The 45,835-nt window shown below is 70.3% G+C and carries 44 protein-coding genes; 17 read left to right on the forward strand and 27 right to left on the reverse strand.

The features are described 5' to 3' along the window. Together A5702_RS20435 and A5702_RS20440 are read left to right on the forward strand one after the other, a co-directional pair. The coding region (locus tag A5702_RS20435) for a DUF1800 family protein (protein ID WP_156669691.1) at positions 1–835 on the forward strand (835 nt) is incomplete at its 5' end. A gap of 12 nt (positions 836–847) precedes the next feature. Next, on the forward strand, positions 848–2,029 hold the full coding sequence (locus A5702_RS20440) for a DUF1501 domain-containing protein (RefSeq protein ID WP_068223163.1): 1,182 nt from the start codon (positions 848–850) through the stop codon (positions 2,027–2,029). On the opposite strand, the gene A5702_RS20445 is transcribed toward A5702_RS20440, so the two are convergent. From A5702_RS20445 to fgd, 3 genes are read right to left on the reverse strand one after another with little or no spacing between them, the layout of a single operon-like run. Continuing rightward, positions 2,018–3,154: an acetate kinase gene (locus tag A5702_RS20445; protein WP_068223167.1), complete on the reverse strand. Its 1,137-nt coding sequence runs from the start codon at positions 3,152–3,154 to the stop codon at positions 2,018–2,020. The genes A5702_RS20440 and A5702_RS20445 overlap by 12 nt on opposite strands. Positions 3,155–3,167: 13 nt before the next feature. Beyond that, a complete protein-coding gene (gene pta, locus A5702_RS20450; protein WP_068223173.1) occupies positions 3,168–5,246 on the reverse strand; it encodes a phosphate acetyltransferase in 2,079 nt (692 codons plus the stop codon). Beyond that, entirely contained in the window at positions 5,239–6,249 is a 1,011-nt protein-coding gene (fgd, locus tag A5702_RS20455) for a glucose-6-phosphate dehydrogenase (coenzyme-F420) (protein WP_055403823.1), read from the reverse strand. Before fgd ends, pta begins: the two co-directional genes overlap by 8 nt. 87 nt (positions 6,250–6,336) lie before the next feature. On the opposite strand from fgd, the gene A5702_RS20460 reads away from it, so the two are divergent. Then, positions 6,337–7,077 (forward strand): MBL fold metallo-hydrolase, encoded by a 741-nt coding sequence (locus tag A5702_RS20460; protein WP_068223176.1) that lies wholly within the window; start codon positions 6,337–6,339, stop codon positions 7,075–7,077. Between the two features lie 30 nt (positions 7,078–7,107). On the opposite strand, the gene A5702_RS20465 is transcribed toward A5702_RS20460, so the two are convergent. From A5702_RS20465 to A5702_RS20475, 3 genes are read right to left on the reverse strand one after another with little or no spacing between them, the layout of a single operon-like run. Beyond that, positions 7,108–7,608 (reverse strand): GNAT family N-acetyltransferase, encoded by a 501-nt coding sequence (locus A5702_RS20465; protein WP_068223179.1) that lies wholly within the window; start codon positions 7,606–7,608, stop codon positions 7,108–7,110. Between the two features lie 6 nt (positions 7,609–7,614). Further along, a complete protein-coding gene (locus A5702_RS20470; protein WP_068223181.1) occupies positions 7,615–8,478 on the reverse strand; it encodes an SAM-dependent methyltransferase in 864 nt (287 codons plus the stop codon). 2 nt (positions 8,479–8,480) lie between these two features. Next, entirely contained in the window at positions 8,481–8,843 is a 363-nt protein-coding gene (locus A5702_RS20475) for a DUF3054 domain-containing protein (RefSeq protein ID WP_067816502.1), read from the reverse strand. A gap of 56 nt (positions 8,844–8,899) precedes the next feature. On the opposite strand from A5702_RS20475, the gene A5702_RS20480 reads away from it, so the two are divergent. Genes A5702_RS20480 through A5702_RS20490 form a run of 3 tightly spaced genes read left to right on the forward strand, consistent with a single transcriptional unit; the run spans position 8,900 to position 12,145 of the window. After that, positions 8,900–10,084, forward strand: a complete 1,185-nt coding sequence (locus A5702_RS20480; RefSeq protein ID WP_068223184.1) for an acyl-CoA dehydrogenase — start codon at positions 8,900–8,902, stop codon at positions 10,082–10,084. A 32-nt stretch (positions 10,085–10,116) separates the two neighbouring features. After that, a complete protein-coding gene (locus tag A5702_RS20485) occupies positions 10,117–10,728 on the forward strand; it encodes a hypothetical protein (RefSeq protein WP_068223187.1) in 612 nt (203 codons plus the stop codon). Positions 10,729–10,765: 37 nt separating this feature from the next. Next, positions 10,766–12,145 (forward strand): NAD(P)/FAD-dependent oxidoreductase, encoded by a 1,380-nt coding sequence (locus A5702_RS20490; protein ID WP_068223241.1) that lies wholly within the window; start codon positions 10,766–10,768, stop codon positions 12,143–12,145. A gap of 8 nt (positions 12,146–12,153) precedes the next feature. Here the strand turns inward: A5702_RS20490 and A5702_RS20495 are convergent, their stop codons facing one another. From A5702_RS20495 to A5702_RS20520, 6 genes are all read right to left on the reverse strand, one after another. Beyond that, positions 12,154–13,380: an O-succinylhomoserine sulfhydrylase gene (locus A5702_RS20495; RefSeq protein WP_068223190.1), complete on the reverse strand. Its 1,227-nt coding sequence runs from the start codon at positions 13,378–13,380 to the stop codon at positions 12,154–12,156. Beyond that, complete coding sequence (locus tag A5702_RS20500; RefSeq protein ID WP_055405469.1) at positions 13,377–13,814, reverse strand: rhodanese-like domain-containing protein; 438 nt, start codon at positions 13,812–13,814, stop codon at positions 13,377–13,379. Before A5702_RS20500 ends, A5702_RS20495 begins: the two co-directional genes overlap by 4 nt. Before the next feature lie 20 nt (positions 13,815–13,834). Next, positions 13,835–15,061, reverse strand: coding sequence for a formate-dependent phosphoribosylglycinamide formyltransferase (gene purT / locus A5702_RS20505; RefSeq protein WP_231965120.1), 1,227 nt, complete (start codon positions 15,059–15,061; stop codon positions 13,835–13,837). Positions 15,062–15,087: 26 nt separating this feature from the next. Then, positions 15,088–15,738, reverse strand: coding sequence for a PaaI family thioesterase (locus A5702_RS20510; RefSeq protein WP_068223194.1), 651 nt, complete (start codon positions 15,736–15,738; stop codon positions 15,088–15,090). Beyond that, complete coding sequence (locus A5702_RS20515) at positions 15,735–17,033, reverse strand: adenylosuccinate synthase (protein WP_068223197.1); 1,299 nt, start codon at positions 17,031–17,033, stop codon at positions 15,735–15,737. The genes A5702_RS20510 and A5702_RS20515 overlap by 4 nt, the downstream gene beginning before the upstream one ends. Before the next feature lie 132 nt (positions 17,034–17,165). Beyond that, a complete protein-coding gene (locus A5702_RS20520) occupies positions 17,166–18,053 on the reverse strand; it encodes a histidine phosphatase family protein (RefSeq protein WP_068223248.1) in 888 nt (295 codons plus the stop codon). A 197-nt stretch (positions 18,054–18,250) separates the two neighbouring features. Between A5702_RS20520 and A5702_RS20525 the strand changes: the two genes are divergently transcribed. Beyond that, positions 18,251–18,877, forward strand: coding sequence for a hypothetical protein (locus A5702_RS20525; RefSeq protein ID WP_055405476.1), 627 nt, complete (start codon positions 18,251–18,253; stop codon positions 18,875–18,877). A 9-nt stretch (positions 18,878–18,886) separates the two neighbouring features. Here the strand turns inward: A5702_RS20525 and A5702_RS20530 are convergent, their stop codons facing one another. Then, entirely contained in the window at positions 18,887–19,132 is a 246-nt protein-coding gene (locus A5702_RS20530; protein WP_068223200.1) for a hypothetical protein, read from the reverse strand. Between the two features lie 105 nt (positions 19,133–19,237). On the opposite strand from A5702_RS20530, the gene A5702_RS20535 reads away from it, so the two are divergent. Beyond that, the gene (locus A5702_RS20535; RefSeq protein WP_068223203.1) at positions 19,238–20,011 is read left to right on the forward strand and encodes a site-2 protease family protein; all 774 of its coding nucleotides are present in this window, start codon (positions 19,238–19,240) and stop codon (positions 20,009–20,011) included. 40 nt (positions 20,012–20,051) lie between these two features. Further along, the gene (locus A5702_RS20540) at positions 20,052–20,948 is read left to right on the forward strand and encodes a cation diffusion facilitator family transporter (RefSeq protein WP_067816480.1); all 897 of its coding nucleotides are present in this window, start codon (positions 20,052–20,054) and stop codon (positions 20,946–20,948) included. Here the strand turns inward: A5702_RS20540 and A5702_RS20545 are convergent. Next, positions 20,945–21,352, reverse strand: coding sequence for a DUF3151 domain-containing protein (locus A5702_RS20545; RefSeq protein WP_055405598.1), 408 nt, complete (start codon positions 21,350–21,352; stop codon positions 20,945–20,947). The genes A5702_RS20540 and A5702_RS20545 overlap by 4 nt on opposite strands. A 124-nt stretch (positions 21,353–21,476) precedes the next feature. Between A5702_RS20545 and A5702_RS20550 the strand changes: the two genes are divergently transcribed. Beyond that, positions 21,477–22,301 (forward strand): hypothetical protein, encoded by an 825-nt coding sequence (locus A5702_RS20550; RefSeq protein WP_068223206.1) that lies wholly within the window; start codon positions 21,477–21,479, stop codon positions 22,299–22,301. Here the strand turns inward: A5702_RS20550 and fbaA are convergent. Beyond that, positions 22,298–23,332: a class II fructose-bisphosphate aldolase gene (gene fbaA, locus A5702_RS20555; RefSeq protein ID WP_055405599.1), complete on the reverse strand. Its 1,035-nt coding sequence runs from the start codon at positions 23,330–23,332 to the stop codon at positions 22,298–22,300. The two genes, A5702_RS20550 and fbaA, sit on opposite strands and share 4 nt — an antisense overlap. A gap of 58 nt (positions 23,333–23,390) precedes the next feature. On the opposite strand from fbaA, the gene A5702_RS20560 reads away from it, so the two are divergent. Then, entirely contained in the window at positions 23,391–24,092 is a 702-nt protein-coding gene (locus A5702_RS20560; RefSeq protein WP_055405596.1) for a DedA family protein, read from the forward strand. On the opposite strand, the gene A5702_RS20565 is transcribed toward A5702_RS20560, so the two are convergent. Together A5702_RS20565 and A5702_RS20570 are read right to left on the reverse strand one after the other, a co-directional pair. Then, positions 24,051–26,000 (reverse strand): acetoacetate--CoA ligase, encoded by a 1,950-nt coding sequence (locus A5702_RS20565; RefSeq protein WP_068223209.1) that lies wholly within the window; start codon positions 25,998–26,000, stop codon positions 24,051–24,053. The two genes, A5702_RS20560 and A5702_RS20565, sit on opposite strands and share 42 nt — an antisense overlap. After that, complete coding sequence (locus A5702_RS20570) at positions 25,997–27,118, reverse strand: glycoside hydrolase family 76 protein (RefSeq protein WP_068223212.1); 1,122 nt, start codon at positions 27,116–27,118, stop codon at positions 25,997–25,999. Before A5702_RS20570 ends, A5702_RS20565 begins: the two co-directional genes overlap by 4 nt. A gap of 28 nt (positions 27,119–27,146) precedes the next feature. On the opposite strand from A5702_RS20570, the gene A5702_RS20575 reads away from it, so the two are divergent. After that, on the forward strand, positions 27,147–28,556 hold the full coding sequence (locus tag A5702_RS20575; RefSeq protein ID WP_055405160.1) for an ethanolamine ammonia-lyase subunit EutB: 1,410 nt from the start codon (positions 27,147–27,149) through the stop codon (positions 28,554–28,556). Continuing rightward, on the forward strand, positions 28,553–29,356 hold the full coding sequence (eutC, locus tag A5702_RS20580; RefSeq protein ID WP_068223215.1) for an ethanolamine ammonia-lyase subunit EutC: 804 nt from the start codon (positions 28,553–28,555) through the stop codon (positions 29,354–29,356). The genes A5702_RS20575 and eutC overlap by 4 nt, the downstream gene beginning before the upstream one ends. On the opposite strand, the gene A5702_RS20585 is transcribed toward eutC, so the two are convergent. The 8 genes from A5702_RS20585 to clpB form a co-directional block, all read right to left on the reverse strand. Further along, on the reverse strand, positions 29,280–29,918 hold the full coding sequence (locus tag A5702_RS20585; RefSeq protein WP_068223218.1) for an SRPBCC family protein: 639 nt from the start codon (positions 29,916–29,918) through the stop codon (positions 29,280–29,282). The two genes, eutC and A5702_RS20585, sit on opposite strands and share 77 nt — an antisense overlap. Before the next feature lie 54 nt (positions 29,919–29,972). Beyond that, positions 29,973–31,115 carry an XdhC family protein gene (locus A5702_RS20590; protein ID WP_068223222.1) on the reverse strand — a complete coding sequence of 381 codons (1,143 nt, stop codon included), beginning with the start codon at positions 31,113–31,115 and terminating at the stop codon, positions 29,973–29,975. A gap of 58 nt (positions 31,116–31,173) precedes the next feature. Then, positions 31,174–31,818 (reverse strand): RNA methyltransferase, encoded by a 645-nt coding sequence (locus tag A5702_RS20595; RefSeq protein ID WP_067816675.1) that lies wholly within the window; start codon positions 31,816–31,818, stop codon positions 31,174–31,176. Further along, entirely contained in the window at positions 31,815–32,723 is a 909-nt protein-coding gene (locus A5702_RS20600) for a hypothetical protein (protein ID WP_068223225.1), read from the reverse strand. The genes A5702_RS20595 and A5702_RS20600 overlap by 4 nt, the downstream gene beginning before the upstream one ends. Continuing rightward, positions 32,724–33,266 (reverse strand): orotate phosphoribosyltransferase, encoded by a 543-nt coding sequence (gene pyrE, locus A5702_RS20605; protein ID WP_055405170.1) that lies wholly within the window; start codon positions 33,264–33,266, stop codon positions 32,724–32,726. Beyond that, entirely contained in the window at positions 33,253–34,026 is a 774-nt protein-coding gene (locus A5702_RS20610) for an SDR family oxidoreductase (protein WP_068223251.1), read from the reverse strand. Before A5702_RS20610 ends, pyrE begins: the two co-directional genes overlap by 14 nt. 54 nt (positions 34,027–34,080) lie before the next feature. Continuing rightward, positions 34,081–34,941: a trehalose monomycolate transport factor TtfA gene (gene ttfA, locus A5702_RS20615; RefSeq protein WP_055405165.1), complete on the reverse strand. Its 861-nt coding sequence runs from the start codon at positions 34,939–34,941 to the stop codon at positions 34,081–34,083. A 152-nt stretch (positions 34,942–35,093) separates the two neighbouring features. Beyond that, positions 35,094–37,646 (reverse strand): ATP-dependent chaperone ClpB, encoded by a 2,553-nt coding sequence (gene clpB, locus A5702_RS20620; protein ID WP_055405166.1) that lies wholly within the window; start codon positions 37,644–37,646, stop codon positions 35,094–35,096. Between the two features lie 129 nt (positions 37,647–37,775). Here clpB and A5702_RS26775 point away from each other — a divergent pair, with 129 nt between their 5' ends. From A5702_RS26775 to A5702_RS20640, 4 genes are all read left to right on the forward strand, one after another. Beyond that, positions 37,776–38,180 (forward strand): DUF3060 domain-containing protein, encoded by a 405-nt coding sequence (locus A5702_RS26775; protein ID WP_068223228.1) that lies wholly within the window; start codon positions 37,776–37,778, stop codon positions 38,178–38,180. Positions 38,181–38,208: 28 nt separating this feature from the next. Further along, complete coding sequence (locus tag A5702_RS20630) at positions 38,209–39,381, forward strand: FAD-binding oxidoreductase (protein WP_068223231.1); 1,173 nt, start codon at positions 38,209–38,211, stop codon at positions 39,379–39,381. A 2-nt stretch (positions 39,382–39,383) separates the two neighbouring features. Continuing rightward, positions 39,384–40,274 (forward strand): aldose 1-epimerase, encoded by an 891-nt coding sequence (locus A5702_RS20635; protein ID WP_068223234.1) that lies wholly within the window; start codon positions 39,384–39,386, stop codon positions 40,272–40,274. A gap of 112 nt (positions 40,275–40,386) precedes the next feature. Further along, the gene (locus A5702_RS20640) at positions 40,387–43,590 is read left to right on the forward strand and encodes an adenylate/guanylate cyclase domain-containing protein (protein ID WP_068223238.1); all 3,204 of its coding nucleotides are present in this window, start codon (positions 40,387–40,389) and stop codon (positions 43,588–43,590) included. Here A5702_RS20640 and A5702_RS20645 read toward each other — a convergent pair. Both A5702_RS20645 and A5702_RS20650 read right to left on the reverse strand, forming a co-directional pair. Then, positions 43,581–44,426 (reverse strand): DUF5995 family protein, encoded by an 846-nt coding sequence (locus A5702_RS20645; protein ID WP_055400475.1) that lies wholly within the window; start codon positions 44,424–44,426, stop codon positions 43,581–43,583. The two genes, A5702_RS20640 and A5702_RS20645, sit on opposite strands and share 10 nt — an antisense overlap. A 22-nt stretch (positions 44,427–44,448) precedes the next feature. After that, positions 44,449–45,648, reverse strand: a complete 1,200-nt coding sequence (locus tag A5702_RS20650) for an oxygenase MpaB family protein (RefSeq protein WP_055400477.1) — start codon at positions 45,646–45,648, stop codon at positions 44,449–44,451. Positions 45,649–45,835 lie beyond the last annotated feature (187 nt).

A 45,835-nucleotide genomic window follows, 5' to 3' on the forward strand; every position in this document is an offset into this window, starting at 1 on the left:
CTGCCCGTCCAGCCAGCGCAGCACCGCCAAGGCGCCCAATGAGAACCTCGCGCGGGAATTCATGGAGCTGTTCGCCCTTGGCCACGGCAACGGCTACACCGAGGACGACGTACGCAACGGCGCCCGCGCGCTGACGGGGTGGGTGATCGGAGAGGACGGCCGCACCTCGATGGCACCGCGGCGCCACGACGGCTCGGCCAAGAAGCTGTTCGGGCAGACCGGCGATTTCGACGCCGCGGGATTCTGCGATGCGGTGCTGGCGCAGCCCAAGTCGGCGGAGTACGTGGCCGGACGGTTGTGGCGGCAGTTGGCCTCCGACGATCCGCCGTCGGGCCACGCGCTCGACCGGCTGGTCTCCGCCTACGGGCCGGGCCGCGACCTGGGCGCGCTCACGCGGGCCATCCTCACCGACGACGAATTCACCGGCGGCCGTGCCACTGTCGTCAACCCCCCGGTCGAATGGCTCGTCGGTGTGATGCGCGCGTTGCGGGTACCCGTCGACGCATCCACGCGGCAGGTCGCCGACGGCGCGCTGCGCGCGCTCGGGCAGCGGCCCTTCTATCCCCCGAGCGTGGGCGGCTGGCCGCAGGGCCAAGTATGGCTGTCCACCGCCAGCGCCGAGGCGCGGCTGCGGATCGCCGGCCGGTTGGCACACACCGGCGACCTGTCCGGCATCGAGGGCGCCGCCCGGGGTGACCGCATCGACGCGGTCGGCTACCTGTTCGGCGTCGGAGATTGGTCGGACCGGACCGCCGCCGCGCTGCGACCGCTGACCGGCACCCCGCCGCTGCTGGTGGCGGCCGCCGTTAACACGCCCGAATACCTGACTTCCTAACGAGATCCGAAAATGCCCGAGATGAACCGCCGCAAGTTCCTGGTCGCCAGCGCGGGCGTCGGCGCGGCCGGCCTGTTGTCGACGGCCGTGGCGGTCAGCTGGCCCGACCTGATGCGCGCGGCCCAGGACCGGCCGCTGTCCGACGGCGCCGGCGTGCTGGTGCTCGTGACGCTGTACGGCGGCAACGACGGCATCAACACCCTGATCCCCTACGGGGACAACGCCTATCACGATGCCCGGCCCGAGCTCGCCTACGGCCCCGGCGAGGTTCTGCGCCTCGACGAGACGCTGGGTCTCAACCCCGCGCTCAAGGGCCTGGCCCAGTGGTGGGGCGGCCGGCAGCTGGCCATCGTGCGCGGCGTGGGCTATCCGCGGCCCGACCACAGCCACTTCCGGTCGATGGATATCTGGCAAACCGCGTCGCCGGCTGAGCCCGTGTCGACCGGCTGGATCGGCCGCTGGCTCGATGCAACCGGCGACGACCCGCTGCGCGCGGTCAACATCGGTCCCGTCCTCCCGCCGCTGGCGGTCGGGGAAAAGTTCACCGCCGCGGCGCTTTCCACCGCTTCGGCGCCGGCGGGGCGGGGCGCAGACGCGCTGATGGAGGCGCTCGGCACCGACGACCCCGACGACACCCCCGCGATGGCCGCGGTGTGCAAGGCCTACCGGGCCGCACGCACCACCGCCAAGGCGTTTGAATCGATAAAAGTCGCTGGACAACAGCGTAATTCGCTCTCGACGCAGCTCGGCATGGTGGCCGAAGCGGTGAAGTCTCGCGTGCCGACGCGGGTGTACACGGTGCAACTGGGTGGCTTCGACACCCACGCTTCAGAGCGCGACACACAGCAACGCCTGCTCGGGACGTTCGACGACGCGGTAACCAAATTCCTGCGGGAAGTGGGCGACCGCAACGTCGTCGTGATGGCGTATTCGGAGTTCGGCCGCCGGGTGCGCGCCAACGCCTCCCAAGGCACCGATCACGGCACGGCCGGGCCCGTCTTCGTTGCCGGCGCACCCGTTCGGGGCGGTTTCTACGGCGACGAGCCCAGCCTCACCGACCTCGACAACGGGGACCTGAAGTACACCACCGACTTTCGCGACGTGTACCACGAATTGCTGGTGCGGACCGTCGGAGCGGATCCCACGCCGTCGGTGGGCGCCGGGCGAAAGAGCCTGGGCTTCCTAACCGCTTAACACGCTCACACAGTCGCGGGCGATGGCCAGTTCCTCGTTGGTCGGGATGACCAGCACGGCGACCGGGGATTCCTCGGCCGAGATCTGCCGGGCGCCCTTGCCGCCGCCCAGGTTACGGCGCTGGTCGAGCACGATGCCCAACTCTTCCAGCCCGGCCAGTCCGTCGCGGCGCACGGCCGCGTCGTTCTCCCCGATGCCGCCGGTGAAGGTGATGACATCGGTGTGCCCCAGCACCGCCAGGTAGGCGCCAACGTATTTACGCAGCCGATGGGTGAACACGCTGTAGGCCAATTGCGCCGCGCCGTCTCCGGATTCGATCATCTCGCGCAACCTTCGGAAGTCGCGCTCGCCGGACAGGCCCAGCACCCCCGACCGCTGATTGAGCATGGACTCCACCTCGTCGACGCCCATCTTCGCGGTGTGGCACAGGTAGGCGACGATGCTGGGGTCGATGTCACCGCTGCGGGTGCCCATCACCAGGCCCTCCAGCGGGGTGAGGCCCATCGACGTGTCGAGGGGCCGGTTACCGGCGATCGCCGACGCGGAGCAGCCGTTACCCAAATGCAGCACAATCTGTTTCAGCCCGCCCAGCGGCCGGCCCAGGAACGCGGCGGCCTGTTGGCTCACGTACCGGTGTGACGTGCCATGGAATCCGTAGCGGCGGATCTGCCAGCGTTCGGCTACCTGACGGTCGATCGCATAGGTGGCCGCCGCGGGCGGCATGTCGTGGAAGAACGCCGTGTCGAACACCGCGATGTGGACAATGTCGGGCAGCAGCTTGCGCGCCACCTCGATGCCCTTCACCGCCGGCGGGTTGTGCAACGGCGCCAGCTCCGACAGCTCGTCGAGCTTGTCGATCACCGCGTCATCCACCGGGGTGGGCTTGTAGAACGTGTTGCCACCGTGCACGACTCGATGCCCCACCGCCACCAGGCCGCAGGCACGCAGGTCGATCCCCTTCTCCGACAGCGCGTCGAACGCCTGGCGCAGGGCCGCGTCGTGGTCGGCGACCGGGGAGGACTCCTCGCCGATCCGTTCCACGTTGCCGGTCGCCCGGGCCTCACCCGAATCGGGATCGACCAGCTGGTATTTCAGCGAGGACGATCCCGAGTTGATCACCAGCACAACCCGATTCGAGTTAGCCACGGATGCCCTGCGCCTGGATAGCCGTGATGGCGATTGTGTTCACGATGTCTTCGACGAGCGCGCCCCGGGACAGGTCGTTCACCGGCTTGCGCAGGCCCTGCAGCACCGGTCCGATGGCGATCGCCCCGGCGCTGCGCTGCACCGCCTTGTAGGTGTTGTTGCCGGTGTTCAGGTCGGGGAAGACCAGCACCGTGGCGCGGCCGGCAACCGGCGAGTCCCGCAACTTGGTGGCCGCGACGGACGGCTCGATCGCGGCGTCGTATTGGATGGGGCCCTCGACCGGTAGCTGCGGCGCCCGGCGCCGAACCAATTCCGTTGCGGTCCTGACCTTCTCGACGTCCTCGCCGCTGCCCGATTCACCGGTGGAGTACGACAGCAACGCCACCCGCGGTTCGATGCCGAACTGCGCCGCGGTGCGCGCCGAAGAGATCGCGATGTCGGCCAGCTGCTCGGGTGTCGGATTGGGGATGATCGCGCAGTCGCCGTACGCCAGCACCCGATCGGGCAGGCACATCAGGAAGATGCTCGACACGGTGGAAACGTCGGGCACGGTCTTGATCACCTCGAAGGCCGGCCGGACGGTGTGCGCCGTGGTGTGGGCGGCGCCGGACACCATGCCGTCGACCATGCAGTTGTGCACCATCATCGTGCCGAAATATGTTCCGTCGCGCATGATCTCGCGGGCGTGCTCGAGGGTGACGCCCTTGTCCTTGCGCAGGTCCGCGTACTGGTCGGCGAACTGGAGGCGTAGGTCGCTGGTGCGCGGGTCGATCACCTGCGCACCGTCGAGATCCACCCCGAGTTCACCCGAACGCTGCCGGATCTGGGCCTCGTCGCCCAGGACGGTGAGGTCGGCGACGCGGCGCTGCAGCACCCGGCCGGCCGACTTGAGGATGCGGTCGTCGTCGCCCTCGGGCAGGACGATGTGCTTGCGGTCCGACCGCGCCTGCAGCGTCAGCCGGTGGATGAACATCTGCGGCGTGGTCACGGTGGGTATCGGGATGGCAAGCCGCTCAAGCAGATCCGGGACGTCGACGTAGCGGTCCATCAACTCCAGCGCGGTGTCGATCTTGCGTTGCGAATTCGCCGTGACCCGGCCGCGGGCGGCGGCGGCCGCGCTGGCGGTGTCGTAGGTGCCCAGCGTGGTGGCGACGATGGGCAGGCGCAGCCGCAGCCCGGCGACCAGCGCCGCGATGGACGGATGCAGCCGAAAGCCCCCGTTGAGGACGATGCACGACAGCGACGGAAAACCCTCGGCGGCATGGGCGCTGGCCACCGCGAGCACCACGTCCGAGCGATCGCCCGGCGTGATGACCGCCATGCCGTCGCTCAGCCGTTCCAGCACGTGGTCGGCAGTCATCCCGGCGACCAAGACGCCGGTGACCTCGCGTTCCCGCAGCGACGCCTCGCCGCTGACCGGCGTTCCGCTGACCGCGGTTTCGAGTTCGGCCACCGTCGGGGCGGACAGCAGTGGCTCTTCGGGCAGCACGTAGCTGCGCTGGCTGAAGGCCTCCAGCGCCTCGGCGACGTCGGCCAGCCGCTCCGGTTCGCAGCGGTTGGCCACCACCGCCACGGTGTGGGCGCGCTGGACGGTCAACTCGGCCAGGCACGCCTCGACGACGCCGGCCACCTGGTCCGGCGTGCGGCCCCGGCCGCTGACCGTGAGCACCACCGGCGCACCGAGATTGACGGCGATCCGGGCGTTGACCGAGAGCTCGGCGGGCCGGGCCACGTCGGTGTAGTCGCTGCCCACGATCACCACCGCGTCGCAGTCGTCGGCCATCGCGTGATAGGCGTCGACGATGGTCGCGATCGCCGCGTCGGTGTCGGCGTGCAGCTGCTGGTAGGTCACGCCGACGCACTGCTCGTAGGGCACGCCCGCGGTGGTGTGCCGCAGCAGCAGGTCCAGGATGTAGTCCCGGTCCTTGCCGTCGGTGACCCGCGTAATCGGCCGGAAGACACCGACCTTCGCGACGGTCGCGGTCAGGCGGTGCAGCAGCCCCAGCGCGAGCGTCGACTTGCCGGTCTCCGGTTCCGGAGCGGCGATGTATATCGCTGAGGGTTCAGGCAAGTCGCCGCAGCCTGGGGGCCAGGTCCTTCTCGAAGAGCTCGAGGAAGCGGCGCTGGTCGTGGCCCGGTGCGTGGAACACCAGGTGGTTGAGGCCCCACTCGACGTATTGACCGACTTTCTCGACGGCCTCGTCGGGATCCGACGCGACGATCCAGCGCTTGGTGATCTGCTCGATCGGCAGCGCGTCGGCGGCCTTCTCCATCTCGATCGGGTCGTCGATGCTGTGCTTCTGCTCGGCGGTCAGCGACAGCGGCGCCCAGAACCGGGTGTTCTCCCGGGCCAGTTCGGGATCGGTGTCGTAGGAGATCTTGATCTCGATCATCCGGTCGATGTCTTCGGCGTTCTTGCCCGCCGCCTCGGCGCCCTCACGCATCGCGGGGATCAGCTTGTCCTTATAGAGCTCTTCGCCCTTGCCGGAGGTGCAGATGAACCCGTCGCCGGCGCGCCCGGCGTATTTGGCCACCTGCGGTCCGCCCGCGGCGATGTAGATCGGGATGCCGCCCTCGGGCACGTCGTAGATCGAGGCGCCCTTGGTCTTGTAGTACTCGCCCTCGAAGTCGACGCGGTCGCCGAGCCACAATTCGCGCATCAGCCGGACCGACTCGCGCAGCCGCGCGTAGCGTTCCTTGAACTCGGGCCACTCGCCTTCGTATCCGGTGGCGATCTCGTTCAGCGCCTCGCCGGTGCCCACCCCGAGGAAGATGCGGTTCGGGTACAGGCAGCCCATGGTGGCGAAGGCCTGGGCGATGACGGCGGGGTTGTACCGGAAGGTCGGCGTGAGCACCGACGTGCCCAGCACGATCCGCTTGGTGCGTTCGCCGACGGCGGTCATCCAGGCCAGCGAGAAGGGGGCGTGCCCGCCCTTGTGCCGCCAAGGCTGGAAGTGGTCGCTGACGGTTGCGCTGTCCATGCCGTGACCTTCGGCGGCGACGGCGAGTTCGACGAGCTCGCGTGGTGCGAATTGTTCGGCGGATGCCTTGTATCCAAGTTTCAGTTCAGCCACGGGTTATTTCTACTCCTCCGCCGATGGTCGCGACCCGCCGCGCCCGGCTTCGCCGCGCTTGCGATCGCTCCTCCTACACTCGCGGGCATGGCGGAGCTAGTTCAGGTCACCGACACGGTGCACCTCGCCCAGGGCGACGCGGTCAACTGGACGCTGGTCACCGACGACACCGGCGTCATGTTGGTCGACGCCGGCTATCCCGGGGACCGCGACGACGTCCTGGGCTCGCTGTCCGAGCTGGGTTACGGCCCGGGCGATGTGCGCGCCATCGTGTTGACGCACGCCCACATCGACCACCTGGGCACCGCTATCTGGTTCGCGAGCGAGCACGGCATCCCCGTGTACTGCCACCCCGACGAGGTGGGCCACGCGAAACGCGAGTACCTGGAGCAGGTGTCGATCGTCGATGTGGCGCTTCGCATTTGGCGGCCGCGGTGGGCGAGGTGGACGGCTCACGTGGTCCGCAGCGGCGGCCTGATCCGCGACGGCATCCCCACCGCCCAGCCCTTGACGGCCGAGGTGGCCGCCGGCCTGCCGGGCCAGCCGATGCCCGTCTTCAGCCCCGGGCACACCAACGGACACTGCTCGTATCTGATCGACGGCGTGCTGGTCAGCGGGGACGCGCTGATCACCGGCCACCCCCTGCTGCGCCACCGCGGACCGCAGCTGCTGCCGGCGATCTTCAGCTACAGCCAGCAGGACTGCATCCGCACCCTGTCCGCGCTCGCCCTGCTCGACACCGAGGTGCTGCTGCCGGGCCACGGCGACGTGTGGCGGGGACCGATCCGGGAGGCGACCGACGCGGCCCTGGCGCGGGCCGAACGCTGAAGCCCGGAATCCATTGCAGCCCAACAACATTCACCGGACTTCGGGAACCAGCCACTTCTCGAATGCGATCGGGACGAACGGGCCCCAGGACGGCAGCGGGTCGGCGGGCACCCGGGTGTACCCGGTCGCGTCGTACAGCGCCTCGGCCTCGGGTTGCCGGTTGCCGGTGATCAGATACAGCCGCCGGTACCCGCGCGCGGCGGTCTCGGCCTCCAGCGCCGCCAGCAGGATCCGGGCATACCCGCGGCGCCGGTGCGCGCGGTCGGTCCAGATGCGTTTCAGCTCGGCGGTCTCGGCGTCGTAGCGCCGGAACGCGCCGCCCGTGACGGGCACGCCGTCGAGCACCCCGATCAGCAGCCCGCCGTCCGGCGGCGCGAGCTCCGCGGCCGGCACCGGCAGCCAGGACAGGTGCGTGGCCCGCGTGCCGCCGTAGCGCTGCGCGTACTCGTCGGCCAGCTCAGCCAGCAGGGGCTGCGCCAGCGGGTCGTCGTGCGTGGCCGACACGAACCGAAGCTGGTTGGAACCCGCCATGATCGTCTAAACCCGTGTGGCGGTGAGGTATTCCGGGACGAACTCCGTCCCACCGCGCGCCGGCGCCGGCAGCCCCATCGCGCCCAGCAGGTCGCCGGCCCCGCGCTGCACCACCGCCCAGCCGTTGGCGCCCAGGTACTCGGGGACGTAGTGGTACCGGCCCGGATGCGTCAGGCTGGCCAGGTCGATGTCCAGGCCGTGGCGGCGCCAGCCATCGACGAAGGACCGCTCCGCCTCAAGCAGCAGCGGGGTCCAGGTGGGCATGTGATCGGCGGCGAGCCGGCTGCCGGCGGCGCTCATCGCGGTGACGCCCTGCAGCACCCGGTCCTGCAGCGCGGGCGTCAGGTAGCCGATGAGCAACTGCTCGGCGACCCACACCGAGGGCGCGGTGGCGTCGAAGCCGACCCGCCGCAGCGCGGCCGGCCAATCCTGGTGCAGGTCGACCCCGACCCCGCGCCGGCTCGCGGCCAGTTCGGCGCCCTGGCCGCGCAGCACCTCGGCCTTGAAGTCCAGCACCTCGGGCCGGTCGACCTCGTAAACCGTCGTCCCGGGCGGCCACCACAACCGGTACGGCCTGGTGTCCAGGCCGGACACCAACAGCACCACCTGCCGAAGGCCCGCCCTGACGGCATCGGCGACGAACTCGTCGACGAACCGGGTGTGCGCCGCGCAGAGGTCCAGGAACCGCGGGCCGCCCGCGTCCTCCGCGGCGAACCGGTCGTCGTCGATCACGCGGGCGAGCTGGTCCACCCCGGCCGCGCGCACCAACGGTTCGGCGAACGGATCGTTCAGCAACCCCTTGTTGGTGGCGACCGCCCGCGCGGCGGCGCCGAATGCCGCGGTCACCGCCACGCCCGCCGCCGTCGCCATGGTCAGACGCCGGACCGGCGCCGGACGCTCAGCCCGACGACCGCGCGCCAGCCGAGCAACAACAACGCGGTGACCGACGCCGCCACCACCACGAAACTGGCCGCGACGCCCGCGGAACTCAGCTTGCGCAACACCATGCCGACCACCACCGTGCACAGCCACACGACCACCCCGGTCGGCACCAGGGCGGTCGGGCGCCGCCAGGCGCGGGACGCCAGCCACCCGACGGCGGTCCCGGTGAGGAACGGCCACGCGGTGGTGGCCACGCCGGCGATGTCGAGTCCTTCGTCGTGGCTGCGGCGCCCGGCCGCGCAGAAGACCAGCACGCAGGCGACGTCCACGACGAGCCACAGAGGCCGTCGCATGCAGCGAGACTACCGGCCGGGTTTGCCGAGGGCCGGCTAGTGGCAGGCTGAAAGCCATGAGCACCAAAAAACCCCCCGCCTTCGACCGGTATGACCCCCTGGGCCTGGACGCCTCCCTGTCCAGCGACGAGCTCGCGGTGCGCGACACCGTCAGGGAGTTCTGCGCCGAACACGTGCTGCCCTACGTCGCGGAGTGGTTCGAGATCGGTGACCTGCCGGTGCGGGAACTGGCCAAGGGATTCGGCCAGCTCGGCCTGCTGGGCATGCACCTGGAGGGCTACGGGTGCGGCGGGGCCTCGTCGGTGCATTACGGCCTGGCCTGTACCGAGCTCGAGGCCGCCGACTCCGGCATTCGGTCGATGGTCTCGGTGCAGGGGTCCCTGGCGATGTTCGCGATCTGGAATTTCGGGTCGGAGGAGCAGAAGCAGGAGTGGTTGCCCGGCATGGCCACCGGCGAACTGCTGGGGTGCTTCGGGCTGACCGAACCCGACGTGGGGTCCGACCCGGCCGCGATGAAGACCCGCGCCCGCCGCGACGGTTCGGACTGGGTGCTGAACGGCCGCAAACTGTGGATCACCAACGGCTCGGTCGCCGACATCGCAATCGTGTGGGCTGCCACCGACGACGGCGTCCGCGGCTTCATCGTCCCCACCAAGACGCCGGGCTTCTCGGCCAACACCATCCACCACAAGCTGTCGCTGCGCGCCTCGATCACCAGCGAGCTGGTGCTCGACGACGTGCGGGTGCCCGAGTCCGCGATGCTGCCCGAGGCCAACGGGCTGCGGGGGCCGCTGTCGTGCCTGTCCGAGGCGCGCTACGGAATCATCTGGGGTTCGATGGGCGCGGCGCGCTCGGCCTGGCAGGCCGCGCTTGACTACGCCACGCAGCGCACCCAATTCGGGCGCCCGATCGCCGGATTCCAGCTGACGCAGGCGAAACTCGTCGACATGGCGGTCGAGCTGCACAAGGGTCAGCTGCTGTCGCTGCACCTCGGCCGCCTAAAGGACGGCGTCGGGCTGCGGCCCGAGCAGGTCAGCTTCGGCAAGCTGAACAACACCCGGGAGGCCATCAAGATCTGCCGCACCGCGCGAACCATCTTGGGCGGCAACGGGATATCGCTCGAATACCCGGTGATCCGGCACATGGTCAACCTGGAGTCGGTGCTCACCTACGAGGGCACGCCCGAGATGCACCAGCTGGTGCTCGGCCAGGCGTTCACCGGCAGCGACGCCTTCCGCTGACATGACCCGCGCGCACGTGCTGGAATGAGGGCATGAGACTCACCGCGCTCCGCCGGGTGCTGGCCGCGCTTGCGCTGGGCGCCGCCGCCGGTGTCGCGCCGGCGGGCGCCGATCCCAGTTCCGCGCTGCCGGCGATGACGTCAAGCGGCGGCGGGCCGATCATCGGCGGCGGCAGCAACGCCGGGATCGCGCAGCAGCTGTTCAGCTTCGGCACCCCGAACGTGCAGGAGGTCGACGGCTCGGACGCGGCGCAATTCATCACGGCCGCGTCCGCGAGCGCCAATTCCCAACTGGCCGCGCCCTTCTCGCTGATGCGCCGCGCGCTGGCCTGCCAGACCAACAACGCCGGATTCGGGGCGCGCGCCTATCGGCGCGCCGACGGGCAATGGGGCGGCGCGATGGTGGTCGCGGCCAAGAGCGCGACGCCCAACGTCGACGCGCTGGCGGGCTGCGCGAAGACGAACTGGCGCAGGTCCACCGCCGGCGCGCAGAACTCGCTGTGCAACAGCGGTTGGAGCACCCCCAACACCTTCGAGAGCCGCCGCGGCGAGACCTACTACGTCTTGCTCGCCGGCACGGCCGACGATTTTTGCACCGCGCTGAACGGCAAATTCAAGGACAACTCCAACGGGTGGCCGTTCTAGCGGCGGCGCGGCGGGGTCGTACGGTGAGGGGATGAGCATGTCGCGGCATCGCGTCGTCATCATCGGAAGCGGATTCGGGGGCCTGAACGCGGCCAGGGCGCTCAAACGGGCGGACGTGGACGTCACCCTGATCTCGAGGACGACGACCCACCTGTTCCAGCCGTTGCTGTACCAGGTGGCCACCGGCATCCTGTCCGAGGGCGACATCGCCCCGACCACCCGGCTGATCCTGCGCAAGCAGAAAAACGTCCGCGTGCTGTGGGGCGACGTCAGCGACATCGACCTGACGGCGAAGACCGTCACGTCGCACCTGATGGGCATGCAGACGGTGACCCCATACGACAGCCTCATCGTGGCTGCCGGCGCGCAGCAGTCCTATTTCGGCAACGACGACTACGCCGCCTTCGCGCCCGGCATGAAGAGCGTCGACGACGCCCTCGAGCTGCGGGCGCGCATCCTCGGCGCGTTCGAGGCCGCCGAGGTCGCCACCGGACCGGCCGAGCGGCAGCGCCGCCTGACGTTCGTGGTGGTCGGCGCCGGGCCGACCGGGGTCGAGCTCGCCGGCGAGATCGTCCAGCTCGCCGAGCGCACGCTGGCGGGGGCGTTCCGGACCATCACGCCCAGCGAATGCCGGGTCATCCTGCTCGACGCGGCGCCCGCGGTGTTGCCGCCGATGGGTCCCAAGCTAGGCCTCAAGGCGCAACGCCGGCTGGAGAAGATGGACGTCGAGGTGCAGCTCAACGCGATGGTGACCACCGTCGACTACATGGGCATCACGATCAAGGAGAAGGACGGCGGCGAGCGGCGCATCGAGTGCGCCTGCAAGGTGTGGGCCGCCGGTGTGCAGGCCAGCGCGCTGGGCAAGATCATCGCCGAGCAGTCCGACGGGACCGAGACCGACCGCGCCGGACGGGTGGTCGTCGAGCCCGACCTCACGGTCAAGGGGCATCCGTACGTGTTCGTCGTCGGGGACCTGATGTCGGTGCCCGGCGTGCCCGGGATGGCCCAGGGCGCGATCCAGGGCGCCCACTACGCCGCCACGCTGATCAAACACGCGGTGAAGGGCACCGACGACCCCGCCAACCGCAAGCCGTTCAAATACTTGAACAAGGGCAGCATGGCCCTGGTCTCCCGGTACAGCGCCGTCGCGCAGGTGGGCAAGCTGGAGTTCGGCGGCTTCATCGCCTGGCTGGCCTGGTTGCTGCTGCACCTGTACTACCTGGTCGGCCACCGCAACCGCATCGCGGCGATGTTCTCCTGGGGGATTTCCTTCCTCGGCCGCACCCGCGGCCAGATGGCCATCACCAGCCAGATGATGTACGCCCGGCCGGTGGTGGACTGGGTCGAGCGGCAGGCGCAGGAGGGGACGCTGGCGGCGGCCGAGCGCATCGAGGCGGCCGAGAAGCAGGCCGGCTAGCTCTTCAACTAGCTCAAAGCCTGGTCGATATCGGCGATCAGGTCGTCGGTGCCCTCCAGGCCCACCGAAATCCGGACCACGCCGTCGCCCAGCCCGATCGCCGCCCGACCTTCGGGTCCCATCGCCCGGTGCGTCGTCGTCGCGGGATGCGTGACAAGGGATTTCGCGTCGCCCAGGTTGTTGGAGATGTCGATCAGCCGCAGCTTGTCCAGCACCTCGAAGGCCCGCCGCTTGGCCAAAGCGTCGGGGCAGTCGAGCGCGAAGGTGATCACTGTTCCGCCCCCGGACATCTGGCGCTTGGCCAGGTCGTATTGCGGGTGCGACGGCAGATACGGGTAGCGCACCCAGCTCACCGCCGGATGGGTTTCCAGGAATTCCGCGATGCGCTGCGCCGAGGAGTTGCTGTGCTCGACCCGAACGGCAAGCGTCTCAAGGCCTTTCACCAGCACCCAGGCGTTGAACGCGCTCATCGCCGGGCCGGTGTGCCGCATCAGCTTCTGCACCGGGCCGTCGATGTACTCCTTGTCGCCGAGGATGGCGCCGCCCAGCACCCGGCCCTGGCCGTCGATGTGCTTGGTGCCCGAGTACACCACCACGTCCACGCCGAGCGGGAAGCCCTGCTGCAGCAGCGGTGTGGCAAAGACGTTGTCCAACACCACCTTTGCGCCCGCGGCGTGCGCCAGCTCGACCACCGCGGCGATATCCACCAGCGACTGCATCGGGTTGGACGGCGTCTCGAAGAACACTGCGGCGGTGGGCTTCGACAGCGCCTCCTCCCACTGCGCCAGGTCGTCGCCGTCGACGAAGACGGTCTCGATGCCCCAGCGCGGCAGGATCTCGTTGCACACCACAAAACACGACCCGAACAGGCTGCGCGCCGCAACCAACCGGTCGCCGGCGGCCAGCAGCGCGCCCAGCGAGGTGAACACCGCCGCCATGCCGCTCGCGGTGGCGAACGCCGCGGGCGCACCCTCGATCAGGCGCAGCCGCTCCTCGAACATGGTCACGGTGGGGTTGCCGTAGCGGGAGTACACGAAGTGGTCCACTTCGCCGGTGAACGACTGCTCCGCGACCGCGGCCGACGGATAGACGTAGCCGGACGTCAGGAACATCGCCTCGGCGGTCTCTTCGAAGCCGGAGCGCAGCAGGCCTCCCCGCACGCCGATGGTGGCCTGGCTGACGCCGTCGGGCAGGGCCTTGGGCGCGCGCACAGACTCCCCCGACGGGTCGGTCATAGCGGCTTCCAGGGCAATCCGACGGCGCGCCAACCCGATTCACCCCGAAGCCCCTGGCTGTTCGGGTGGCCTTCGAACCCGTCCAGCACGTTGTAGGCCGGGGTGATGCCGGCGCGGGTGGCGGCCTCGGCGGCGCCGATGGAGCGGTTGCCCGAGCGACACAGGAAGACCACCGGCCGCTCGGCCTCGGCGCCCGGCGGGACGTGGTCGCGCAGTTCGTCGGCGAAGTTCGCGTTGTGCCTGCCGTCGGAGGTGTTCCACTCGATGAACACCGCCTCGCGGCCCAGGCTGGACAGGTCGGGCACGCCGACCAGCCGCCACTCGGCGTCGGTGCGCACGTCGACCAGCACGGCGTTCGGGTTGTCGCTGAGCAGTTCCCAGGCCTGCTCTGGCGTGATGTCTCCGGCGTAGGAGCCTGCGCGCTCTGTGCTCATGACCTCGGATGGTAGCGAGGTTATAACCGCGCCTCTCGCGTGACCGAGCTGTGTGGGCCCTGGTGCCGTACCGCCAGCCGGTCCGCGACCTCGCGCGCGCGGTCCCGCGCGGCCGCCACGTCCGGCGCCGTCGCCAGCGCCTGGAAACCCCGCCCGGCCAGGCGAAGGTCGGTTTCCGGCACGCCGGCCAGCGCCCCGGCCAGTGCGGCGGGCGGCGCGTCGGCGCGCTCCACCCGGTGGGCCGCGCCCGGCGAAATCATGATGGTGTCAACCGGCAGCCCCAGGACGGTGCGGGCCTGCAGTTCGAACGCCGACAGCCGCTGGCTGGGCACCGTCGCCCAGGCGCTGTCGGTGGGGCGGGGCGTGACGTCGACGAAGTACACCTCGTCCCCGTTGATCATCAGCTCGACGGCGAAGACACCCCGCCCGCCGAGCGCCTTGACGATCCGCGCGGCGATCGACTTGGCCGCGTCCACGGCGGCCGGGCTCATCCGCTGCGGTTGCCAGGACTCGCGCACGTCGGCACCCTCGCCGTGGCCGATGGGCGAGCAGAAGTCGATCACCGGCCCGTGCGGCCCGTCGCTGCGCACGGCCAGCAGGGTGACGTAGAACTCGACCTCCACCACGGTCTCGGCCAGCACCCGGTGCTGCTCCCCGCTGCCCCCCGCCGCGCGCTGCCAGGCCGCCGCGATGTCGTCGGGTCCGGACGCCACCGACCGGCCGCGCCCGTCGGCCGTGAGCACCGGCTGCACCAGCAGCGGGTAGCCGGCGTGCGCGCCCACCGCCTCGAGCTCGGCGGCCGAGCCGACGAACCAGAACGGCGCGGTGGGCAGGCCCAACTCGTCGGCGGCCAGCCGGCGCAGGCCCTCGCGGTCGGCGGTGAGCCGCACGGCGCGGGCGCCGGGCACCAGCTGCGCGCCCTCGACGCCCTCGAGGGCCTGGGTCGCGAGCGCGTCGGTGGTGGTGACCACGAAATCCGGCTGCAGTCCCCGGATCGCCTGCGTCAGCTGGTCGGCGTCGGCCAGGGGAACCACCAGCGACTGCTCGGCCACCGCGTGCGCGGGGGCGCCGGCGAGCTCGTCGACGGCGATCACCCGCGCGCCGAGGCGGCCCAGGGCGATCGCCAGTTCGCGGGCGAGCTCACCGGAACCCAGCAACGCCACGCGCGGCCGGACGTCGGCGTCGCCCGCCGGCGGTTGCGGCGGGACGGTGAGCGCGGTCGTCTTGTCGTCTGGTCGTTCGGTCACCCGCTCAAGGATAGGTGCGCCGCGCGTCAGGGCTGGCCGGGAAGCAGCCGCACCATCAGCCCGTTGCCCTCGGCCAGCACGGTCGCGTCGCCGTCGACGAGTTCGGCGGCCACGAACGCCTTGCGGCCCTCGGTGCTGGTGACTCGGCCGCGTATCGACAGCGGCGTGTCGATCGGGGTGACCTTGCGGTAGTCGACGTGCAGGAAGGCCGTCCGGCTGATCGGGCGCCCCGCGGCGTGCGAGACCATGCCGAACACGTGGTCGAACAGCAGCGGCAGCACCCCGCCGTGCACGGCGTGATTCCCGCCGACGTGGAATCGGCTGAAGTGACCGGTCATCTCGACGCCGTCCGGCGCGTACTTGGTCAGCGTCCAGGGCGGCAGCAGCAGGCTGCCCATGCCGGGCAGGTCGGGCGTCCGCCCGGCCGGGGCCTTGCCCTCGTCGGCCTGAAACGGCCCCAGCAGCGCCACCAGCGCCGCCGCCCGGTCGGCGGCTTGGTCCCACAGGTCGTCACCGGGGTCGGCGGACACCGCGAGGTCCTGCAATTGGCGCATGGCCGCGACGAACCGGCAGAACCCCGGGCCCGGGCTGGCCGGGCCGTATTCGGGGAAGCCGCCGTGGTGGTCGTATTCGGGGTCGAGGTCTTTCGGGTCGGGCTCGGCCGCCGGCTGGGTCACGGGCGGGCCGCCAGCACGTCGCGGCGCACGATCGTCTGTTCCCGTCCCGGCCCGACGCCGATGCACGAAACATGCGCTCCGGCAAGCTCTTCCAGCCGCAACACGTAGTCACGCGCCTTGGCGGGGAGGTCGTCGAACTCCCGCGCGTCGGAGATGTCCTCCCACCAGCCGGGCAACTCCTCGTAGACCGGTTCGGCGCGGTGCAGGTCGGCCTGCGTCATCGGCATGTCGTTGGTGCGTTCGCCGTCGATGCGGTAGCCGACGCAGATCGGCACCGTTTCCAGGCTGGAGAGCACGTCGAGCTTGGTCAGGAAGAAGTCGGTGATGCCGTTGACCCGGGTGGCGTAGCGGGCGATGACGGCGTCGAACCAGCCGCAGCGGCGCCGCCGCCCGGTGGTGACACCGAACTCGCCGCCGGTCTTGGAGAGGTATTCGCCGTTGGCGTCGAACAGCTCGGTGGGGAACGGCCCGGAGCCCACCCGGGTGGTGTAGGCCTTCAGGATGCCCAGCACGGTGGTGATGCGGGTGGGGCCGATGCCGGACCCGACGGCCGCGCCGCCCGCGGTCGGATTCGACGACGTGACATAGGGATACGTGCCGTGGTCGACGTCGAGCAGGGTGCCCTGGGAGCCCTCCAGCAACACCGTCTCGCCGGTCTCCAGCGCCGCGTTGAGCAGCCGCCGGGTGTCGCGGATGCGGTGGCGGAACCCCTCCGCCTGCGCGAGCAGCGAGTCGACGACCTGGTGCGGGTCCAGCGCCTTGCGGTTGTAGATCTTCACCAGGATCTGGTTTTTCAGCTCCAGCGCCGCCTCGATCTTGTGGGTCAGCTGCTCGGGGTCGAGCACGTCGGCGACGCGGATCCCCTGCCGGGCGATCTTGTCCTGGTAGCAGGGCCCGATGCCGCGCCCGGTGGTGCCGATCTTCTTGTTGCCCATGTAGCGCTCGGTGACCTTGTCGATGGCCACGTGGTAGGGCAACAGCAGGTGCGCGTCCGCGGAGATCAGCAGCTTGGTGGTGTCCACGCCCCGGTCTTCGAGGCCTTTGAGCTCGTCGAGCAGCACCCCGGGGTCGACCACGACGCCGTTGCCGATGACGTTGGTGACGCCGGGGGTCAACACCCCGGACGGGATGAGGTGCAGCGCGAAGTTCTCGCCGGTCGGTAGGACGACGGTGTGTCCGGCGTTGTTGCCGCCCTGGTAGCGCACCACCCACTGCACGCGCCCGCCGAGCAGATCGGTGGCTTTACCTTTGCCCTCGTCGCCCCACTGGGCGCCGATGAGGACGATTGCCGGCATGACTTGCTCCCGCCTGCTTACTGTGGCTCTACTGGCAAGGCGCCGTTCACGTGGCGATCCTAAACGTCGGGCGGCAACGGACCTGTGCCAAGGCCCGGTTGAATCCCGGCTCGTGTCGCGAACGGCCCCGCTTCACGACGTCGCGGCCGGTTTGGCCGCGCACACACCGCCCCGGGCCGGTGCGTCCAACATCAGGCACAGGGGGTTCGCGTCACGAGCGGGCCTCTTGGCCGCCCACCCCGGCCACACGGGTTTCCCGTTCCAACTGACCAGCCTCCAGCCGTCGTGCGGATTGCCCTGGATCTCGACAATGCCGGTGTTCGGCAGCGGATCGAAGAGCAAGAGCAGCGGATCGGGATTCTTGACGGTCATCATCGTCCCGACGCCGATGGTGAACTCGCTGGAGAACGCCACCTCGGTGATCTTGCCGCCCGTGGATCGAACCGGGTTGGCCATGGCATTGGCGTACATCGTCTGCAAAGTGTCGGTGAAGCCGGCCGCGTTGCCGTACATCGTTTGCAGGGCGCCGTTGAAGCGGTTGGCGAATTCGAATCCGTTGGCGTCGGTGGAGCCCGGGGCCAGCATCGGCACGATGCGCAGCCCCAGCAGCCACGCGACGGGGCCCAGCAGGTACACCAACCCCGCGAGGCTGAACTGGGGCTGGCCGTTGAACGCGCCGGCGTCGATCTCGTTGAGCCCGGGCAATGCCTGCACGTTCATGCCCAGCATGGCCGCCAGTGGGGCCGCGGTCTGCTGCGTCCTGATCAACTGCGACGCGTAGATCCCGGCCACCGGGCCCTGCGCGGCGATCACGGTGGCGATGTCCCTCGCCTGTTGCTGGCCGAGCGCGGTGAGCGCCGTTCCGGGCACCGACGTGTCGATCACGCCGGCCGCGTTGGACTCCGACTGGCCGTGCCGCACCAAGTCGATCACGATCGATTCGTCGGCCCAGGCGGTCGCCGGCCCGACGCACAGCAGGGCAGCCGAAAGCGCAACGGCGCCAAGGGTGAGTCGGCGAATGGCAGTTCTCCGTTCTCTTGGCCACCCATTCGTTGACCCCGTGGCAGGAGTAAAGTATCCGGTTGACATCAGGCGATGACGCAGCAACTTTCGCAGTCCGGAATCATGTTGTGACTGTGTCGTGATGACGAGATCGTCCGCCGCTCAGCCGGTCTGGCCGTCCTGTGGTCGAGAGGCATTGGAAGACAAAGGCATTGGTGAGGCAAGAAGATCGTGCTGTCGCGGTGTTGCTGTTCGGCGATCGCCGGGTGCCGGGGCCGCTGGCCGGTCTGCCGGTACACACGACCGACATCGACGCCGCGATCGGACCGTATCGGCGGCTGGTGGTGCTCGGCGCCGACGCCGACCTGGCCGCGGTGCTGACCCGGCTGCTGCGCGCCGGCCGGCTCGACATCGAGATGGCCTACGCGCCGCGCCGGCGCACCCGCGCCACGCGGACCTACCGCCTGCCCGCCGGACGGCGGGCGGCGCGGCGTGCGCTGCGGGGCTCGGCGCGGCGGGTGCCGCTGGTGCGCGACGAGACCGGGTCGGTGGTCGTCGGGCGGGCGTCCTGGCTGCCCGCCGAGGGGCGGCTGCTGCGCGGGGAGGCCGTCGTCGACGACGCGGTGCTGTTCGACGGCGACGCGGCCGCCGTCGACATCGAGCCGACGGTTGACGTGCCGGGCCTGCGCGCGCGCGTCGGCCGGCGCCGCTGGGTAGCCGGCCGCGCGGTCCAGCTGGGCAGCACCGGGGTCACCGTGGTGCGCGACGGCGTGTCCGCGCCGCGGCCCGCGCGCCGCTCGACGTTCTACCGCCACGTCGAAGGGTGGCTGGCGGTCCGATAGTTTCCGGGACTAGGCGCCGTCGCCCTGCTGCTTGGACGCCAGGTGCTTGACCATTTGGCAAAGGTTGACGACGGCGGCGCTCAGCTTGTGGATGGTGGCGTCCCGGTCCGCCAGGCACGTCTGCCAGTCCCCGAACTCCTCAGGGGGCCTCTGGTTGTCCGCGTTGAGATGGATCTTCTGCTCGATCTGGTCGCACAGATCCGCCAGGGTCAGTTGTCCCGGCGCATCGACGTCGGAGAACCATTTATCAGTCATGCCTAATCGGTACCCTCCCGCGCCCGGAATTCACAGGGGGCCGGGCCGCCGGTCGACGTCGCACCGCCACGTCGAGGCCGGCCGACGGTCCGATAGTTTCGACCGGTGATCCCGCCCGCCCGGCACGAATCGGTGCGACCCAGCCCCATCTTCCTGGCCCTGCTGGCCGTGACGGCGATCGGCGGCGTGCTCGCCTGGCTGGCCGGTTCGACCGTGCGGCCGCTGGCGTATGCCGGGGTGTTCACCTTCGTGATCGCGGGCTGGCTGGTGTCGCTGTGCCTGCACGAATTCGGTCACGCGGTGACCGCCTGGCGGTTCGGCGACCACGACGCCGCGGTCCGCGGGTACCTGACGCTGGATCCGCGGCGCTACAGCCATCCGGCGCTTTCGCTGCTGCTGCCGATGGTGATCATCGCGCTGGGCGGGATCGGCCTGCCGGGCGCCGCCGTGTACCTACGGACCTGGTTCATGACGCCGAAGCATCGCACGCTGGTCAGCCTCGCGGGCCCGGCGGCGAACCTGGTGTTGACGGTGCTGCTGCTGGCGCTGACGCGACTGTTCTACGAGCCCGACCACGCGGTGCTGTGGGCGGGCGTGGCGTTCCTGGGATTTCTGCAGCTGACGGCGGTGGTGCTGAACCTGCTGCCGATCCCGGGCCTGGACGGCTACGACGCCCTCGAACCGCACCTGAGTCCCGAGACGCAGCGGGCCGTGGCCCCTGCCAAGCAGTGGGGCTTTTTCATCCTGCTGCTGTTGCTGTGGCCGGCCAGCGCCTGGTTTTTTCAGGTGGTGCTGTGGCTGTTCGATTTCTCCGGGGTGCCCGGCTGGCTGGTGTCCGCGGGCAACGTGCTGACCCGATTCTGGAGCCGCTGGCTCTGACCCTTGCCATATATGCGTAAACCCGCATATATTGCTGGCCATGGGCGCCGGCCACAACCACACCCCCGCCGAGACCGACGCGTCTCGGCTGATTCCCCGCATGATCATCGCCGCCTCGATCCTGGCGGCGTTCTTCGTCGTGGAGTTGACCACCTCGCTGCTGATCAACTCGATCGCGCTGCTGGCCGACGCGGGCCACATGCTGACCGACGTGGTCGCCGTCTTCATGGGGCTGGCCGCGGTGACGCTGGCCCGCCGGGGCAGCGCGTCACCGTCGCGCACGTACGGGTGGCACCGGGCCGAGGTGTTCACCGCGGTGGCCAACGCCGGGCTGCTGCTCGGGGTGTCCCTGTTCATCCTGTGGGAGGCGATCCAGCGGCTGCGGGAAACCCCGACGGTCCCGGGCGTGCCGATGATCGTGGTCGCGCTGGCCGGGCTGCTCGCCAACCTGGTGGTCGCGCTGCTGCTGCGGTCCCACTCGGCGCAGAGCCTGGCGGTCAAGGGCGCCTACATGGAGGTGGTCGCCGACAGCGTCGGCAGCCTCGGCGTGCTGATCGCCGGGGTGGTCACCGTGACCACGCGCTGGCCGTACGCCGACGTGGTGGTCGCGGTGCTGGTCGCGCTCTGGGTGCTGCCGCGGGCGATCTCGCTGGCCCGCGACGCGTTGCGGATCCTGTCCGAGGCGTCACCGACCCACATCGACGTGGAGGAGCTGCGCTCGGCGCTGGGCGCCGTCGACGGCGTGACCGAGGTGCACGACTTGCACGTCTGGACGCTGTCGCCGGGCAAGGACATGTGCACCGCGCACCTGCGCAGCTCCGGCGACTCCGCCCGGGTGCTGCAGGAGGCCCGCTCCGTGCTGTCGGCCCGCGGGCTGGAGCACGCCACCGTCCAGATCGAGTCGCCGGGCGACGCGGGGTGCTCGGAAAGCTTCTAGAGCCCCAGCGCCGGCCGCGCGGCCGGGTCGCAATCGTCGAGCAGATCCAGGCAACGCAGGAACTCGTCGGTTTCGCCGATCGTGTCGGCGGCGCGCGCCAGGGCCGCCACACACCGCAGGAACCCGCGGTTGGGCTCGTGCGAATAAGGCACCGGGCCGAAGCCCTTCCACCCGTTTCGCCGGAGCTGGTCCAGGCCGCGGTGATAGCCGGTGCGGGCGTACGCGTAGGCCGTGATGGCCTGGTCGTCGGCCAGCGCCTGCTCGGCCAGCGCCGCCCACGCCACCGACGCCGACGGGTGCGCCGCGGCGACGATCCCGGGCTTCTCGCCGGCGAGCAGCTCGGCCTCGGCGTCGGGATCGCCCGGCAGCAGGGTCGGGTCGGGTCCGAGAAGGTCTCGCGTCATGGCTCCCATCCTCCCAGCCGCGTCGTTTTGCCGGGACGCCGGACCTCAACCATCGCCCCATCGAAGGGGGCGGGTCGCTAAGCTCTCCAACTACCCCACCCGATAGCGGAGGACAGCAGCACTCATGCCCCAGCCACCCGAGCCCGATCGCGGCGGCACGCCGAACCCGTCCGGGCACGAATGGGCCGCAAGCGAAGACGCAACCGAGGGCGTCCCGCTGGTGCCGAGCGACGCCGAGACCGAGACCGTGGTGATCAAGCCCGAGCCCGGCGGTGCCCCGGCGGATGCCGGCGAGGACTCGGACGCCCAGCAGCGCGAACGCCGCTTCACCGCGCCCGGTTTCGACGCGAAAGAGACGGCGGTGATCGCGACCACCCCGGAGCCCGCCACCGAGGTCTTCGCTTCACCGCCGGAGGGCATCCCGGCCCAGCCCGAAGCGACCTCGAAAGCCGCTGTGCCGCAATCGATTCCGCCCCGGCTCGGGGGAAAGCTGCGCACCTCCCGGCAGGTCAACTGGGGCTGGGTGCTGGCGCTGGTGCTGATCGTGCTGGCGCTGGCCGCGATCGCGATCCTGGGCACGGTTCTGCTCACCCGCGGCAAGCACACCAAGGTGTCGCAGGAAGACCAGGTCCGCACCACCATCCAAAGCTTCGACACCGCGATCCAGAAGGGCGACCTGACGACGCTGCGCACCATCACCTGCGGCACCACCCGCGACGGGTACGCCGACTACGACGAACGCTCGTGGGACGAGACCTACCGGCGGGTGTCGGCGGCCAGGCAGTATCCGGTGATCGCCAGCATCGACCAGGTGGTGGTCAACGGCCAGCACGCCGAGGCCAACGTCACGACGTTCATGGCCTACGACCCGCAGGTGCGTTCGACCCGAAGCCTGGACCTGCAGTACCGCGACGACCAGTGGAAGATCTGCCAGTCCCCCAGCGGCTAGACGCCCACGGACTTGCCGGCGCAGTGCAGGTCCTCGCAGGCCTCAACCACGCGCTCGCTCATCGACGCCTCGCCCTTCTTCAGGTAGCTGCGCGGGTCGTAGACCTTCTTGGCGCCCACCTCGCCGTCCACCTTCAGCACGCCGTCGTAGTTGGCGAACATGTGGCCGGCGATCGGGCGGGTGAACGCGTACTGGGTGTCGGTGTCGACGTTCATCTTCACCACCCCGTAGCGCAGTGATTCCTCGATCTCGGACTTCAGCGAGCCCGAGCCGCCGTGGAAGACGAAGTCGAACGGCTTGGCATCCTCGGGCAGCCCCAGCTTGGCCGCCGCGACCTTCTGGCCCTGGGCCAGGATGTCGGGGCGCAGCTTGACGTTGCCCGGCTTGTAGACGCCGTGCACGTTGCCGAACGTCGCGGCCAGCAGGTACTTGCCGTGCTCGCCGTGGCCCAGCGCGTCGATGGTCTTCTCGAAGTCCTCCGGCGTCGTATAGAGCTTGTCGTTGATCTCGTGGGCGACGCCGTCCTCTTCCCCGCCCACGACACCGATCTCGATCTCCAGGACGATCTTGGCGGCCGCGGCCGCCTTGAGCAGTTCCTGTGCGATCACCAGGTTTTCGGCGATCGGCACGGCGGAGCCGTCCCACATGTGGGACTGGAACAGGGGATGGCCGCCGGCGCTCACCCGCTCCGCGGAGATCGCCAGCAGCGGGCGGACGTAGCTGTCCAGCTTGTCCTTGGGGCAGTGGTCGGTGTGCAGCGCGACGTTGACCGGGTACCGGTCGGCGATCACCCGGGTGAACTCGGCGAGCGCCACCGCGCCGGTCACCATGTCCTTGATCCCCAGGCCCGACGCGAACTCCGCGCCGCCGGTGGAGAACTGGATGATGCCGTCGCTACCGGCGTCGGCGAAACCCTTGATGGCGGCGTTGACCGTCTCCGACGACGTGCAGTTGATGGCGGGGAAGGCGTACGCGTTCTGTTTGGCGCGGCCCAGCATCTCGGCGTACACCTCGGGCGTGGCGATGGGCATGAGCTCCTCCTGGCGGCTGGGCCCATCCAGTATCGCAACAACGGTATGTTGAAGCATCGTGAGCACCACCGTGACGGCCCTGCCCCACATCTTCGACCCGATGTACTGGTTGGGCGCCGACGGCGTTTTCGGCTCCGCGGTGCTGCCCGGCATCCTGATCATCGTCTTCATCGAGACCGGCCTGCTGTTTCCGCTGCTGCCCGGCGAATCGCTGTTGTTCACCGGCGGGCTGCTGGCCGCAGGTGCGAACCCACCGGCCAGCATCTGGGTGCTGGCCCCCGCCGTCGCCCTGGTGGCGATCCTGGGCGATCAGACCGGGTATTTCATCGGCCGGCGGATCGGCCCGGCGCTGTTCAAGAAGGAAGACTCCCGGTTTTTCAAGAAGCACTACGTGACCGAGTCGCACGCGTTCTTCGAGAAATACGGTCCGTGGGCGATCATCCTCGCGCGGTTCGCGCCGTTCGTGCGGACGTTCGTCCCGCCGGTCGCCGGGGTGTCATACATGCGCTACCCGGTGTTCCTGGGCTTCGACATCGTCGGCGGCATCCTGTGGGGCGGCGGCGTGACGCTGGCGGGCTACTTCCTGGGCAACGTGCCGTTCGTGCACCACAACCTGCAGAAGATCCTGCTGGCCATCCTGGTCGTCTCCCTGACGCCGGCGTGCATCGCGGCCTGGCGCAGTTACCGGGGCCGCCGGCGCGCGGGGGCCGAGCCGGACTCAGGACACCCGACTTCTGCGGTACGCAACGAAAGCGTCTAGCAGCTCGGGGCGGTCGATCGAACTCTGCTGCACCGCCTCGCCGGGTGCGGCGCCCAGCAGGATCCGCTTGATCGGGATCTCCAGCCGCTTACCGGTCAGCGTGCGCGGTATCCCCGGAACCGCCAGGATGTCGTCGGGCACGTGGCGCGGCGAGGCGTGCTGACGGATGGCCGCCACGATCCGCGACCGCAGCGCCTCGTCCAGCTCGGCGCCGTCCGCCAGGGTCACGAACAGCGGCATCCAGTAGCCGCCGTCGTCCTGCTCGATCCCGACCACCAGGCAGTCGCCCACCTCGGGCATGCCCTCCACCGCGGTGTAGATCTCGGCGCTGCCCATCCGCACGCCCATCCGGTTCAGCGTGGCGTCCGAACGACCATGCACCACAACGGATTCCCGCTCGGTGATGGTGATCCAGTCACCGTGACACCACACCCCCGGGTACTTGTCGAAATAGGCGGCGCGGTAGCGACTGCCGTCGTCGTCGTTCCAGAAGAACACCGGCATCGACGGCATGGGCTCGGTGATAACCAGTTCGCCCTCCTCGCCGACGACCGGCTGGTTGGGTCCGGCCCAGGATTCGATGGCCGCGCCCAGGCAGATGCAGGACAGCTCGCCGGCCACCACCGGCAGGATCGCGCAGCCGCCGATGAAGGCGGTGCAGACGTCGGTGCCCCCGCTCATCGAGATCACCGGCACCGATCGGCCGAGTCCCTCTTGGACCCAACGGAATCCGGACGCCGGCAGCGGTGAACCGGTGGAACCCACGGCGCGCAGCCCATCCAGGGCATACGTCGCCCCGGGCTTCAATTCCTTTTTGGCGCAGGCCAACAGGTAGCCCGCCCCGGCGCCGAGCACGTTGACTTGCGCCTCGGCGGCGACCCGCCACAACCCGTCGGTGCTCAAATGCGTTGGGCTGCCGTCGTATAGGACGATGGTGGTGTCCACCAGCAGGCCGGACAGCAACAGGTTCCACATCATCCAGCTGGTCGACGAGTACCACAGGAACCGCTCGCCGGCGCGCAGATCCAGTTGCAGGCCAAGGTATTTCAGGTGCTCGATCACCGTGCCGCCGTGCCCGTGCACGATGCCCTTCGGCTTACCGGTGGTGCCCGAGGAGAACATCACCCACAGTGGGTGGGCGAACGGGACCGGTGTGATCTCCAGCGGGGCATCCGCTGCGAGGGCCGTCGCCCATCCGACGGTGTCGCCCTCGGCCGCGAGCCCGAGCCGGGGCACCACCACGGCGGCCCGCAGGCTGGGCATCGCGCGCCGGATCGCGTCCAGCTCCGCGCGCCGGTCGATGCGCTTGCCGTCGTACACCGATCCGTCGGTGGCCACCAGCACAGCCGGCTCCACCTGGCCGAGCCGGGCGATCACGCCGTCGACCGAAACGTCCTGGTTGCACACCGCCCAGATGGCGCCGACGCTGGCGGCGGCCAGGGCGGCGACGGCGGCCTCGCCGACGTTGGGCAGATACCCGACGACGGCGTCCCCGGGCCCCACCCCCAGGCCGCGCAGGTACGCCGCGAAGGCGCCGGTCTCCCGGCGCAGCCGTTCCCACGACCACTCGCATGCGCCGTCCTCGCCGACGACGATCATGGCGGGGCGCTCGTCGGTGGCGTGCCGGAAGATCTCGGTGGCGTAGTTGAGCGTGGCGCCGGGGAACCACTGGGCGCCGGGCATGGAACGCTCCCCCAGGACCGCGGTTGGGGGGCTGTCCGCCTGGATGTCGAAGAACTTCCAGACGGCGTCCCAGAACCATTCGATGTCCTCGACGGACTTGCGCCGCAGCGCGTGGTAGTCGTCGAAGTGGCCGCGGCCGGTCTCACCCAGCCACGCGATGAAGCGGGTGAGGTTCGCTTCGGCCAGCGTCGCCTCGTCGGGAATCCAGCTGCCGGGCTCGGTCATGTCGCGCTCCCTGCCGTCACGGCGGTGACGTTACAGGCGGCCTCCATCAGCATCCACCCGGATAGCTGCACGGACAGGTCCCGTTCGGCCACCTCGGAACTGTTCACCGCGCCCGCGACGAATTGCGCCTGGCCGCCCTCCGCGCCCGGCACCTGGGCGTCGCGATCCCAGAACGGGCCGAACAGCGGCAGCCCGTCCACCGTTTGCCGGTAGTCCCACGCAGACTTCGCGCTCGCCAGCACAACCCGGCGGGCCGTGTCGCGGGCCGCGGCGTCGTCGGCCGAATCGCCGGGCAGGGCGGTCGCGACCAGGGCGAGGTAGCGCGCGGTGATGCCGGAGAACAGGCCGCCGTCCCCGCCGCCGGCGCCGGCCAGCACGCCGGTCGGGGCCATGTGCTCGGCGACCGCCGCGACCAGCCGGTGCACCCGCGGCGCGTGCCGGTCGTCATGGGTGCGCGCCGCGAGTTCCGTTTCCAGGCCGAGCACCACGCCCTGGCAGTAGGAGTACTGCGCCCGGACCAGGGACCCGGCCTTGATGCCGTCGAAAACCAGGTGCGTCTCCTGGTCGATCAGGGTCTCGTCGATCCAGTCCGCCATCTGCTGGGCGCGCCGCATCCGATCGCCGTAGCGCGCCAGGAAGATGCCCGCCGGTCCGTTGGCCGGGGCGTTGAAGAACTGGTCCTGCTTGCGCCACGGGATGCCGCCGCCGTCCTCGGGCACCCACGCCTCGAGAAATTGATCCGCCAGCTTCGGCAGCGCGCGATGCCGCTCCACGCCGGCTATCCGCGCGGCGCGTTCCAGCGCCAGCGCCAGCCAGGCCATGTCGTCGTAATAGCTGTTGGTCCAGCGAAAGTTGTTGCGCAGCCGGTGCGAGCGGACCTGCCGGTTGATCCTGGTGTGCCGGTCGGGCTGCGGGTCGCGCAGCTGCGCGTCGACCAGGCAGTCCAGCAGGTGCGCCTGCCACCAGTAGTGCCAGGTGCCGAACATCCGGTCCCGCCGCGTCGACGGCCACGCCACCACACCCAGCTGCGTTCCGGGCAACCCCCATAGGCGTTTGAGGTGCCGTTGCGTGACGGCGGCTTCGGAGCTGGCCGCGCGGTTGACCCACAGCTGATCCATACCCCCAGATCCTGCCTCATACTGATATATGCGCTACCGGCAAACCATTTCGGGAACCACGCACTCCTTCTCCGGCCTGGTCGACGTGATGGCGAAGGCGACGCCATTGCGCTCGGGCGACCAGCTGGCGGGGTGCGCCGCCGACTCCGACGCGCAGCGGGCCGCGGCCGCGTGGGTGCTGGCCGACATCCCGCTCGCGACGTTCCTCACCGAGGCGGTCGTGCCGTACGAGACCGACGAGGTCACCCGGCTCATCATCGACACCCACGACCCCGACGCGTTCGGCCCGATCGCGGGCCTGACCGTGGGGGATTTTCGCGACTGGCTGCTGGATGCCGCGTCCCGCGACGACGGCGCGCAGCGCATCGCCGCCGTCTCGCCGGGGCTGACACCGGAAATGGTTGCGGCCGTGTCGAAGATCATGCGCAACCAGGACCTGATTTCGGTGGCCGCCACGACAAGCGCCACCGCGGCCTTGCGGACCACGATCGGGCTGCCGGGCACGCTCGCCACCCGGCTGCAACCGAACCACCCCACCGACGACCCGCGCGGGATCGCCGCGGCGCTGCTCGACGGGCTGCTGATGGGTTGCGGGGACGCGGTGATCGGCATCAACCCCGCGACCGACTCGCCGCACGCGGCGTCCGAGCTGCTGCGCCTGCTCGACGACATTCGGCAGCGGTTCGCGATTCCCGTCCAGTCGTGCGTGCTGTGCCACGTCACCACCACGATGGAGCTGATCGGGCGCGGCGCCCCCGTCGATGTGGTGTTCCAGTCGATCGCCGGAACCGAGGGCGCCAACGCATCTTTCGGCACCTCGATCGCGATGCTGCGGGAGGCCAACGAGGCCGCCCGGTCGCTGAACCGCGGCACCGTCGGAGACAACGTCATGTACTTGGAGACCGGGCAGGGTGCGGCGCTGTCGGCCGGAGCCCACCTCGGCGTGGGGAACAGACCGGTCGATCAGCAGACGCTGGAGGCGCGAGCCTACGCGGTGGCCCGGGCGCTGCAGCCGCTGCTGATCGACACCGTGGTCGGATTCATCGGGCCGGAGTACCTCTATGACGGCAAGCAGATCATCCGCGCCGGGCTCGAAGACAACTTCTGCGGGAAGCTGCTCGGCCTGCCGATGGGCGTCGACGTCTGCTACACCAACCACGCCGAGGCCGACCAGGACGACATGGACACGCTGCTCACCCTGCTGGGCGTGGCGGGCACCGCGTTCGTCATCACCGTTCCCGGTGCCGACGACATCATGCTCGGCTACCAGAGCCTCTCGTTTCATGACGCCCTGTATGTGCGAAAGGCGTTGGGGCTGCGGCCCGCTCCCGAATTCGAGGCGTGGCTGGCCGGCCTGGGCATGGCCGACGCCGACGGCCGGATCCTGCCCGTCGACCTGGCGACGTCGCCGCTGCGCGCGCTGGCGGCCGGCCGATGACCGACGTGTGGGCACCACTGCGGGCGACCACGCAGGCACGCATCGGGCTCGGGCGGGCGGGCGACTCGCTACCGACCCGGCGCGTCCTGGAATTTCAGGCCGCGCACGCCGCGGCGCGCGACGCCGTGCACGATCCCCTCGACGTCGACGGCCTCGTCCAGCGGCTGGGTGAGGTCGGCATCGAGGCACCGCTGCGAGTGTGCAGCCGGGCCGGCTCGCGCGGCGAATATCTGCGCCGACCCGACCTCGGCCGAAGCCCGGCCGACCTGTCGAGTCTGCCAAAAACCAAGGCCGACGTCGGCTTTGTGCTCGCGGATGGCCTCTCGCCGCGCGCGCTGACCGACCACGCCGCGGGCATGGTCGACGCGTTGGTCCGCGCATTCGACGGCCGGTACCGAATCGCCCCGGTGGTCGTCGCGACCCAGGCGCGCGTCGCGCTCGGCGACCATATCGGTCAAACCCTTGGCGTCACAACGGTTCTCGTGCTCATCGGTGAACGCCCGGGGCTGTCGGTAGCCGACAGCCTGGGCATCTACCTGACGCATCGGCCGGCGCCCGGACGCACCGACGCCGACCGCAACTGCGTCTCCAACATCCATCCACCCGACGGCCTGGACTACGCGACGGCCGCGGCGGTCACCGCCGCGCTGGTCGCCGGCGCCCGCGAACTCGGCCGCTCGGGGGTCGCCCTCAAGGACACGACGCGGGCGGCGTTAGGCGGTGCTAGCCTCGCCGGCCCAGCACCCAGCCCAGCAGCAGCGCGGCGAGCACGGCCAGCAGCACCGGGGCGTACTTCTTGAGCTGGTCGCCCCCGGCGAGGTCAAGCAGATCGATGGGCTCGGGCTCGGCGGCGTGACGCGGCTCCGGGGGGCGACCGATCTGCGCGGGGCCCTCCGGGGTCGCCGGCGCGGCCACCGCTTCGGCGGCCAGCTTGGCCTCGAGCGACTCGACGAACTGGCCCAGCAGCTTCTCCGACACCTGCTGCAGCATGCTGCTGCCGAACTGGGCCAGCTTGCCGGCGATCTTCAGGTCGGTGTCCACGGTGACGCCGGTCTTCTCGCCGTCGGGCTGCAGCACGGCGGTGACCGTCGCGGCCGCACTGCCGGTGCCGCGCGTCTCCTTGCCCTTGGCGTCGATGACCGCCCGGTACTGCCCGCGATCGTGCTCGACGAAGCGGACCTTGCCGCTGAATTCGCTGGTGACCGGCCCGACCTTGACCTTGACCTTGCCAAGGTAGTCCTCCCCCTCGTGGCCGGTGAGCGAAGCGCCGGGCATCAGCGGGATCACCTGCTCCAGGTCGCTCAGCACGTCCCACGCCTGGTCGATGGGTGCGCTGACGGTGAACTGGTTGGCGATCTTCATGCCCCGGGTCCTCTCGCGTGTGAAGCGGCGTCGAGCACCAGCCTACGGGCGGCACTACGGAAGTAGAGTGGGGTCCCCCGCGTCGTGGTGGATCCGCCCGACGATCTGGGTCAGTGGGCGGCCGCCGCCGCCCCAGCGCCTGGCGATGATGTCGGCGGCGATCGAGACCGCGGTCTCCTCCGGGGTGCGGGCGCCGAGGTCCAGCCCGATGGGGCTGGACAGCCGGCCCAGCTCGGCGTCGGTCAGCCCGGCGGCCTTGAGCCGGATCACGCGGTCGTCGTGCGTGCGGCGCGAGCCCATGGCCCCGACGTAGCCGACCTGCGGCAGGCGCAGCGCCACCTCGAGCACCGGCACGTCGAACTTGGGGTCGTGGGTGAGCACGCAGATCACGGTGTGGCGATCGACGGCGCCCGCCGCGGCCTGGGCGGCGAGGTAGCGGTGGGGCCAGTCGACGACGACGTCGTCGGCCGTCGGGAAGCGCGCCCGCGTGGCGAACACCGGCCGGGCGTCGCACACGGTGACGCGGTAGCCGAGGAAGGAGCCCTGCCGCGCCAGCGCCGCCGCGAAGTCGATCGCCCCGAACACCAGCATCCGCGGCGGCGGCGCATGGCTGGACACGAAGACCTCCATGCCGTCGCCGAGCCGCTGCCCGTCGGGCCCGTACTCCAGAACGTCGCTGCGGCCCAGCGCCAGCAGGCCGCGCCCGTCGTCGGCGACCGCGGCGTCGGCGCGCGCCGAACCCAGCGACCCCGCCACCCCGTCGGGCCGGATCACCAGCCGCCGGCCGACCCGGGTGGGATCGGGGTGGGCGATGACGGTCGCGGTCGCGACGGCGCGGCCCGCGGCGATGTCGTCGGCCACCGCGCCGAGTTCGGGGAACGTCGCGGGCGAAACCGGCTCGACGAAGACATCGATGACGCCCCCGCACGTCAGCCCCACCGCGAACGCGTCGTCGTCGCTGACGCCGTAGCGTTCCAGCCGCGCGGTCCCGGTCCGCGCGGCCTCGGTGGCGAGGTCGTACACCGCCGCCTCCACGCAGCCGCCCGACACCGACCCGGCGACCGAGCCGTCCGGCGCCACCACCATCGCGGCTCCCGGCGGGCGCGGGGCGGACCGGAAGGTGCGCACCACCGTGCCGAGCCCCGCGGTGTCGCCCGCGCGCCAGATCGACATCAGCTCGGCAATCACGTCACGCACTCTCTCAACGTAGAGTGACGGCCTCAGGCCCCGCGTGTGAATCGTTGGCTTTGAGTGGCTACCAGGCGTGGGAGAGGTCGGCGTGCTGGCGAACCCAGGCGTGCATGGCGATCCCGGCGGCGACGCCGGCGTTGATGCTGCGGGTGGAGCCGAACTGGGCGATCGACACCGTCACCGCCGCGCCCGCCCGGATGTCGTCGGTGATGCCCGGACCCTCCTGACCGAACACCAACAGGCACTCGCGCGGCAGCGCGGTCTCCTCCAGCCGGGCCGCCCCCGGAACGTTGTCCACCGCGACCACCGTGAGCCCGGCGTCCGCGGCGAAGCTGAGCAATTCGGCGGTGTTGTCGTGATGGCACAGCCGCTGATAGCGGTCGGTCACCATGGCGCCCCGGCGATTCCAGCGCCGCCGGCCCACGACGTGCACGGTGTGCACCGCGAACGCGTTGGCGGTGCGCACCACCGACCCGATGTTGGCGTCGTGCCCGAAGTTCTCGATCGCCACGTGCAGCGGGTGCCGGCGCCGGTCTATGTCGGCGATGATCGCCTCCCGCGTCCAGTACCGGTAGGCGTCGACAACGTTACGAGTGTCGCCCTCGCGCAACAGAATTGGGTCATAACGCGGGTCGTCGGGCGGCTCACCCACCCACGGCCCGACCCCGCCGCCCGGCGTCGCCCATTCGGTGGGCCCGGGACCGGTCATCGCGGCGTCCACACCCCGGCGTGGGTGCCGTCGACCGCCACCGTCGCATACAGCAACGCCTCGTTGATCTCGCCCTGGGTGCACAGCGACGCGCTGACGTGCACCGCGTCCAGCGACGCGTCGGGCAGGACCAGCACCGACGACCCGTACGCAGCGCAGGCCGGGTTGAGGCCGGCGCCGGGCAGCGTCGGAGACGCGAGCAGCATCAGCGGGCCGCCGCGCTTGGCCGAGTCGTCGCGGTACCGGGCCGCGATCCCGTCGACCTCGAGACCCAGCAGCATGAAGCCGTTCCCGTTGAAGGCCGCGGGATCGCCGAGCTGCGCCTTGGTCATCGGGGCGCCGTCGGCGCGCCAGGCCGACAGGCTGGTGGTCTTGACCGCCACGCCGGTGTCGTTGGCGTTGGTGGGCATCAGCCCCACCGGGAACGCGGCCGGGTAGGCCGCCGAGCTGTTCGGGATCCGGTCGCGCGGCGAGTAGGTGTACACGCCACGGACTTGGCTCCGATCCTTAAGGGGCCCAAGGCAAACCGTCCCGGCGAGCCGGTCGCCGGACGCCGACAGCGGCGAGTGGACCTCGGGTGCCTTGTCCGTCCGGCGATCACAACTGCCCACCCCGTTGGACTCCATCGGGTGCGACAGCGCGCCGTAGAGCCCGAACCGGATGTCCTCGGGTTTGGCGTGCGGCGCCTTGGGGTTGGCCGCGGCGGCGTCGACGTCGATCAGCACGTAGTCGCCGTCCCAGCGCAGGTTCGACACCGACATGTTCCAGCCCAGCAGCGACAGCGATTCGCCGAGCCGCGCCCCCTGCGCGCCGTACGGGCGCACCGGTTGGCCGGCGCCCGAGCACCCCGTCAGGCAGGCCAGCACGCAGGCCGCAACCGCGAGAAGCTGTGCGCGGCAATGCAATTAGCCCAACCCCAGATCGGCGAGGCCCAGCACGCTGCGGTACGGCAGGCCCTCGGCCTCGATGGCCTCGGCGGCGCCGGTGGAACGGTCGACGACGGTGGCCACGCCGACCACGTGTCCGCCGGCCTCCTGGACGGCGTGCACCGCCGTCAGCGCCGACGCGCCGGTGGTGCTGGTGTCCTCGACCACCAGCACCCGCTGGCCGGAAACCTCGGAGCCCTCGATAAGACGTTGCAGCCCATGGGTTTTCGCAGACTTGCGCACCACAAACGCGTCGATCGGGCGGCCCGGGGCGTGCATGACGGCCGTGGCCACCGGGTCGGCGCCCAGCGTGAGCCCGCCGACCACGGCGTAGTCCCAGTCCCTGGTGAGGTCGCGCATCAGCGTGCCGATCAAGGCGGAGGCCCGGTGGTGCAGCGTGGCGCGGCGCAGGTCGACGTAGTAGTCGGCCTCCTTGCCCGACGACAGGGTGACCCGCCCGTGCACCACCGACAGCCGGCGCACCAGCTCGGCGAGTTCCTCGTGGGGGTCAGGTCCGGCCACGGCCACCGCCGATTCGCTTGGTCACGGCCCGCATCAGGGTCCGCGGGATCATCCGCTCGGCGGCGATGATCGCCTTGTATTGCAGGCCCGGGATGCTGATCACCTTGCCGCGGGCGATGTCGGCCAGGCTCTGATTCACCACGTCGTCCACCTCGAGCCACATGAACGACGGCGACTTGGCCATTTCGATGCCGGCGCGGGCGTGAAATTCGGTGTGCACGTAGCCCGGGCACACGGCGTGCACCCCCACGCCGGTGCCCTGCAGGCCGACGGACAGGCCCTCGCTGAAGGAGATCACCCACGCCTTGGACGCCGAGTAGGTGGAGCCGCGGCCCGGCACCAGCCCGGCGACGCTGGCGATGTTGATGACGGTGCCGGCGCCGGCGTCCAGCATGGCCGGCAGCGCCGCCCGGGTCAGGTGCATGATGGCGGTGACGTTGACGTCGAGCTGCGACTGCAGCAGCGCCGGGTCGGTGGCCCAGAAGTCACCGGAGGTGCCGAAGCCGGCGTTGTTGACCAGCACCCGCACGCCCCGGGCCAGCCGTTCGCAGACCTGCTCACGGCCGGCGGCTTCGGCCAGGTCGGCCGGCAAAACCTCGATGTCACCGGCCCGGTCCGCCAGGTCCCCGGCCAGATCGGTCAGCCGGTCCACGTCGCGGGCCACCAGGACCAGGTCGTAGCCGTCGTTCGCGAAGCGTCGCGCGAAGCCGGCGCCGATCCCGGACGTGGGCCCGGTGATCAGGGCTACGGGGCGGGGCATGAGCGACATCCTAATGACGGCGGCCGCGCCGCCCGTCCGGCGCCCGGCGCGCCGTCAGTGCTGATAGTTGGTGGCCTGATGGCCGTTGCGTCCGGTGGGCGGCGGCCGGCGGACGGCGTCGGGGGCGCGCTGCTCCCGGCGGATCGGCTCGGCGGGCCGGCGTGCGGCCTCCGAACCGAGCAGGCCGGAGACGTCCTGCTGCGCGCGCCGGGGCGGCAGCTCCGCGCGACCGGCGGGCGCCAGCGGGCGGCCGGGCGACGCGCTGCGCAGCGCCGCGGGCGCGCCGGCCTCCTGCTGGGTTTCCTCCGGCAGCGGCGGCAGTACCCGCAGGAGGTCGTTGAACTGGCGCACGGTGCGCAGCCCCTCGTCCCACTGGGTGCGGGTGCTGGTGATCGGCATGGCGACCAGCGTCCAGTTCTGCTCGTTCCACATGATCTCGGCGGAGTCGGGCGCGGTGTGGGCGAAGGTGACCATGCGGCGGTCGCAGGCCCGCCGCGCGGCGTCGAGGTTGGTGGAGTACACCATCCGCGGGCCGATGGCGCCCAGCAGCCAAATGTCGCTCTCCCGTGGCTCTTTGAGGCCCTTGAGGCGCAGGTCCACCACGACGTTGGTGCCCACCTTGCGGTGCAGCGCGATCACGGTGGCGACCTCTTCGAGGTCGAAGATGTACACGGCCTCGCCGCGGATCTGACCCAGCACCACGTTCTGCGCGGCGATGTCGCCGACCGTCGAAATCACCCCGCGCTTCCAGCGCTTGAGGATGTCGGCCGATTCACGCTCGTAGTCGAACCCGTGCGACCGCGCCCACGACTTGCGGCGCCTGCTGCGCCCGCGGCGTCGATCGATGTCGACGTACAGCAGCACGCCCGCGCCGACGAAGCACAGCGCGGACAGCGTGAACCAAAGGGGGACCATCCCACACAGGGTATCCGCAATCGTGCCGGAATAAAGAAGTCCGGCTGGTCACAACCCAATTACAGGACTAAACACCCCACACATGCGCCGAACGTCGACTTGTTGGGCGATTTCGGATGAAATGCCTACAACAAGTCGACGTTCGAGCGGCCTCAGCCCAGGATCAGCGAATCGCCGTCCGGGCTGACGTTCACCGGCACGGTGTCCCCGTCGTGCACGTCGCCGGCCAGCAGCAGCTTGGCCAGCTGGTCGCCGATGGCCTGCTGCACCAGGCGGCGCAGCGGCCGGGCGCCGTAAACCGGGTCGAACCCGCGCTGCGCCAGCCACTGCTTGGCCGGCAGCGACACCTCGAGGGTGAGGCGGCGCTGCGCCAGCCGCTTCTGCAGCTGGGCCAGCTGGATGTCGACGATCGCCACCAGCTCGCCGGGCTCGAGGCCGTGGAAGATGATCACGTCGTCAAGCCGGTTGATGAACTCGGGCTTGAACGCCGAGCGCACCGCGGCCATCACCTGCTCCTCGCTGCCGCCCGACCCGAGGTTGGACGTCAGGATCAGGATGGTGTTGCGGAAGTCGACCGTGCGGCCCTGCCCGTCGGTGAGCCGGCCCTCGTCGAGGACCTGCAGCAGCACGTCGAACACGTCCGGGTGCGCCTTTTCGATCTCGTCGAACAGGATCACCGTGTACGGCCGGCGGCGCACCGCCTCGGTCAGCTGGCCGCCCTGGTCGTAGCCGATGTAGCCGGGCGGGGCGCCGACGAGCCGGGCCACCGAGTGCTTCTCGCCGTATTCGCTCATGTCGATGCGAACCATCGCGCGCTCGTCGTCGAACAGGAACTCCGCCAGCGCCTTGGCCAGCTCGGTCTTGCCGACGCCGGTCGGGCCGAGGAACATGAACGACCCGGTCGGCCGGTTGGGGTCGGCGACGCCGGCCCGGGACCGCCGCACGGCGTCGGAGACCGCCTGAACGGCTCGCCTCTGACCGATGACGCGCTTGCCCAGCTCCTCCTCCATGCGCAGCAGCTTGGCGGTCTCGCCCTCGAGCATCCGGCCGGCGGGGATGCCGGTCCACGCCGACACCACCTCGGCGATGTCGTCGGGCCCGACCTCCTCCTTGAGCATCACGTTCTCCCGCGCCTCGGCCTGGGGCAGCGCCGCGTCGAGCTTCTTCTCGACCTCCGGGATGCGCCCGTACCGCAGCTCGGCCGCCTTGGCCAGGTCGCCGTCGCGCTCGGCCCGCTCGGACTCGCCGCGCAGCGCCTCCAGCTGCTCCTTGAGCTCGCGGACCACGTCAATCGCGCTCTTCTCGTTCTGCCAGCGGGTGGTCAGCTCGGCCAGCTTCTCCTTCTGGTCGGCCAGTTCGGAGCGCAGCTTCTCCAGCCGCTCCTTGGACGCCTCGTCCTCCTCCTTGGCCAGCGCCATCTCCTCGATCTCGAGGCGGCGCACCAGGCGCTCGACCTCGTCGATCTCGACGGGCCGGGAGTCGATCTCCATCTTCAAGCGCGAAGCGGCCTCGTCGACCAGGTCGATGGCCTTGTCCGGCAGGAAGCGGGCGGTGATGTAGCGGTCGGACAGCGTGGCCGCGGCCACCAGGGCCGAGTCGGTGATGCGCACCCCGTGGTGCACCTCGTAGCGGTCCTTCAGCCCGCGCAGGATGCCGACGGTGTCCTCCACCGACGGCTCGCCCACCAGCACCTGCTGGAAGCGACGCTCCAGCGCGGCGTCCTTCTCGATGTACTTGCGGTACTCGTCGAGCGTGGTGGCGCCGACCAGCCGCAGCTCGCCGCGGGCCAGCATGGGCTTGATCATGTTGCCGGCGTCCATTGCGCCCTCGCCGGTCGCGCCGGCGCCGACGATGGTGTGCAGCTCGTCGATGAACGTGATGATCTGCCCGGCGGAGTTCTTGATGTCGTCGAGCACGGCCTTGAGCCGCTCCTCGAACTCACCGCGGTACTTGGCGCCGGCCACCATCGAGCCCAGGTCCAGGCTGATGACGGTCTTGTCGCGCAGGCTTTCCGGCACGTCGCCGGCGACGATGCGCTGGGCCAGGCCCTCCACGATCGCGGTCTTGCCGACGCCGGGCTCACCGATCAGCACCGGGTTGTTCTTGGTGCGACGGCTCAGCACCTGCACGACGCGGCGAATCTCGTTGTCCCGCCCGATGACCGGATCCAGCTTGCCCTCCCGGGCGCGGGCGGTCAGGTCGGTCGAGTACTTCTCCAGCGCCTGATAGGTGGCCTCCGGCTCCGGGCTGGTGACCCGGGCGCTGCCGCGCACCTTGACGAAGCCGTCGCGCAGGGCCTGCGGCGAGGCGCCGTGGCCGGTCAGCAGCTTGGCGACGTCCGAGTCGCCGGTGGCAAGGCCGACCAGCAGGTGCTCGGTCGAGACGTACTCGTCGTCCATCTCGGTGGCCAGCTGCTGGGCGGTGGTGATGGCGGCCAGCGATTCACGCGACAGCTGCGGCTGCGAGCTGGCGCCGCTGGCCTGGGGCAGGCGGCCGACCAGGCGCTCGGCCTCGGTACGAATGGTCGCGGGCTGGACGCCGACAGCCTCCAGCAGCGGACCCGCGATCCCGTCGGCCTGCGTCAGCAGGGCCATCAGCAGATGCGCGGGCCGGATCTCGGGGTTACCGGCGGCCGAGGCCGCCTGAAGCGCCGAGGTCAGCGCCGCTTGCGTCTTGGTTGTCGGGTTGAAAGAGTCGCTGGCCAAACCGGGCCACCTCCGTTCAGGGGTAGTTCCAAATGCTTGTCGCGATGTGCAACGCCGTCAAGGTTGAGTCTGTTCCGCTCAACTCTAACGAGTTTTGGGCGGTATGGCGCAGGGGGTACCCCCGTATCGATGACGCAAATGGAGCAGCACCGGGCCCCTAACGCCCTGACGCTGGCCATCGTGGCCGGCGGGCTGGCGTTGGGAGGCCTGGCCGCGACCGGATTCGGCGCCGATCTCGCCGGCGCCGGTCCGTCGGCGACCGTGCCGGAGTCGGGCACGTTGCAGGTCAACGGGACCGGCACCACGAAGACCGTCCGTTGCCAGGGCGGCTACCTGTCGGTCAGCGGCCAGGCGAACACGGTCACCGTCACCGGCCACTGCACCAGCGTCAGCGTCTCTGGCCACGACAACCGCGTCGCCGTCGACAGCACGGACGCGGTGAGCACGTCCGGAACCGGCAACGCGGTCACCTACCATTGGGGCTCCCCCAACGTGGTGAGCGCCGGAACGGCCAACACGGTCAAGCAGGGCTGAGCGGGTCGCGGGCCTAGAATCGGGGCCCGTGGGGCTCGAGGACACCGAAGCGTTGCGGTTGTTGCGCGACGCCTTCGGCGCGGACGACTCCGGGCCCGGCAACGAGGTCGTCCGCCGGTTCTACACCCGGTGGTTCGCCCTCGACCCCGCGGTGCGCGACTTGTTCCCGCCCGAAATGGGCGGGCAGCGGACGGCTTTCGCCCACGCGCTGCATTGGGTGTACGGCGAACTCGTCGACCAGCGCGCCCAGGAACCGGTGGCCTTTCTCGCTCAGCTCGGCCGCGATCACCGCAAATACGGTGTGCTGCCGCAGCATTACGACACGTTGCGGCGCGCGCTGTTCTCGGCGCTGCGGGCGCACGTCGGCGACGCCTGGACCGACGCCGTCGACGACGCGGCCAACCAATCGCTCAATCTGATCACCGGGGTGATGCGGGGCGCCGCGGACGCCGAGGAGGGGCCGGCGTGGTGGGACGGCACCGTGATCGAGCACATGCGGGTCTCCCGCGACCTCGCGGTCGTCCGGCTACAGCTCGACCGGCCGATGGACTATCACGCCGGGCAGTACGTCAATGTGCATGTCCCGCAATGCCCGCGGCGCTGGCGCTACCTGTCCCCCGCCATCCCGGCGGACCCTGGCGGTGGCATCGAATTCCACGTTCGCGTGGTGCCCGGCGGCCTGGTCAGCACCGCGATCGTCAACGAGGCGCGCCCCGGCGACCGGTGGCGGCTGTCCAGTCCGCACGGCGGCCTGCGGGTCGACCGGGAGGGCGGGGACGTGCTGATGGTCGCCGGCAGCACCGGCCTGGCGCCCCTGCGGGCGCTGATCATGGACCTGTCCCGGTACGCGGTGAACCCGCGGGTGCATCTGTTCTTCGGCGCCCGCTACCGCTGCGAGCTCTACGACCTGCCGACCCTGTGGCAGGTGGCGTCCCACAACCCGTGGCTGTCGGTGTCGCCGGTCTCGGAGTACGGCGCCGACCCGGCGTGGGCCGCCGACTATCCCGATTGCACGCCGCCGCGCGGCCTGCACGTGCGGCAGACCGGTCGGCTGCCCGAGGTGGTGACCAAATACGGTGGCTGGGGCGACCGGCAGATCCTGGTCTGCGGCGGGCCGGGGATGGTGCGGGCCACCAAGGCCGCCCTGATCGCCAAAGGCGCTCCGCCGGAACGTATTCAGCACGACCCACTGTGGAGGTAAGCATGCGTGTCGTCACCCTGCGCGACCCGGAATCGCCGGTGACCGCGGAGTTCGTGCCCGACGCGGGCATGATCGGCACCTCGCTGAGCGACGCCGGCGTGGAGCTGCTCGGGCAACGCCGCGGGCTGGACGCCTACGTGACGGCGGGCAAGACGATGGGCATCCCGATCCTGTATCCGTGGGCGAACCGGTTGGGCGACAACTCCTATACCGCCGAGGGCGTGACGGCGACGCTGACGCCGGGCGAGAACGGGGTGCGCGCCGACCCCAACGGGTTGCCGATCCACGGCGTGCTGGCGGGCCACCGAGGCTGGCGGGTCACCGCCGAGTCGGACAACGAGCTAACGGCCGAGCTGGATTTCGCCGCCGACCCGCGATTGCTGGCCACCTTCCCGTACCCGCACGTGCTCACGGTGGCGGTGCGGCTGGCCGAGCGGACGCTGACGGTGCGCACCACGGTCCGCGCGACCGGCGACACGGCCGTGCCGCTGTGCTTCGGCTTCCACCCCTACCTGCGCCTGCCGGACGTGCCCCGCGCCGAGTGGGTGATCGACACCCCGCCGCTGCGGCACCTGTTGCTCGACCAGCGGGGCCTGCCGACCGGCGCGTCCGAGCCCGCCCCGGCCCGCGAGGAGGCGTTGGGCGACAAGGCTTTCGACGACGCCTACGACCGGGTGCCCGAGGGCGCGGTGTTCGCGGTGTCGGGCGGCGGGCGCCGGCTACAGGTGCGCTTCGAGCAGGGGTACCCGGCGGCGCAGATCTTCGCGCCCACCGCCGAGGACGTGGTGTGCTTCGAGCCGATGACGGCGCCGACCGACGCCCTGCGCCGCGGCGGCTACCGGTGCGCGCGACCGGGTGCACCGGCGGTCGCCCAGTTTGCCATCCGCGTCTAGGGGCGGGCCGCCAGCGAATTGTCCGGACCAACACATATTCGGGGTCCACACGTGCTGAATTAGGCGCGTTTGACGCGTACTCTTTAGCCCATCCTTGGCAGGAGGACGCAGCGTGAGCCCTGGCGAGACCGGCACCACGATCGACGAATTGCTGGACCGCGCCGTGCAAGCGATCAATGCCGGCGACCGCGCGACCGCGACCTCACTGGCCGGACAGGTTCTTTCGGTCGACCGCGGAAACCCGGAAGCCGAAGACCTGCTGGCGATTCCGCCCCGCTACGGGGAAATACGCAGGCTGACAATCCTTTTCGCGGACATGGTGGACTCGACCGCGCTGTCCACCCGGATGGAACCGGAGAATTACCACACCTTGGTCGGCCGGTACCGGGATGAGGTGCGCCGCGTCGTCGATCGCTACGAGGGGCACATCAGCTCGATCAAGGGCGACGGCCTGCTGGCCGTGTTCGGGCACCCCAAGGCGCACGAGAACGACGTGCGGCGCGCCGTCGCCGCGGGGCTGGACATCACCCGCGCCGTCGCGCGGCTGAGCGCCCAGGCGGAACGCAAGTTCGGCGAGTCCATCAGCGTCCGGGTGGGCATCCACCGCGGCCTGATCTATCTCGACACCGACCAGGACGACGTCTACGGCTTCGCGGCCAACCTGGCCGCGCGTCTCTCGGGCCTGGCCGCGCCGGGGACGGTGGCGGTGTCGGATGCGGTGGCGCCCCTGGTCGGCGACTCGTTCGAACTCGACGCCCGCCCACCGGCTTCGGTGAAGGGCGTCGAATGTCTGACCGTGCATCACCGGGTGCTCGGCGAGCGACACGAGGCGCCGCAGCTGCGATCGCCCGAGCTGATCGGGCGCGACCGCGAGCGTGCGTCGCTGCGGCAGAGCTGGCAGCGCGCACGGGCCGGCACGTTGACCCGCCCCGGCATCGTGTTTCGCGGCGAACCGGGAATCGGCAAGACCCGGCTGGCCGCCGAGGCGGCCGAAATGGTCCGCGCCGCAGGCGGGCCCGTGGTGCGGCTGTTCGGCTCGCCGCTGCACACCGAGACCGGGCTGCATCCGGTGCGCCGGCTCATCGAGCGCCGCTGCGGCATCACCCGGCTGACCGACGCCGCGGAGCGGCTGCGCCTGCTGCAAGCCGAACTTCGCGCCGGCGGTCTGGACCCCGCGATCGCCACGCCGCTGCTCGCCCCCGTGATCGGCGTCGGCCCCGAACACGGCTATCAGGCCGCGGCCCTCGAGGGCCGGACGCTTTACGAGTCGATCGGCGTGACGGTTCTGCAGTACGTGCTTGCCTGCCTCGGCCGGCATGCCGGGCTGGTGATCGCGGAGGACGTGCACTGGTTCGACGCGTCCACCGCGGAGCTACTCAACTCGTTGCTGGCCGGTGCGGACGGCCGGCTACTGGTGGTGGTGACCGGACGTGACGGTGACTGGCTGCAAACCGATTGGCCGGCAGAGGTTTTCGACCTTCCCCCGCTGACCGATGAGCAGTCCGAGGCCCTGATCGCCGCGCTCAACCCGGCGGTGACCCGGGCGCAGCGCGCCGAGGTGGTCGAGCGATGCGACGGGGTGCCGTTCTACATCGAGCACGTGGTAAGTGAACTCGACGGCGCCGGAACGGATTCCGGTGTGCCCGAGGCGCTCTACGAGCCGCTGTTCGCCCGGCTGCATCACTCCCGGCCCGACGTGGTGCCGGTGGTGGAGGCGGCCGCCGTCATCGGGCGCGCCGGCGATCTGCCCATGCTGCGCGCCGTGGTCGGGCGCGACGCCGAGGACGTCGACGACATCGTCACCGAACTCGTCCAGGCGCGCGTGCTCGAACGGCGCGGCGACGACGGCTGGCGCTTCCGCCACGAGTTGCTGCGCGAGGTGGCCGCCGAGCTGGCCCCGCCGTCGCTGGGCCGGGACCTGCACGCGCGCGCCGCCCGCGCGCTGGTCAGCGCGGCGGCCGACGCCGAACCGGATTGGCCGGTGGTCGCAAGCCATTTCGAGCAGGCCCACCACTACGAGGAAGCCGTCGAGGCCTACCACATGGCCTCGGCCAACGCCCGGCGCCGCGGCGCCTTGCAGGAAGCGGTGGTCTGCCTCACGGACGCCCTCACCCAGCTGGACAACTGCCCGGCCAACCCCGACCGGGACCGCAAGGAAATCGCCATCCGGATGGAACGTGGATTCTTGACGGGCGCGACCCAAGGCAGCATGAGCGGCGAGGGTCCCGCCGACTTCCAACGCTGCCTGGCCCTGGCCAGCGGCGGTGACTACGAGGACGAACTGCTCACCACGCTGACCGGGCTGATCGGTTACTACGTCCCGCGGGCCGAGCTGCGCCGGGCCCACGACCTGGTCGACTCGCTGTCCGCCCGGATCACCGAGAATCGGCCCTGGAGCATTCCGGCGATCGCCTCGGTGATGGGTTCGGTCGTCTGGCTGGAGGGCGACTTCGTGGCCGCCCGCGATCACCTGTTGCGGGCGCTGGCCGATAGCTCCGCGGCCGATCCCCTCGTGCTGGACACCGCCTGGTGGGTGCACGTCGACCCGATCTCGTTGGCGCACACCTACATGGCACTGACGCACACCGCGTGCGGCGACCTCGACCGGGCGCACACGGAGTTGGCGAATTCATTGCGGCGCTGCGACGTCCTGGGTTCCCCGCGCGACGCCTACAACCGGGCGAGCACCTACTACATGGAGATCTGGGTGCGGCTGGAGAGCAGCCAAATCGACCAGGCGGCAACCGCGGTCGCGGAACTCCGCACGCTCAGCGAGCAATCCGGGCTCGACCTGTGGCAGCTGGTCGGTCGAACCCAACACGCCACCGTCAAGGCGCTGGCGGCGCTCGAGGCCGACGCCGACGCCGCCACGCTGGCCGGCCACGCGGAAAAGGTCGCGCGCTGGGTGGACGGGTCCCGGCGCATGCACCTCAAGATGTTCCTGACGTTCCACGACGCGATCGTCGGCCGCCTGCTGATCGCCGCGGGCGCGGCGCAGCGGGCGCGGGAACGGTTGGAGATGGCGCTGCGGCACGCGGAAGAAACGGGGATGCACTTCTACGACGGCGAGCTGATGCGCGTGCGCGCGCGGACGTTCACTGCCCCCGAGGAACGGCGCAAAGCCCTGAACGAGGCGCTCGAATTCGCCCGGCGCCAAGGGGCGATCCTGTTCGAATTGCGTTGCCTGCTCGAGCTTTATGAGATCGACGGCGATCCGTCCGCGCTCGTCGACGTTGTCCGCCGCTTCCCCGGTGACGCCCGGTGGCCGGAGTTCGCGCGAGCGCAAACCATCCTCGCGCGGCCGGATCAGCGATAACCCTTGCGCGGCCTGTGCGGGGAGTTCGATACCTCTTCGAGCGCTTGAAGGTTGGCGGCCACGTCGCGAATTTCGTGCTTGCCGACGAGGCGGACGAGCGCCGGGAAGGGGGTCACCCGCCCGGGTGGCTGCAGATAGAACGAGCCCAACGCCGCCGCCCAGGCCTCCTGGTGGACCATCTTCTCCGTGACCTTCGACCGGTGCGTCGCGAGGAAGTAGGCGAATTCCCAAGCCCCCCTGCGCAGTTTGACCAGCGACCGGTCGAGCGCGCGGATCTCGCCCGGCACCAGCCACCGGGTCCAACGGATTTCGGGGGAAAGCGTGTCGATGACCTTGAGAACGTCGGGCAGCTGCTTGCACAGAATCTTGTTGACCCGGTTGTAATCGACCGCCAGGCTGTCCATCGAGTCGCCGGCGACCGCGAAGACGGCGAGCCCCAGATCGAACGTGATGTGCGCATTCAGTCCGGCCATCATGTGCTGAAGAATGATCGCCTGATCGTCGTGGTCGCCCACGAACGCGACCTCCCAAGGCAGCGTCGGGCCGGGACCCCGCTCCGGATAGAAGTAGGCATTCAAGGCGTTGAAGTAACGCCGGGCGAAGGCGATGTCGAGATCGGTCATCCGGGGGCCATCCTCGAACACGTTGTCGCCGACAGCGTCCCGGATTGCGAGGGTGGTCCGCCGGTACAGCACGGCGAAGTACCCGAGGTGGCTCTCCGCCGTCTTGGCCCAGTCGATTACCCGATCGATATTGCGCAGGACATCGTCGATGGTTTTTGGCTCGTCGAGCCAGTGCGGCCGGAACTCGGGGGCGGGAGGCGTGGGAGCAGCCATGTCGGGTCTTCCCTTCAGTCGACTATGCCGGGCGGCGGGTGGGCTTTGGTGCCGACAGCTCCCAGCTGCGGGCAAGGTGATCGGGTATGTCGAACTTCGCGCGCTCCCCACCCCGGTTCAGCCGGAACAACCCATGCAACAGGTCGTGCCCAAAGGGGCGAATCACCTCCGAGACCCGTTGGTAGCGCCGCGAATTGCGCTTGGTTCGGCCGAATACGCGCACGAAGAACCAACTGCCGGCGCGGCTGAGCCGCCCAAAGTCATCGGTGAGGGCCGACTCGGGCACCAGCAGCATGTCGGCGATTTCGTCGCCGACGAGGTGCCGGATCAACGGCGGGACGGTGTCGTCGAACCGGTGAAAGGGCGTCATCTCGTCGAGCAGTTCCATCAGCGCCGCGGCCATGACCCGCCCCTCGCGCGACGGCCGGAACTGCCTGCGCCGAATCGTCGCCACCAGCGCGGTGGCCTCGTGGACGTTGTGCGCGTACAGGTCGGGATGCACGCCGAGTAGATGCCCGATGACGTTCCACAGGTGAAGGTAGGCCTCGGCGTCTTTCCTCGGGACGTGCACGCCCAGCTGCCGCAGGGGGTCGACGACGACGTAGGAGAACGAAAGCAGCGTGCCCGCAAGGTCTTCCTGATTGATCGGGACGCCCCAATCGAGCGGCTTCCACACGTCGGGGTCGGCCTTGCTGCGGATCTCGATCAGCTTGCGAACCGCGGCGTGCATCAGGCGCACGTGCTGGATGCTGCGCACCCCCTTGCCGTGTTCGCCGAAGCTGCCGGAGGAGAGCACGTTGATCAGGAACTGGCCGGTCTCCATCACCCGGCGGCGGGTGTCGGTGTCGAGCCGGGCCGTCAGATAGAGCACCTTGACGCCGTTGGCCGCCGCGTACGCCGACGGAAGGGACGCGCAGAACAGGCAGATCGCGATCTGCAACCCCCAGGTTTCGAAGAGCTGCTGGCCGCGCTTGATCTTGGCCGTGTCGGCCCAGGGCGGCAGCGCCGCCGTCTTGGCCAGGAACTCCCGTACGGCCGGGGGCAAACCTTCGGGGGTCGGCTGGTCGTTGCTCACCAGCGTCTGCATGATCGTGTTGACGGCTTGGACGTCGCCCTGCCCGAACACGGCCTCGATGGCCTCGTCGGCTGCCGGATCGCCCAGCTGTCGCATCTCATCGAGCCGCGCGTCGGTCCATCGGGAGCTTCGGTTGGCGCCCGCCATGTAGGCAGGATGACAGATCGCCGGCGGTTTTTGCTAGGGAATAACGCCAGTTACCGCACCGGCGGGGTCAGCCGCGCGTTCGGCGCGGCTGCCACACCACCACGGCGGTGCTCTTGGGCACCACCGCCAGGTCGCGGCGCTGCCCGGCGCGCGTGAAGGAGCTCACCGAGGAGCTCGCGCAGGTACG

It is taken from the genome of Mycobacterium sp. E3339 (assembly GCF_001666915.1).
Classification (GTDB): Bacteria; Actinomycetota; Actinomycetes; order Mycobacteriales; family Mycobacteriaceae; genus Mycobacterium.

Excerpts from the sequence above, each read along its gene's own strand:
- A5702_RS20440 (WP_068223163.1), top strand. The coding sequence starts at position 848 with ATGCCCGAGATGAACCGCCGCAAGTTCCTGGTCGCCAGCGCGGGCGTC.
- A5702_RS20460 (WP_068223176.1), top strand. The coding sequence starts at position 6,337 with ATGGCGGAGCTAGTTCAGGTCACCGACACGGTGCACCTCGCCCAGGGC.
- A5702_RS20465 (WP_068223179.1), bottom strand. The coding sequence starts at position 7,608 with ATGGCGGGTTCCAACCAGCTTCGGTTCGTGTCGGCCACGCACGACGAC.
- A5702_RS20470 (WP_068223181.1), bottom strand. The coding sequence starts at position 8,478 with ATGGCGACGGCGGCGGGCGTGGCGGTGACCGCGGCATTCGGCGCCGCC.
- A5702_RS20475 (WP_067816502.1), bottom strand. The coding sequence starts at position 8,843 with ATGCGACGGCCTCTGTGGCTCGTCGTGGACGTCGCCTGCGTGCTGGTC.
- A5702_RS20480 (WP_068223184.1), top strand. The coding sequence starts at position 8,900 with ATGAGCACCAAAAAACCCCCCGCCTTCGACCGGTATGACCCCCTGGGC.
- A5702_RS20485 (WP_068223187.1), top strand. The coding sequence starts at position 10,117 with ATGAGACTCACCGCGCTCCGCCGGGTGCTGGCCGCGCTTGCGCTGGGC.
- A5702_RS20490 (WP_068223241.1), top strand. The coding sequence starts at position 10,766 with ATGTCGCGGCATCGCGTCGTCATCATCGGAAGCGGATTCGGGGGCCTG.
- A5702_RS20495 (WP_068223190.1), bottom strand. The coding sequence starts at position 13,380 with ATGACCGACCCGTCGGGGGAGTCTGTGCGCGCGCCCAAGGCCCTGCCC.
- A5702_RS20500 (WP_055405469.1), bottom strand. The coding sequence starts at position 13,814 with ATGAGCACAGAGCGCGCAGGCTCCTACGCCGGAGACATCACGCCAGAG.
- A5702_RS20515 (WP_068223197.1), bottom strand. The coding sequence starts at position 17,033 with ATGCCGGCAATCGTCCTCATCGGCGCCCAGTGGGGCGACGAGGGCAAA.
- A5702_RS20530 (WP_068223200.1), bottom strand. The coding sequence starts at position 19,132 with ATGACTGATAAATGGTTCTCCGACGTCGATGCGCCGGGACAACTGACC.
- A5702_RS20540 (WP_067816480.1), top strand. The coding sequence starts at position 20,052 with ATGGGCGCCGGCCACAACCACACCCCCGCCGAGACCGACGCGTCTCGG.
- A5702_RS20545 (WP_055405598.1), bottom strand. The coding sequence starts at position 21,352 with ATGACGCGAGACCTTCTCGGACCCGACCCGACCCTGCTGCCGGGCGAT.
- A5702_RS20550 (WP_068223206.1), top strand. The coding sequence starts at position 21,477 with ATGCCCCAGCCACCCGAGCCCGATCGCGGCGGCACGCCGAACCCGTCC.
- fbaA (WP_055405599.1), bottom strand. The coding sequence starts at position 23,332 with ATGCCCATCGCCACGCCCGAGGTGTACGCCGAGATGCTGGGCCGCGCC.
- A5702_RS20565 (WP_068223209.1), bottom strand. The coding sequence starts at position 26,000 with ATGACCGAGCCCGGCAGCTGGATTCCCGACGAGGCGACGCTGGCCGAA.
- A5702_RS20570 (WP_068223212.1), bottom strand. The coding sequence starts at position 27,118 with ATGGATCAGCTGTGGGTCAACCGCGCGGCCAGCTCCGAAGCCGCCGTC.
- A5702_RS20575 (WP_055405160.1), top strand. The coding sequence starts at position 27,147 with ATGCGCTACCGGCAAACCATTTCGGGAACCACGCACTCCTTCTCCGGC.
- eutC (WP_068223215.1), top strand. The coding sequence starts at position 28,553 with ATGACCGACGTGTGGGCACCACTGCGGGCGACCACGCAGGCACGCATC.
- A5702_RS20585 (WP_068223218.1), bottom strand. The coding sequence starts at position 29,918 with ATGAAGATCGCCAACCAGTTCACCGTCAGCGCACCCATCGACCAGGCG.
- A5702_RS20595 (WP_067816675.1), bottom strand. The coding sequence starts at position 31,818 with ATGACCGGTCCCGGGCCCACCGAATGGGCGACGCCGGGCGGCGGGGTC.
- A5702_RS20610 (WP_068223251.1), bottom strand. The coding sequence starts at position 34,026 with ATGCCCCGCCCCGTAGCCCTGATCACCGGGCCCACGTCCGGGATCGGC.
- ttfA (WP_055405165.1), bottom strand. The coding sequence starts at position 34,941 with ATGGTCCCCCTTTGGTTCACGCTGTCCGCGCTGTGCTTCGTCGGCGCG.
- A5702_RS26775 (WP_068223228.1), top strand. The coding sequence starts at position 37,776 with ATGACGCAAATGGAGCAGCACCGGGCCCCTAACGCCCTGACGCTGGCC.
- A5702_RS20635 (WP_068223234.1), top strand. The coding sequence starts at position 39,384 with ATGCGTGTCGTCACCCTGCGCGACCCGGAATCGCCGGTGACCGCGGAG.
- A5702_RS20645 (WP_055400475.1), bottom strand. The coding sequence starts at position 44,426 with ATGGCTGCTCCCACGCCTCCCGCCCCCGAGTTCCGGCCGCACTGGCTC.
- A5702_RS20650 (WP_055400477.1), bottom strand. The coding sequence starts at position 45,648 with ATGGCGGGCGCCAACCGAAGCTCCCGATGGACCGACGCGCGGCTCGAT.